The sequence below is a fragment of the Flavobacterium panici genome, assembly GCF_903819335.1.
Taxonomy (GTDB): Bacteria; Bacteroidota; Bacteroidia; order Flavobacteriales; family Flavobacteriaceae; genus Flavobacterium; species Flavobacterium panici.
The window spans coordinates 134633-186187 of the sequence record NZ_CAIJDE010000047.1; the positions used below are offsets into that span (position 1 = coordinate 134633).

General features: G+C 34.4%; 48 protein-coding genes and 3 tRNA genes. 24 read left to right on the forward strand and 27 right to left on the reverse strand.

Annotation, left to right across the window (positions count from 1 at the left end):
* Positions 1 to 71 precede the first annotated feature (71 nt).
* From FLAPXU55_RS15080 to FLAPXU55_RS15090, 3 genes are all read right to left on the reverse strand, one after another.
* Positions 72 to 145: transfer RNA gene (locus FLAPXU55_RS15080), tRNA-Arg, on the reverse strand.
* A 114-nt stretch (positions 146 to 259) separates the two neighbouring features.
* Positions 260 to 334: transfer RNA gene (locus FLAPXU55_RS15085), tRNA-Pro, on the reverse strand.
* An 89-nt stretch (positions 335 to 423) separates the two neighbouring features.
* Positions 424 to 507, reverse strand: a tRNA-Ser gene (locus FLAPXU55_RS15090).
* A 240-nt stretch (positions 508 to 747) separates the two neighbouring features.
* Between FLAPXU55_RS15090 and FLAPXU55_RS15095 the strand changes: the two genes are divergently transcribed.
* From FLAPXU55_RS15095 to FLAPXU55_RS15105, 3 genes are all read left to right on the forward strand, one after another.
* On the forward strand, positions 748 to 1926 hold the full coding sequence (locus FLAPXU55_RS15095) for an acetyl-CoA C-acyltransferase (protein ID WP_180858777.1): 1179 nt from the start codon (positions 748 to 750) through the stop codon (positions 1924 to 1926).
* Positions 1927 to 1992: 66 nt separating this feature from the next.
* Entirely contained in the window at positions 1993 to 2754 is a 762-nt protein-coding gene (locus FLAPXU55_RS15100) for a C40 family peptidase (protein WP_180858779.1), read from the forward strand.
* An 18-nt stretch (positions 2755 to 2772) separates the two neighbouring features.
* A complete protein-coding gene (locus FLAPXU55_RS15105) occupies positions 2773 to 3258 on the forward strand; it encodes a hypothetical protein (protein WP_180858781.1) in 486 nt (161 codons plus the stop codon).
* Positions 3259 to 3356: 98 nt separating this feature from the next.
* Here FLAPXU55_RS15105 and FLAPXU55_RS15110 read toward each other — a convergent pair whose 3' ends face one another.
* A complete protein-coding gene (locus tag FLAPXU55_RS15110; protein WP_180858782.1) occupies positions 3357 to 4202 on the reverse strand; it encodes an AraC family transcriptional regulator in 846 nt (281 codons plus the stop codon).
* Between the two features lie 119 nt (positions 4203 to 4321).
* Between FLAPXU55_RS15110 and FLAPXU55_RS15115 the strand changes: the two genes are divergently transcribed.
* The 4 genes from FLAPXU55_RS15115 to FLAPXU55_RS15130 all read left to right on the forward strand — a co-directional run bounded on the left by FLAPXU55_RS15115 (position 4322) and on the right by FLAPXU55_RS15130 (position 7543).
* Complete coding sequence (locus tag FLAPXU55_RS15115; protein ID WP_180858783.1) at positions 4322 to 5308, forward strand: aldo/keto reductase; 987 nt, start codon at positions 4322 to 4324, stop codon at positions 5306 to 5308.
* 358 nt (positions 5309 to 5666) lie between these two features.
* Positions 5667 to 6272, forward strand: a complete 606-nt coding sequence (locus FLAPXU55_RS15120; RefSeq protein WP_053470251.1) for an NAD(P)H-dependent oxidoreductase — start codon at positions 5667 to 5669, stop codon at positions 6270 to 6272.
* 2 nt (positions 6273 to 6274) lie between these two features.
* A complete protein-coding gene (locus tag FLAPXU55_RS15125) occupies positions 6275 to 6553 on the forward strand; it encodes a putative quinol monooxygenase (protein ID WP_180858784.1) in 279 nt (92 codons plus the stop codon).
* A 12-nt stretch (positions 6554 to 6565) separates the two neighbouring features.
* Positions 6566 to 7543 carry a zinc-dependent alcohol dehydrogenase family protein gene (locus FLAPXU55_RS15130; RefSeq protein ID WP_180858785.1) on the forward strand — a complete coding sequence of 326 codons (978 nt, stop codon included), beginning with the start codon at positions 6566 to 6568 and terminating at the stop codon, positions 7541 to 7543.
* Between the two features lie 98 nt (positions 7544 to 7641).
* Here FLAPXU55_RS15130 and FLAPXU55_RS15135 read toward each other — a convergent pair whose 3' ends face one another.
* Positions 7642 to 8349: a class I SAM-dependent methyltransferase gene (locus FLAPXU55_RS15135; protein ID WP_180858786.1), complete on the reverse strand. Its 708-nt coding sequence runs from the start codon at positions 8347 to 8349 to the stop codon at positions 7642 to 7644.
* Between the two features lie 207 nt (positions 8350 to 8556).
* Between FLAPXU55_RS15135 and FLAPXU55_RS15140 the strand changes: the two genes are divergently transcribed.
* Complete coding sequence (locus FLAPXU55_RS15140) at positions 8557 to 9444, forward strand: LysR family transcriptional regulator (RefSeq protein WP_180858787.1); 888 nt, start codon at positions 8557 to 8559, stop codon at positions 9442 to 9444.
* A 398-nt stretch (positions 9445 to 9842) separates the two neighbouring features.
* Positions 9843 to 11123, forward strand: coding sequence for a DUF2130 domain-containing protein (locus FLAPXU55_RS15145; RefSeq protein ID WP_180858788.1), 1281 nt, complete (start codon positions 9843 to 9845; stop codon positions 11121 to 11123).
* Between the two features lie 234 nt (positions 11124 to 11357).
* Here FLAPXU55_RS15145 and FLAPXU55_RS15150 read toward each other — a convergent pair whose 3' ends face one another.
* Positions 11358 to 11789 carry an META domain-containing protein gene (locus tag FLAPXU55_RS15150; protein WP_180858789.1) on the reverse strand — a complete coding sequence of 144 codons (432 nt, stop codon included), beginning with the start codon at positions 11787 to 11789 and terminating at the stop codon, positions 11358 to 11360.
* A gap of 115 nt (positions 11790 to 11904) precedes the next feature.
* Positions 11905 to 12684, reverse strand: a complete 780-nt coding sequence (locus tag FLAPXU55_RS15155; RefSeq protein WP_180858790.1) for an META domain-containing protein — start codon at positions 12682 to 12684, stop codon at positions 11905 to 11907.
* 267 nt (positions 12685 to 12951) lie between these two features.
* Between FLAPXU55_RS15155 and nirB the strand changes: the two genes are divergently transcribed.
* The 12 genes from nirB (at position 12952) to FLAPXU55_RS15215 (ending at position 26294) form a co-directional block, all read left to right on the forward strand.
* On the forward strand, positions 12952 to 15465 hold the full coding sequence (gene nirB, locus FLAPXU55_RS15160) for a nitrite reductase large subunit NirB (RefSeq protein ID WP_180858791.1): 2514 nt from the start codon (positions 12952 to 12954) through the stop codon (positions 15463 to 15465).
* Positions 15466 to 15716: 251 nt separating this feature from the next.
* The gene (gene nirD, locus FLAPXU55_RS15165; protein ID WP_180858792.1) at positions 15717 to 16094 is read left to right on the forward strand and encodes a nitrite reductase small subunit NirD; all 378 of its coding nucleotides are present in this window, start codon (positions 15717 to 15719) and stop codon (positions 16092 to 16094) included.
* Positions 16095 to 16359: 265 nt separating this feature from the next.
* A complete protein-coding gene (locus FLAPXU55_RS15170) occupies positions 16360 to 16944 on the forward strand; it encodes a DUF4202 domain-containing protein (protein ID WP_180858793.1) in 585 nt (194 codons plus the stop codon).
* Positions 16945 to 16953: 9 nt separating this feature from the next.
* Positions 16954 to 18762, forward strand: coding sequence for a sensor histidine kinase (locus FLAPXU55_RS15175; RefSeq protein ID WP_180858794.1), 1809 nt, complete (start codon positions 16954 to 16956; stop codon positions 18760 to 18762).
* Positions 18763 to 19458: 696 nt separating this feature from the next.
* Positions 19459 to 20118 carry a response regulator transcription factor gene (locus tag FLAPXU55_RS15180; RefSeq protein WP_053470263.1) on the forward strand — a complete coding sequence of 220 codons (660 nt, stop codon included), beginning with the start codon at positions 19459 to 19461 and terminating at the stop codon, positions 20116 to 20118.
* Positions 20119 to 20125: 7 nt separating this feature from the next.
* Entirely contained in the window at positions 20126 to 20563 is a 438-nt protein-coding gene (locus FLAPXU55_RS15185) for a hypothetical protein (protein ID WP_180858795.1), read from the forward strand.
* Positions 20564 to 20658: 95 nt separating this feature from the next.
* A complete protein-coding gene (locus tag FLAPXU55_RS15190; RefSeq protein ID WP_180858796.1) occupies positions 20659 to 22158 on the forward strand; it encodes an MFS transporter in 1500 nt (499 codons plus the stop codon).
* Between the two features lie 79 nt (positions 22159 to 22237).
* Positions 22238 to 23503: an alginate export family protein gene (locus FLAPXU55_RS15195; RefSeq protein ID WP_180858797.1), complete on the forward strand. Its 1266-nt coding sequence runs from the start codon at positions 22238 to 22240 to the stop codon at positions 23501 to 23503.
* A gap of 141 nt (positions 23504 to 23644) precedes the next feature.
* Complete coding sequence (locus FLAPXU55_RS15200) at positions 23645 to 24010, forward strand: hypothetical protein (RefSeq protein ID WP_180858798.1); 366 nt, start codon at positions 23645 to 23647, stop codon at positions 24008 to 24010.
* Between the two features lie 155 nt (positions 24011 to 24165).
* Positions 24166 to 24945: a DUF6896 domain-containing protein gene (locus tag FLAPXU55_RS15205; RefSeq protein ID WP_180858799.1), complete on the forward strand. Its 780-nt coding sequence runs from the start codon at positions 24166 to 24168 to the stop codon at positions 24943 to 24945.
* Positions 24946 to 24956: 11 nt separating this feature from the next.
* Positions 24957 to 25670, forward strand: coding sequence for an exonuclease/endonuclease/phosphatase family protein (locus tag FLAPXU55_RS15210; RefSeq protein ID WP_180858800.1), 714 nt, complete (start codon positions 24957 to 24959; stop codon positions 25668 to 25670).
* 3 nt (positions 25671 to 25673) lie between these two features.
* Positions 25674 to 26294, forward strand: a complete 621-nt coding sequence (locus FLAPXU55_RS15215; RefSeq protein ID WP_219637266.1) for a class I SAM-dependent methyltransferase — start codon at positions 25674 to 25676, stop codon at positions 26292 to 26294.
* A gap of 163 nt (positions 26295 to 26457) precedes the next feature.
* On the opposite strand, the gene FLAPXU55_RS15220 is transcribed toward FLAPXU55_RS15215, so the two are convergent.
* Entirely contained in the window at positions 26458 to 27162 is a 705-nt protein-coding gene (locus FLAPXU55_RS15220; RefSeq protein WP_180858801.1) for a Crp/Fnr family transcriptional regulator, read from the reverse strand.
* A 175-nt stretch (positions 27163 to 27337) separates the two neighbouring features.
* Here FLAPXU55_RS15220 and FLAPXU55_RS15225 point away from each other — a divergent pair, with 175 nt between their 5' ends.
* Positions 27338 to 30856 (forward strand): nitrate reductase, encoded by a 3519-nt coding sequence (locus FLAPXU55_RS15225; protein ID WP_180858802.1) that lies wholly within the window; start codon positions 27338 to 27340, stop codon positions 30854 to 30856.
* Between the two features lie 292 nt (positions 30857 to 31148).
* Positions 31149 to 32591 (forward strand): rubredoxin, encoded by a 1443-nt coding sequence (locus FLAPXU55_RS15230; protein WP_180858803.1) that lies wholly within the window; start codon positions 31149 to 31151, stop codon positions 32589 to 32591.
* A 35-nt stretch (positions 32592 to 32626) separates the two neighbouring features.
* Here the strand turns inward: FLAPXU55_RS15230 and FLAPXU55_RS15235 are convergent, their stop codons facing one another.
* Genes FLAPXU55_RS15235 through FLAPXU55_RS15245 form a run of 3 tightly spaced genes read right to left on the reverse strand, consistent with a single transcriptional unit; the run spans position 32627 to position 33955 of the window.
* Positions 32627 to 33085, reverse strand: a complete 459-nt coding sequence (locus FLAPXU55_RS15235) for a MarR family winged helix-turn-helix transcriptional regulator (RefSeq protein WP_180858804.1) — start codon at positions 33083 to 33085, stop codon at positions 32627 to 32629.
* 10 nt (positions 33086 to 33095) lie between these two features.
* Complete coding sequence (locus FLAPXU55_RS15240) at positions 33096 to 33539, reverse strand: EVE domain-containing protein (RefSeq protein ID WP_180858805.1); 444 nt, start codon at positions 33537 to 33539, stop codon at positions 33096 to 33098.
* A complete protein-coding gene (locus FLAPXU55_RS15245) occupies positions 33536 to 33955 on the reverse strand; it encodes an SRPBCC family protein (RefSeq protein WP_180858806.1) in 420 nt (139 codons plus the stop codon). Before FLAPXU55_RS15245 ends, FLAPXU55_RS15240 begins: the two co-directional genes overlap by 4 nt.
* A gap of 302 nt (positions 33956 to 34257) precedes the next feature.
* On the opposite strand from FLAPXU55_RS15245, the gene FLAPXU55_RS15250 reads away from it, so the two are divergent.
* Positions 34258 to 34920 (forward strand): hypothetical protein, encoded by a 663-nt coding sequence (locus tag FLAPXU55_RS15250; protein ID WP_180858807.1) that lies wholly within the window; start codon positions 34258 to 34260, stop codon positions 34918 to 34920.
* Positions 34921 to 35186: 266 nt separating this feature from the next.
* Here FLAPXU55_RS15250 and moaA read toward each other — a convergent pair whose 3' ends face one another.
* From moaA to FLAPXU55_RS15330, 16 genes are all read right to left on the reverse strand, one after another.
* Positions 35187 to 36194, reverse strand: a complete 1008-nt coding sequence (gene moaA / locus FLAPXU55_RS15255) for a GTP 3',8-cyclase MoaA (protein ID WP_180858808.1) — start codon at positions 36192 to 36194, stop codon at positions 35187 to 35189.
* Positions 36181 to 37095, reverse strand: coding sequence for a bifunctional molybdenum cofactor biosynthesis protein MoaC/MoaB (moaCB, locus tag FLAPXU55_RS15260; protein ID WP_180858809.1), 915 nt, complete (start codon positions 37093 to 37095; stop codon positions 36181 to 36183). The genes moaA and moaCB overlap by 14 nt, the downstream gene beginning before the upstream one ends.
* A 9-nt stretch (positions 37096 to 37104) precedes the next feature.
* Positions 37105 to 37536: a molybdenum cofactor biosynthesis protein MoaE gene (locus tag FLAPXU55_RS15265; protein WP_007807486.1), complete on the reverse strand. Its 432-nt coding sequence runs from the start codon at positions 37534 to 37536 to the stop codon at positions 37105 to 37107.
* Between the two features lie 246 nt (positions 37537 to 37782).
* Positions 37783 to 38853 (reverse strand): HesA/MoeB/ThiF family protein, encoded by a 1071-nt coding sequence (moeB, locus tag FLAPXU55_RS15270; protein WP_180858810.1) that lies wholly within the window; start codon positions 38851 to 38853, stop codon positions 37783 to 37785.
* Positions 38854 to 38863: 10 nt separating this feature from the next.
* Positions 38864 to 39103: a MoaD/ThiS family protein gene (locus FLAPXU55_RS15275; protein WP_053470280.1), complete on the reverse strand. Its 240-nt coding sequence runs from the start codon at positions 39101 to 39103 to the stop codon at positions 38864 to 38866.
* A gap of 2 nt (positions 39104 to 39105) precedes the next feature.
* Complete coding sequence (gene cobA / locus FLAPXU55_RS15280) at positions 39106 to 39894, reverse strand: uroporphyrinogen-III C-methyltransferase (RefSeq protein ID WP_180858811.1); 789 nt, start codon at positions 39892 to 39894, stop codon at positions 39106 to 39108.
* 5 nt (positions 39895 to 39899) lie between these two features.
* Complete coding sequence (locus FLAPXU55_RS15285) at positions 39900 to 40469, reverse strand: molybdenum cofactor guanylyltransferase (RefSeq protein ID WP_180858812.1); 570 nt, start codon at positions 40467 to 40469, stop codon at positions 39900 to 39902.
* 260 nt (positions 40470 to 40729) lie between these two features.
* On the reverse strand, positions 40730 to 41476 hold the full coding sequence (locus FLAPXU55_RS15290) for a sulfite exporter TauE/SafE family protein (protein WP_180858813.1): 747 nt from the start codon (positions 41474 to 41476) through the stop codon (positions 40730 to 40732).
* Positions 41477 to 41646: 170 nt separating this feature from the next.
* Complete coding sequence (locus FLAPXU55_RS15295; RefSeq protein WP_180858814.1) at positions 41647 to 42819, reverse strand: molybdopterin molybdotransferase MoeA; 1173 nt, start codon at positions 42817 to 42819, stop codon at positions 41647 to 41649.
* 162 nt (positions 42820 to 42981) lie between these two features.
* Entirely contained in the window at positions 42982 to 43230 is a 249-nt protein-coding gene (locus FLAPXU55_RS15300) for a DUF6755 family protein (RefSeq protein WP_053470284.1), read from the reverse strand.
* A gap of 24 nt (positions 43231 to 43254) precedes the next feature.
* The gene (locus FLAPXU55_RS15305; RefSeq protein ID WP_180858815.1) at positions 43255 to 43767 is read right to left on the reverse strand and encodes a QcrA and Rieske domain-containing protein; all 513 of its coding nucleotides are present in this window, start codon (positions 43765 to 43767) and stop codon (positions 43255 to 43257) included.
* Between the two features lie 9 nt (positions 43768 to 43776).
* A complete protein-coding gene (locus FLAPXU55_RS15310) occupies positions 43777 to 44346 on the reverse strand; it encodes a 4Fe-4S dicluster domain-containing protein (protein ID WP_053470286.1) in 570 nt (189 codons plus the stop codon).
* Between the two features lie 19 nt (positions 44347 to 44365).
* Entirely contained in the window at positions 44366 to 46582 is a 2217-nt protein-coding gene (locus FLAPXU55_RS15315; protein WP_180858816.1) for a molybdopterin oxidoreductase family protein, read from the reverse strand.
* A gap of 161 nt (positions 46583 to 46743) precedes the next feature.
* Positions 46744 to 47793, reverse strand: coding sequence for a hypothetical protein (locus FLAPXU55_RS15320; RefSeq protein ID WP_053470288.1), 1050 nt, complete (start codon positions 47791 to 47793; stop codon positions 46744 to 46746).
* Between the two features lie 28 nt (positions 47794 to 47821).
* Positions 47822 to 49414, reverse strand: a complete 1593-nt coding sequence (locus FLAPXU55_RS15325) for a NarK/NasA family nitrate transporter (protein ID WP_180858817.1) — start codon at positions 49412 to 49414, stop codon at positions 47822 to 47824.
* A 25-nt stretch (positions 49415 to 49439) separates the two neighbouring features.
* Positions 49440 to 50915 (reverse strand): MFS transporter, encoded by a 1476-nt coding sequence (locus FLAPXU55_RS15330; protein ID WP_180858818.1) that lies wholly within the window; start codon positions 50913 to 50915, stop codon positions 49440 to 49442.
* Positions 50916 to 51555 lie beyond the last annotated feature (640 nt).

A 51555-nucleotide genomic window follows, 5' to 3' on the forward strand; every position in this document is an offset into this window, starting at 1 on the left:
CAGCTGAGCTACGTTACTAAAAACAAATCTAGTACAAAACAAAAAAGCCACTCGATTTGAGTGGCTTTTCGTGAACGCAGAAGGATTCGAACCTTCGACCGCCTGCTTAGAAGGCAGGTGCTCTATCCAGCTGAGCTATGCGTCCATTTTCTTTAACTTTTAACTTAACCTTTTGACCGTCCCGATTAAAAATCGTGATGCTCTATCCAGCTGAACTATGCGTCCATTTATTTTAAAACTTTATCGCTTAAAGTTTTAGTCGGGGTGGCAGGATTCGAACCTGCGGCCTCCTGCTCCCAAAGCAGGCGCGATAACCGGGCTACGCTACACCCCGAATTAGACATAGATTTGTATCTGTGGTCTTCCCGATCTCAATCGGGACACGATAACCGGGCTACGCTACACCCCGTGGCAAAAATTAAGCGGAGAGACAGGGACTCGAACCCTGGCGACGGTTACCCGTCGACAGATTAGCAATCTGCTCCATTACCGCTCTGGCACCTCTCCAAGCTCAAGAAACGTGTTCTGTTTTGCGGTTGCAAATGTAAGACAACATTCCATTTCTCACAACTATTTTTTCGCTTTTTTTTAAGTTTTTTTAATCTTTTCTCTAAAACACTTCACAATCAAACGAATAGAATTAACAAAAAATTCATATTCAATTTAAAATCCATTCCAATTGACGCAAAATTTGAATTTATTCAAATAAAGAGTAAATTTGCTACATTAACTAATATTAAACAGAAAATGAACAAAAGAGTTGTTATCGTTTCTGCCGTTAGAACACCTATCGGAAGTTTCATGGGAGGGTTATCTACCGTACCCGCACCACAATTAGGAGCTGCTGCCATAAAAGGAGCCCTTTCAAAAATTAACCTAGACCCAAAATTAGTTGATGAAGTTTTCATGGGGAACGTAATCCAGGCAGGTGTTGGACAAGCTCCGGCTCGTCAGGCTGCCCTTTTTGCAGGACTATCAAACGAAGTTGCTGCCACAACAGTAAACAAAGTTTGCGCCTCTGGAATGAAAGCTGTAATGTTTGGCGCACAGGCAATCGCTTGCGGTGATGCAGAAATTGTAGTAGCGGGTGGAATGGAAAGCATGAGCTTAATTCCACACTATGTACAAATGCGTGCCGGAAACAAATTTGGCCCTGCAACAATGCTCGACGGAATGCAAAAAGATGGTTTGACAGATGCTTACGATAACAACGCAATGGGAGTTTGCGCTGATTTATGTGCAACTGAATACAACATCAGCCGTGAAGAACAGGATAATTTCGCAATTCAGTCTTATGAAAGAAGCGCAAAAGCCTGGGATGCCGGAAAATTTGACAATGAAGTCGTTCCTGTTGAAGTACCGCAAAGACGCGGCGAACCAATTATTGTTTCTAAGGACGAAGAATATACCAATGTAAAATTGGATAAAATCCCTTCGTTAAGTGCTGTTTTCACAAAAGACGGAACAGTTACTGCTGCTAACGCCTCAACAATCAACGACGGTGCTGCAGCTTTAGTTTTAATGTCTGAAGAAAAAGCAAATGCTTTAGGTTTAAAACCTTTAGCTTACATAAAAGGCTATGCCGATGCTGCACAAGAACCAAAATGGTTTACTACAAGTCCGGCAAAAGCATTACCAAAAGCTTTAAACAAAGCAGGAATTGCAATTGGAGATGTTGATTTTTTCGAATTCAACGAAGCATTCTCAGTTGTTGGTCTTGCCAATTCAAAAATCTTAAACCTTGATAACGATAAAGTAAACGTAAACGGTGGTGCAGTTTCATTAGGACATCCTCTTGGTTGTTCAGGAGCTCGTATTATTGTAACTTTACTAAACGTTTTAGAACAAAACAATGCTAAAACCGGAGCGGCTGCAATTTGCAATGGCGGCGGCGGTGCCTCTGCAATTGTTATCGAAAGAGCTTAAAATAATATTTCATTAGGAGTTATTAGAAATTAATAACTCCTAATTTTTAACTAATACATTATCTAAATGTTCGGAATCTGCAATCTTGCCATAGTACCCGTTCGATCTGAGCCTAGTGACAGAAGTGAAATCGTTACACAACTTTTGTTTGGCGAACACATCGAAATTTTAGAACGCCAAAATCAATGGGCACGAATAAAAATTCAGTTTGATGATTATATAGGCTGGGTAGATTCTAAACAATATCAGATAATTTCTCAGGAGCAGTACAATCAGTTAAGTAAAGAAGCCATTATTTTGAATGCAGATTTGATTGACTATATCACTGCGCCTAACAATCTATTGCTTCCAATTCCGCTTGGAGCCTCTTTATCTTTTCTAAACAACAGCGAAATCAATACTTCAAATTTTGATTTTGAGGGAACCAAAACAAGCGGCATAAAACCAAAAAGCGCCTTAATAAATACTGCTTTCATGTATTTAAACGCACCATATTTATGGGGTGGAAAAACACCATTCGGAATCGATTGTTCCGGTTTTACACAAATGGTTTACAAACTAAACGGATATAAAATTCATCGTGATGCTTCACAACAAGCACTCGAAGGTGAATCTTTAAGTTTTATTGAAGAAAGTGAAGTTGGCGACTTAGCCTTTTTTGACAATGACGAAGGCAACATCATACACGTTGGAATCATTATGGAGAATAATTACATCATTCACGCAAGTGGAAAAGTACGTATTGACCGTTTAGATCACACCGGAATTTACAATCCAGAATTAAACAAGCACACTCACAAACTACGTGTAATTAAGAAAATCATTTGATTTTTAAATTAAGGAATTATGAGATTTTTTGATTTTCTGTTAAAAACCAAATCTAGTAAATCAAAAGATTTTATAACCCCTAGTTTTTCTAGTTCAGTTGAAAAAGCAATACTATTTATTGACTCATCAGAAAAAAGTCTTGATGGAGATACTTTATTTGAAAAGTTATCTGAAATTTGCGAAAACAACTTTGAAGCTCAGGAAATATATTTATTTCTTCCTATTGCCTTTGTTAGATTATTTCTTCCAAAAGTAAATTGGAGTTATACTTATAATGAGATTGATTCAAACGGAAAAGAAACAAAAAAAGCATTTGAAAATACAGAATCATATCAAATAATACTTCAAGTCTCAGAAAAACATTTTCAAAAACTATCTCGAGAGACTATTATAAAAATTGCTGGAAGAAGTGCAGAATTTAATGTAATGAATCAGTTACTTCTCGATAATAAAAATGCCAAACCAGAAGATATAAAACTATCAGAAACTACAATAATTAGATAATTTTCTATTCACAGATATAAAAAATCATTTTTAATCCAATAAATCTGTGGCAAAAAAAACATAAAAATCGTTTAAATCCGCGTCATACGCGTGCCCAATCACGCACTAATACGAATCGTCTTTCTAAATTCCGAAGGACTATTCCCTCTCTGTTTTTTAAAGAATTTATTAAAATGGCTTTCATCCGTAAAACCAAATTCATACGCAATTTCATTAATACGTTTATCGCTGAATTGTAAACGATGCTCAATCAATTTTGTTTTATAATTGCTGATATATTGCTGCATGGTTTCGCTGGCATGTTTTTTAAAATAACGGCCTAAATACGTATTCGAAATTCCGAAATAATCACTTATAGATTCCGCTTTAATCTTCTCAGGATAATAAATATTCGTTTGAATATATTGCAAAATATCCATCGCTCTGGCTTCAGAATTAATATTTACCTGCTCCGGTAAATACTTCGCAATATTTCTTGCCACAATAATAATCAACGTATTAACCAATTGCTGAATCAATTCTTTATTATAAACATCCTTATCCTGATGTTCACGAATAATAGCCTCCACCATTACTTTCACCAAACATTTATCAGCATGATTTTTTAAAATACAACCCGGCTGATGATTAGCATTTTGCAGAATATATTCTAAACGCTGAATATTCTCGTTTTGCAGACTGGAATTTTTCAAATAAATATCATTAAACCTCAAAAAGAAAAACTTCGTTTCGGTTTCAATTGTAAAATTATGGCAATCCTCAGGCGTCAATAAAAACATATGTCCCGCATCATATTCAAAAATATTTTTGTTGATACACTGCGTTCCAGTTCCGCCTAAAATATAAACCAATTCAAAGAAATTATGACGATCTCCAACATCCGGATATTCACCCAATGTTTCAAAAGATACAGTAAACGGTTCGTATAAATTTTCTTTTTTCATAATCTGCAACAATTAATTCAGGATGCAAATATACCTAAAAAAGACAAATATATACAATTTAACACTAAAAAAAATGGTATAATTTTGTCAAATAATTTTAAGATATCAATTTTAACATCATGGAATATAGAAAATTAGGCAACTCAGAACTTGAATTATCAACTATAACTTACGGTGCATTTGCCATTGGCGGAAACATGTGGGGCGGAAACGAAAAGAAAGATTCAATCGACTCTATTCACGCATCAATCGCTCACGGCGTAACCACAATTGACACCGCTCCTTTTTACGGATTTGGTTTAAGTGAAGAAATGATTGGCGAAGCTTTAAAATCTCAAGATCGTTCAAAAGTACAATTGTTAACCAAATTTGGTTTGGTTTGGGACGGAAGCAATAACGGAAAAGGCGATTTCTTTTTTGATGCCGACGATAACGGAAAAAAATTACCAATTTATAAATACGCTTCAAAAAACAACATCATAAAAGAAGTTGAAGAAAGCTTAAAACGTCTTCAAACAGATTATATTGACTTATTGCAAATTCACTGGCCGGACTCCACTACTCCAATTCAGGAAACTATGGAAGCTATGGAAATTCTTATTCAACAAGGAAAAATCAGAGCAGCCGGAGTTAGTAATTACAATGCTGAACAAATTAAAGAAGCGCAAAAAACAATTCAGTTAGCTTCAAACCAAGTTCCTTTTAGTATGCTGAATCAGGCAATTCAAACTGATTTAGTTCCGCTTACAATTCAGGAAAACATCGGAATCATTGCTTACAGTCCAATGGAAAGAGGTTTGCTAACCGGAAAATATTTCACCGACAGTAAATTAAAGGATAACGATCATAGAAATGGTTATTTCGGTCAATTCGATCTTCAAAAAGTAAAAACTTTGGTAGAAGAATTAAGTTCATTGGCAAATGCAAAACAGATGTCAATTTCACAATTGGTTTTACGCTGGACAACTTTACAAAAAGGAATTACAATTGTTTTAGCCGGAGCAAGAAATGCAGAACAAGCTATTTCAAACGCAAAAACAATGGATTTCGATTTATCAGCTTCAGAATTGGAATTTATTAATCAGGCGATTTCGAAACTGAAATAATTCTAAACACATAGAAACATAGTTTTTAGGAATCTTAAAAAAGGCGTTTCACTTGCATTAACAAACATAGTCAACACAATATTGTCATTTCGAGGAACGAGAAATCTGCGCCAGAAACTCTACAAAAATTTGAGAACTATGTGTGAGAAACTAGTTTCTTTCAATTACCTTTTTTAGAAAAGAAAAATCTATGTCTCTATGTGTTTCAAAAAAAATCTCAAAAAATTAAATAATTTAGAATTTGGGCGTGTCCCTTCGGGGCGGGCTTTCGGCTATATCTTTTATTCCGCTATCGCTTCATAAAAGGATACCGCCTCTATCCCTCACGCGTCCCGAATTCATCAGAAAAAAAAGTAAAATGAAGAAAATATTTATCATCAACGGAAGTCAAAATTTCGCACATTCAGGCGGAAAATTCAATGAAACCGTTACCGATTGGACAATCGAATACTTAAAGAACAGTAACAAATTTGAAATAAAAACAACCGACATCAAACAAGATTTTGACTTAGAAGAAGAAGTTGAAAAATTTGTTTGGGCAGATGTTGTAGTATATCACACACCGGTTTGGTGGTTTCAGTTACCAAATCTTTTCAAGAAATACATCGACGACGTTTTTACAGCCGGACACAACAAAGGAATTTACAAAAGCGACGGAAGAAGCCGGGTAAATCCTGATATCAATTACGGAACAGGCGGACAATTACACGGACGCAAATATATGCTGACCACAAGTTGGAATGCACCTGCAACTGCCTTCACACTTACGGGAGAATTCTTCGAAGAAACATCTGTAGATCAAGGAGCTATGTTTGGTTTCCATAAAATGAATAAATTTGTAGGTATGGAAAAATTAAACAGTTTCCATTTCCACGACGTTGAAAAAGGTGCAACTGCAGAAAACATTGTCATCTTCAAAGAAAATTACACCAAACACTTAGAAGAAACTTTTAAAACCTTATAATCATGATCTCTATCACCGCAATTATAAAAAGCAAACAGGAAAACATTGAAGAAGTTAAAAACCTGATTCAAAATCTGGTTACACAAACCAGAAAAGAAGAAGCCTGCGTTCGTTATGATCTTCACACAACTGATAATGTTTTCATTATTTGGGAAGAATGGAAAGATCAGGCCGGACTTGATATTCACAACAATCAGCCTTATTTATTAGACTTTATTGCAAAAAGCGAAGCCTTAACTTCTGCACCAATTCAGGTTTACAAAACAATCCAAATTCTTTAATTAAGTAAAGCTATGAAAGCACTTTTCACAAATACATACGAATCTGAATTCGCAAAAACTGAGATTGAAAAACCAACTCCTAAAAAAGGAGAAGTTTTAGTTAAAATACACGCAAGTGGCGTAAACCCAATCGATAACAAAATCCGACTTGGACTTTCACCTTATGCATCACCTGTTTTACCAGCTGTTTTAGGAACAGATCTTGCCGGAGTAATTGAAGAAATCGGTGAAGGCGTAACAGAATTTAAAGTTGGTCACGAAGTTTACGGACTTGCAGGCGGCGTTTTAGGTTTACAAGGAACTTTAGCAGAATACACCGCTGTCGATGCAGATTTATTGGCTATAAAACCAAAAAATCTAAGCATGAAAGAAGCTGCAGGAATTCCGCTAGTATTGCTTACCGCTTGGGAAGGTTTAATTGACAGAGCGAAAGTTCAAAAAGGTGACAAAGTTTTGGTTCACGCCGGAGCTGGCGGCGTTGGTCACATGGTCGTACAACTGGCTAAAATTTTTGGTGCCGATGTATATGCAACGGTTTCTTATCAAAAAGCAGAAATTGTAAAATCGTATGGAGCAACTGCGATTGATAAAAACACACCCGTTGAAGATTATGTAAATCAATACACAAACGGAAAAGGTTTTGATATTATTTACGACACCCTTGGAGGTCAGTCTCTTGACGATTCATTTAAAGCCATTCGTCATTACGGGCAAATTAGCAGCTGTTATGCTTTCGGAACACATACTTTAGCAACAAGTTCACTTCGTTCAGCAAGTATTCACGGTGTTTTCGTTTTACGTCCAATGATTGGCAACGAAAACCGAAAACATCATGGAGATATTTTAAAAGAAACAACAAAATTAATTGAAGAAGGAAAGCTAAAACCACTAATTGATTCTAGAACATTCAATTTAGACAATGCAATGGAAGCTCACAAAGCTGTAAGCGACGGTTCTGCAATTGGAAAAATTGTTGTAGATATTATTTAAGTTTTTTTTGCCACGAATTACACGAATTTTCACGAATTATTTTTTTTAACTAGAGAAATAAAAATTCGTGGAAATTAGCGTAATTCGTGGCAAACTTTTTATTTAATTCCGCCAAAAGCGCCAAAACACATATTCTTATGTAAAATCTCTACGCTTTTGAAACCCACTTTTTTCATCAAATCCAATTGATAATTCATTGATCTTGGGGTATCTTCTTTGGCAATATAGTCAAATACATTTTGACGATATTCAGCTCCGCCAATTCCTTCTAAATATTCACCATATCGCTGCCAGGTATATTCATTTAATAATTCTGTTTCCTGCGTAATTAAATCTGAAATCATAAAACAACCGCCCGGTTTTAATAATTTAAACAACTTTGTAAAAGTAGTTTCCCAATCTTCATCATCTCTCAAATGATGCAAAACTGCTCCGGCCAAAATAATATCAAAACTATTTTCTTCTAAATCTACTTCCCGAATATCACCTTGTTTAATTTCAACTTTCCCGTTTGTTTCTGCTGAAACCCTTTCAAAAGCTTTATTCAACATTGGCAAACTTAAATCGACCAAAGTGCAGTTTAAATTTGGCAATTTAGACAACATCATTAAAGTATAATTTCCGGCACCGCAGCCAATATCTAAAACATGAGTAGCATTTGGAACAATTCGTTTTGAAGCTTCCGTAATTAATTCTAACGAAACTTTAGCGTCAATTGTAGATAATTGTCCTGTTTCTAAATTCGAAAATCGTTCGACATCATTGTCAAACCTTTCTCTGATCTCTGTAATAGTTGATTTTTTCATAACTTTTGTTTTTTGTTGGGCCACGGGTTTTACGGATTAAACGGATTTACACTGATTTATTTTTTATTCAAAACTTAAATAATATAATCTGTGTTGACCAGTTTCATCCGTAAAACCCGTGGCCCATATATTTTTTTTCAAAACTATCCTTTTCATAAATACTTTAAAAATACTATTTTTATCAATTAATAATACCTTTAAAGTATCATGGAATTACGTCATCTAAAATATTTTTTGGCTGTAGCCGAAGAACTGAACTTTACCAAAGCCTCAGAGAAACTGTTTATTTCGCAGCCGCCATTAAGCCGTCAGATTATCGAGTTGGAAGAAGAACTTCAGGCGAAGCTTTTCATTCGGAACAATAAAAAAGTAGAATTAACCGAAGCCGGAAAATATTTTGAAAAAGAAGTCAAAACGCTTTTTCAGAACTTGGAACGGATTTCTTTAAAAACAAAAAAGATTGCCGAAAATGTTTCAGGCGAATTCAGGATTGCTTATATCAGTTCAATCTATTCGGCAGTTATTTCAGATTTAATAAAACATTTAAAAATACAATTTCCGTATGTAAATTTCAAGCTTTTTGAAGTTTCTACCACAAAGCAAATCGATGCTTTAGAACAAGGAAAAATCGAAATGGGAATTATACGTTCTCCCATAAAATCTCCTAAAATAAAATCACATTTATGGTTTCAGGATGGATTTTCAATTGTATTCAATAAAAATAACATTCAACTAAAATCAGAAAAAGAGATCTTGAATTTAAAAGAGGAAACTTTTGTATTCTTCAATAAAGATTATGCACCACATTATCATGAAGTTTTATTAGAACTTTGTGCTTTTTATGGCTTTACGCCGAAGATAATTCATGAAGCGAATAACATTAATTCAATCGTACAATTAGTCAAAAACGGATTAGGGATTTCGATTGTTCCTTCGAATATTGCCAAAAACAATCAAGATCCGGAAATAGGTTTTATCGAATTAAAAAAAGTCAATTTACGAACAGATGTTTCGATTATCACATCAAAAGAAGACGAATCTGAAATTACAAAAGCTGCTGTTAATTTTTTGTTGAATAAGAGCGGTTTGCGCTAAGTTTTGTGTTAAAATTAATCTCGCAAAGTCGCAGAGTCGCAAAGTTTTTTATTTAATATTTAATGGTATGCCCAAAGTTTGTCATTTCGACGAAGGAGAAATCTTCGCGAGAAGCTCGGCAAAGATTGGCTTACGTTGTGGAGTTACTTGCGAAGATTTCTCCTTCGTCGAAATGACATAAAATGAGAAAAAAATCCTTTTAATCTTTTTAATCTGTGGCTAAAAAAAACTTTGCGCCTCTGCGTCTTTGCGAGATTAATCAAAACTAATTAGTGGAAATTTGTGTAATTCGTGGCAAACAAAAAATCGTTACAATTTATCACACCAATCTCACCCATAAAAACAGAACTTTTAAATACCTTAGCAAATTATAATTCTACAAAATAAAATCAATAAAAATGGCTGAACAATCTTCAATTCAGTGTCCAAACTGCGGAACTCCTATCGATGTCAATGATGTTTTAAAACATCAGTTGGAAGATAGCATACGCAAAGAATTTCAACAGAAAGCTACCATCCAAAATAAAGAATTAGAACTTAAAAACGAACAGTTCGAAAAAGCAAAAGCCGAATTTGAAGCCAAAAAGAAACAGGAAAACGAACTTTTTGCCGAGCGATTGGACCGAGAAAGAAAAATAGCCGAAAAAGAAATTTCTGAAAAACTTAAAATTAAACTCGAAGAAGAAAATAAAGACCGTTTGCTTTTAATGGAAAAAGAACTCTCTGAAAAGTCAGAAAAAATCAGAGAATTAAATAAAATGGAAGGCGAAATTGCAAAATTACAGCGTGAAAAACTGGAAATGAAAGAAGCAATTGAAGCCGAAGCGCAAAAGCAACTCAACGCTACTTTAGTTTTAGAACGTGACAAAATCCGTAAACAGGAAGAAGAAAAAAACGAACTAAAAATCAAAGAATACCAAAAACAATCTGACGATCAAAAAAAGCTGATCGAAGAAATGAAACGCAAGCAGGAACAAGGTTCTATGCAGTTACAAGGCGAAGTAATGGAATTAGCAATTGAAGAATGGCTGGCAAATAATTTCCCGCTTGACAGCATTGATGAAATAAAAAAAGGCGCAAATGGTGCTGATTGCCTTCAAATTGTAAACACGCGCGAATTGCAAAATTGTGGTTCAATTTATTACGAAAGCAAAAGAACAAAAGCTTTTCAGCCTTCCTGGATCGAAAAGTTCAAAAATGATATTAGAATCAAAAGAGCCAATATTGGTGTTTTAGTAACTGAAGTTATGCCGGCCGGAATGGAACGTATGGGAATGCGTGACGGTATCTGGATTTGTACGTATGAAGAATTTAAAGGTTTAAGCGCCGTTTTACGTCAGTCACTAATTCAGGTAAGTCAGGCCGTTCAGGCACAAGAAAATAAAGGCGATAAAATGTCGATGTTGTATGACTTTTTAACCAGCAACGAATTCCGTTTACAAATTGAAGGAATTGTAGAAGGTTTTACACAAATGCAAGGTGATCTTGATGCAGAAAAAAGAGCTATGCAGAGAATCTGGAAACAGCGTGAAAAACAAATCGAAAAAGTAGTTCACAATACTTTAGGAATGTACGGATCGATTCGTGGAATTGCTGGAAATGCGGTTCAGACTGTACGAGCTTTAGAATTGGATTTTATTGAAGGTGATGATGAAGATCCTAAAGAATTATTGGAATAACAATGTGAGATGGCACGCAGATTTAACGGATTCGCTTACGCGAAAACACATATGTGCACAGATTTTTTGATGAGAATTAAACACAATCTTGTCATTTCGAGGAACGAGAAATCGCACTCGAAACTCTACAAAGATTGGCGAATTTCTTTGCGGAATTACTAGTGCGATTTCTCGTTCCTCGAAATGACAAAATAAAAAAAGGCTTCTATTAATTTCGAAGCCTTTCATTTTTAATTAACCTTTTTTAAAGGACATTGTAAGTCCAAACTGATTAGAAAGGTAAAGTTTGTTATTTTCAATAGAGTAACCAGAAGTTGTTCTTAATAACTGCATAAATTCACCTTCTTTTTTTGCATCACATTTTTTAGTTTCTGATGTAAGATTAGGAAACTTAAGTTTTCCGGCTCCATCAGATTCTAAACTTCCTTTAATACCGTTGCATCCTGTTGAACCGGAAAAACTAGATGAAGACATTTCTAATTTTGGAGCATTAGAAAAATCTTTTTCAGTAATTACTTTTCCGTTTAAGTTTTCTAAAATCCAGGTTTGTTGTAGTTTCTTTTCGATTGCGTTTTCGTTAGTCGCAGCTGTAGAATTTGTAGTCTTACTTGACTTGCAGCTATAAGCTAATGAGACTGCAATAAACAACATTAAAATCTTTTTCATGTAAAATAAATATTTATAAGTTTTATTTTACAAAAATATTCCAGCTTTAAGTCATCTTTATGTTACTATAAGTTATTTTTAAACCATTCTAAGACATTTTTAAAATTCAAAATCATCAATCTACTTTCTTAAAAACCAAAAGTTTACCCGAAGGATTTGATAAAGTCAACCTATTATTTTCAATACTATAAGTAGTCGTATTTTGAAGAGCTTTAGTAAACTCACCTTCTTTATTCCCCGGCGCACAAGCCATTAAGGTCGAAATAACTTTGGAGAATCGAAGTAAATTCTTTTCATAAAAAACAGTTCCGCTGATTGCATTACAACCGCCGTAACCCATAAATTTATTTTCAGAAGAGTTGATTTCGATTCTTGGCAATTCTCTTTGAAAATCGGTTACAAAAACTTTAAAACCGTTGAGTTCTTCCAGAACCCAAATATCATGTAAACGATAATCGGTATTGTACTTTCCACATCCGCCGATCTTTTTAGTTTCTAATTCAGTATTATTTTTAATTTCTATGGAAACTTTATAAGGTGAAATGACGCCCGACATTGAATTCTGGCAATCTACTTGCTGAATTGTAATAGTTGCTGTTGAAGTTTCATTAGCAACTTTATACATCTTAACATTAGCATCCATAGCTTTAATTGCATCAACAGGTGTAAAAACAAGTTTCTCTTTTCCCGGAATCAACGACGTGAATATAATCTCCTCATTTCCCATCTTTAAACCCCAAAACGGCTCATTTCCGGTTGCTGTAAAATAATATTTCATTTCATCTTCCTGAGAACCATATTCAGAAGTAGTTTGTGTATTTGAAGTTTTGTCTGTTGTAGATTTACAACCAATCATTACAGAAAGTAAGAACAAAAGTAAAAGTATATTTTTCATAACGTTTTATTTGAAATAACATAATTTAACAAAATACGAGTAAAATTCTTATGAATTTACGACAATATTTTGAACTTCTTATTTAGAATCTTTTCAAATTTAAAATAATTATCACTATTCCATTTCACTAAAAACCCGCACTACGTAAAAGATTACGATGAAATACGTATTCTCCAAATACTACATCTACTTAAAAAAATACCTTAATACGTATTTTTATAAGTATTAATACTTATATTTGCGTAGTAATACTTAATTAAAGAAATCATGATTAGAGTAATAGTAGTTGGAAACGGCATGGTTGGTTATAAATTTTGCGAAAAGTTCATTGCAAAATCAGGACAGGAAAAGTATCAAATTACCGTTTTTGGTGAAGAACCAAGGCGTGCTTACGACCGTGTTCACTTAAGTGAATACTTTGGAGAAAAAACGGCAGATGATTTATCATTATGTACAACTGAATGGTACGCCGAAAACAATATTATTCTAAACACATCAGAATTAATTACAGATATAAATCGTACCGAAAAAACAATACATACTCATTTAGAAAAAACACATACGTACGATTACTTAGTTTTAGCAACAGGTTCATCAGCTTTTGTTCCGCCAATAGAAGGTGTCGAAAAAGAAGGTGTTTTTGTATACAGAACGATCGAAGACTTAGATGCTATTATGGCTTACGCCAAAAAGATAAAACAAAAAGGCGCAACCGAAGCCGCTGTTCTTGGTGGAGGATTATTAGGTCTTGAAGCAGCAAAAGCCGTTAGGGATTTAGGATTGAACCCGCATGTTGTCGAATTTGCTCCGCGTTTAATGCCAAGACAATTAGACAAAGGCGGAAGCGATATGCTGCAAGCAAAAATTGAAGAATTAAATATTGGAATTCATCTTAACAAAGCAACGCAATATATTGACGGAAAAGAAAGTATAACGGGAATGATGTTTGCTGACGACGAATTGTTAAAAGTAGACATGTTGGTTATATCTGCCGGAATTAAACCTCGCGACGAATTAGCTCGAGTTTCAGGACTTGAAGTGGGTTTACGAGGCGGAATCGTGGTAAACAATCAAATGCAGACATCAGATCCTTCTATTTATGCTATTGGCGAAGCGGCACTTTACAACCAAAATATTTACGGACTTGTTGCTCCAGGTTACGAAATGGCTGATGTTGCTGCAGAACAAATCTTAAATGGTTCTAAAACCATGAGAGAAACCATTGATATGTCGACACAATTGAAATTAATTGGTGTCGAAGTAGCAAGTTTTGGTGATCCTTTTATCGAAAATGATAATGTAACTGCCATTATTTATGAGAATAAATTAAGCGGTGTTTACAAAAGAATCAATGTTACCAAAGATTCTAAAACACTTTTAGGCGGAATTTTGGTTGGAGATTCGAGCGATTATAATTCGCTTTTCCAAATTTACAGTAACGCAATGGCATTACCTAAAAATCCGGAAAATCTAATTTTAGGTTCTCGCGACGGTTCTGAAGGTTCAAGTTTAGGAAGCGTAATGGATTTACCGGACACTGCCGTAATTTGCTCTTGCGAAAATGTAACGAAAGGTGCTATCTGCTGTAAAATTTTAGATGAAAGCTGTGCTAGTTTTTCAGATGTTGTGAAAGCAACGAAAGCTACTTCTGGCTGCGGTGGCTGTAAACCAATGGTTTCAGATTTGGTGAAAGCCACTCAAAAATCACTTGGAAAAGAAGTTAAAGAAGTAATCTGTGAACATTTCAGCTATAATCGTCAGGAATTATTCGATTTGGTAAAAATCAATAAATACGAGAATTTTTATGACGTTTTAGATCATCACGGAAAAGGCGACGGCTGCGAAGTTTGTAAACCAGTTGTAGCTTCTATTTTCTCCAGTATTTATAACGACACTGCTAATAAACACGTTACAACGCAAGATACAAACGATAGATTTTTGGCTAATATTCAACGAAACGGAACTTATTCTGTAGTTCCCAGAGTTGCCGGAGGTGAAATCACAGCTGAGAAATTAATTGTGATTGGCGAAGTAGCCAAACAATTCGATTTATATACTAAAATTACCGGAGCGCAAAGAGTTGATTTATTCGGAGCGCATTTAAGTGATCTGCCTAAAATCTGGAAAATATTAATTGACAACGGTTTTGAAAGCGGTCATGCTTACGGAAAATCGCTTCGTGCCGTAAAAAGCTGCGTTGGAAATGCCTGGTGTCGCTACGGAATGGACGACAGCGCCGGATTTGCTATTGAACTTGAAAACAGATATAAAGGAATCCGTTCTCCGCATAAACTAAAAGGCGGTGTTTCGGCCTGCATTCGCGAATGCGCAGAAGCAAGAGGAAAAGATTTCGGATTAATCGCTGTTGAAGGCGGCTGGAATTTATACATCGCCGGAAATGGCGGTGCAAATCCAAAACACGCTGTTTTATTAGCCGAAAAAATTGACAAAGAAACCGTAATCAAATACATGGACAGATTCTTAATGTATTACATCCGCACGGCTGGCCCGTTGATTAGAACTTCAACTTGGTTAGAAAAACTAGACGGAGGTTTAGAATATTTAAAACAAGTTATCATCGAAGATAGTTTAGGAATCTGTGAAACATTAGAAGCCGAAATGCAGACTTTGGTAAACACTTTTGAATGCGAATGGAAACAAGTTCTGGAAAAACCAAGATTATTAAAACGCTTTAATCATTTCGTAAACTCAGATGAGAAAGACGAAAACGCTGTTTTTGTTCCGTTAAGAGATCAAAAAGCGCCAAAAGCGTGGACCTAAAAAAGTTCTTTTAATCTCGCAAAGACGCAAAGACGCAAAGTCAAATTATAAAAACTTAAAAAAATAAAGAAAAAACTTTGCGCCTTCGCGTCTTTGCGAGCAATTTCACTCTAAGCAAAAAATAAGCTCCAAAAAACAAAAAAATATCAATAACGTTTGCTGTCCTTCTTACCCTCTTTTTTACTGCGCCATCAAAACTCTCTTGATTGTAAAAAGAGGGCTAAGAAACAGGAAATCAAAACAAAATTACAATGGAAGAAATCTTAAGTCAATACGAAACAGTTCACCCAAGCGACGCAACAATTTGGTTTAAAGCGGGCAAAGTTGAAGATTTTCCAACCAATCGCGGCGGCTGCATTAAATACAAAAACAAGCAGATTGCTATTTTCAATTTCACACGCCGTAATGAATGGTACGCCTGCCAAAACGCCTGTCCGCACAAAATGGAAATGGTACTTTCAAGAGGAATGACAGGATCTACAGATGATATTCCAAAAATTGCCTGCCCAATGCATAAAAAAACATTCTCACTAGTAGATGGTTCTAACTTAAATGGAGACGATTTTAAAATTGCAACCTATCCGATTAAAGTAGTTGAAGACGAAGTATTTGTTGGATTTGTAGATTAATTTTAAAACCACAGATTTCACAGATTAAAAGGATTAAAATTGTTTGCCACGACCCGAGCAATAGCGAACAGGCGAAGCAATTTCACGAATTAGCACGAATTAAATTAGTGGAATTCGTGGCAAAAAAACTTAACACCAGATTAAATCCAAAAAATCCTTTAATCTGTGGCAAAAAAACAAAAACAATAATTAGTGCTAATTCGTGAAATTCGTGGCTAAAAAAAACTTAATTCCGTATCTTTGAAATCTATTATCAAACCAAAAAATGACTACACCTTTCCAAAAAGCAAGCGAATGGATTGATGCTGAAAACGCACAAGATCCAAACTTCGAAACCGACCAAAACAAAGAATATCCAAAAGAATTATTGTATTCAAACAGGATGTACGAAAGACTGATGCAGTTTGAACCCAATGCTTCTGAAGAAATTCAGATTGCGTCAAAAGCACAGCACATCTGCCGATGGAAAGTTGCTCGTGAATCATATCCAATGGATCGTGTGGGTTATTTGAAATGGAGAGAAGAATTGAAGAAATTCCACGCTAAAACTACTGCCGAAATTCTTGAAAAAGCCGGTTATGATCAAACTTTTATCGATCGCGTTTCTTTTTTAATAGAGAAAAAATTACTTAAAAAAGATCACGAAACACAACTATTAGAAGACGTAATTTGTTTGGTTTTTTTAGAATATTACTTAGAACCTTTTGTTCATAAACATGACGAAGAAAAACTAAAAAATATCATCAAAAAAACCTGGGATAAAATGTCAGACAAAGGACATCAGGAAGCCTTAAAAATCAATTATTCTGAAGAAAATTTAAACCTTATAAAAGCATCTTTAGGATTGTAAACCGACTCTATGAAGAAAAGCAATCAGGAAGAAGATAAAATCACATTCAAAAATTTACGCCGCCTGTATTTTTTTGCACTTCTTACTATTGCTTTAACTATAATTGTCAGTCAGGTTTTAGTACAATACAATCTTAATCAGCAGTTGAGCGATTCTAAAATCATCAACTTTTCGGGAAAACAAAGAATGCTGAGCCAGAAAATTGTCAAAGAAGTTCTGATTCTGCATTATGTTTCTGATACTGCTTCTGCTAAACAAATTTCACATTTACAAGATGTTTTATCACTTTGGAAAAAAAACCAAAACGCACTCGAAAATGGCAGTGATAGTTTAGCTTTTCCAAAAGAAAAATCAGAAACACTCAGCAAATTATATCTGGAAATCAATCCAATTTTCAATAAAATTGCACAGACAACCGATTCGTTTTTATCGAATTTAAAAAAGAAAAAACAATCCGCAGAAAATCAAAAACTGGTACAGATTATTTTAGAAAACGAAGGTTCTTTTCTTTCAAAAATGAATCAGATTGTAACGCAATACGATCTCGAAGCACACGAAAAAGTAACAGAACAACGCAAAATAGAATATTGGATTTTCGGTTTTACCTTATTAGTGCTTCTTTTGGAATTCTTCTTCATTTTTAAACCTACAAATAAAAAGATAGAACGATTAATTACAAGGCTTTTATCTTCAGAAAAGAAAGCTTTAAAACTAGCTTACGACACTGAAATTATCAGTGAAATCAAAGAAAATTCGGTTAAAGAGTTAAAATCGCTCAACTACGCAATGGAGAACACTTTACTCTATTGCCGAATTGCGCCCGATGGTTCGATAATTCATATTGGAGAAAAATTTGCCAAACTTTTAAACTATACCAAATTTTCATCTAACAAAAAATTCTCTGAAGTTTTGACCGTTGATGAAAAAGAGCAAATCAATATTGACCGACTTATTTTCGAAAAACAAAGAAGCGGCTGGCAGGGCGAAATCAAAATTTTAAACAAAGAAAATCAAACCATTTGGCTGGATTTATCAATGGTTCCCGTCACCATCAAAAAAGATGAATTAGAACTTTTAATTGTTTGTTTCAACATTACCGAGCGCAAAAAAGCACAGCGCGAAGTCGAACGTTTGAATCTTGAAAACACCACCGAAAAAATCAATCAGCAAAAGATTATTTCAAGTAAAATTGTTGAAAATCAGGAAAACGAACAAAACCGAATCGCAAAAGAAATTCACGACGGAATTGGTCAAATGCTTACAGGTTTAAAGTTCAGTCTGGAAAGCATTAATCTGGATGACCGAGAAAAATCAGAACAAAAAATCGAGTATTTAAAAAAACTTTCACTTGACATTATAAAAGGTGTCCGCACCGCAACTTTCAACTTAATGCCACCGGAATTAAGCGATCACGGAATCGTTTCTTCTCTGGCAAAACTAACTCAGGAACTCTCAAAACTAACCGGAAAAGAAATCCTTTTCTACAACAAAACCGATTTCGACCAGCGTTTAGATTCCCTAATCGAAATCAATATTTACCGACTTACACAAGAAGCCATAAACAACGCCATAAAATATGCAGAATCGTCGCATATAATTGTTCAACTATCACATAGTGAAACACTTTTAAGCGTAATTATAGACGACAACGGAAAAGGCTTCGACATCAATACAGTCGATAAAAAACGAAACAGCGAATCCGGAATGGGACTTTTATTTATGAAAGAAAGAATTCAATACATCAACGGCCGCGTTTTCATCAACTCAATTCCAGGCGAAGGAACAAGGATTACGTTTAATATTCCGATACTTAAGTAGAAAATCCAATTTTTAAATTCCAATATTTAAGTACCAAATTCCAATTGCGCAAAGTATTGTCAGGCTGAGCGAAGTCGAAGCCCACACAATCTTAATCGACAATCAAAAAAATAAGAATAATCATCTGGGCGAGCCACCATCCCGATAAGAGGGCAAATTTACTTTGTCTTTATTCGCCCTCTTATCGGGATGCTGTCGGGCTATCCGGGCTACTTCGGTAGCTTCCTCCTATCCCTCTCGCGGACAATCGTTTTCAAAAGAAAATTTAAGTTTACAAGGAAATAAAAAGTAAAAAATAAATTGCCTCCAGCTTTAGCTGGAGGTATACAAACAAGTATCAAAAAGGCTTTAGCCAAACTTACACATTTGGCTAAAGCCCTTTGTTTTTATCTACAAAACCTCCAGCTAAAGCTGGAGGCAATTAAAACCAAACTTTGTCAAAGTTCAAAACTTTGACAAAGTTGACCACAATCTTGCCAGGCTGAGCGAAGTCGAAGCCCGCGCAATCTTAATCGACAATCTTTGCAGAGCTACTTACGTGGGCTTCGACTTCGCTCAGCCTGACAATTGTATAATTTAGAATTTCCAACATTAGAAATTTTAATGTTAGAAATTAAAATCTAAAAAATTACGTATATTAGCGTCTTCTTTATAGATGAATATACGTAAAATTCCAAAACCAAAATTAAGTAAACTATGAGTAATATCATTCGTGTAGTGCTGGCAGATGATCATGTTTTTGTTAGAGACGGAATCAAATCCCTTTTGGAAAACGAAGCAAACATTGAGGTTGTGGGCGAAGCAATTGATGGAGCCGACGCTCTTGACGTGGTAGCGCAAAGCAAACCCGATTTACTTATAGCCGATATTCGTATGCCAAACTTAACGGGTATCGAACTAGTAGAAAAACTTAGAAGCGAAAATAATAACATAAAAATCATCATGCTTTCGATGCACGAATCGGAAGAATACGTATTGAAATCTATAAAAGCTGGAGCCGATGGTTATTTACTGAAAGGTTCAAGCAAAGAAGAATTTTTAAAAGCACTTCATACGGTTTCTGCTGGTGGAAAATATTTCAGTGGAGACATTTCTTCAATCTTAATTGGTCAATTGACAAATCCATCAAATTCATTAGAACCTAAGCAAAACTTAAGCGACGAAATGATGATTACCAAAAGAGAAAAAGAAATTCTGACTCTTTTACTATCCGGAAAAGGAAACAAGGAAATCGCCGAAGCTCTTGACATCAGCAAACGAACTGCCGAAGTACACCGTTTTAACCTGATGAAAAAACTGAAAGTAAAAAACTTAATGGAACTTTCTAATAAAGCAACTGAGTATTCTTTAATCTAATTTTTCGATGAGAAAACTACTTAAATACACTTTTGTAATTTTCATTTTAAGTTCAAAAATATATTCACAAAACTATTCTCAGGAATATTCAGATTCTATTCAAAAAAAATGGAAATACTTTAGACTAAGACAAAGCGAAAAAGTTATTGTAGTTGAACATACTCCAATTCAAATACTTTGTGGTATTACAGCTTTTGCCTCCGTAACAATAGTTAAAACCACCAAAGGAGACACTTTCAGAGTATTGGATTTATGCAGTTTAAAAAAATTCACTCCTAATGAAGAGGTGAATATATCTCCAGAAAAAGCTCCTTCATCTAATGTAAATTTCCCAAAGAAATACGTCGTAGATTCGAAAAATGATAATAAAATTATTGAAGAAAGTAATTATGAAAAAACTATTTTAAAAACAACTTGGGCTTCAATTGAAAAAAGTAAAGAATAATTAAGTATAAATACTTAATTATTTTACAGAAAACTGCGTTTTAGCATGTTTTAACTAAGTTATAGTACTTATTTTTACAAAAAAATATAAGTGCTATGAAAACTACACACTCATTATCTCAATCACACAAAATTTTATTTTTGAACACATTGGCTTTTACCGTGTGTTTTGCCTGCTGGACCTTAAACGGGGTTCTAGTAACCTTTTTAGTCGATAACGGAATTTTCCACTGGAGCGTTGTTCAGGTGGGATGGCTTTTAGGTATTCCAATTCTAACGGGTTCAATTATGCGTCTGCCAATTGGAATCCTGACAGATAAATATGGTGGAAAATATGTTTTTTCCCTTTTACTGCTTCTAAGTTCGATTCCGTTGTTTCTCCTTCCCTACGCCGATAGCTTTTTTATGTTTGCTTTGCTTAGCTTTTTTTTCGGAATGGTTGGAACAAGTTTTGCCGTCGGAATTGGTTATACTTCTATTTGGTATCCAAAAGAATGGCAAGGACGCGCCTTAGGAATCTTCGGAATGGGAAATGCCGGCGCAGCCATAACAACATTTTTAGCTCCTTCCCTATTAAATCATTTTTCGATTGAAGATCCGCAAAACGGCTGGAAAATACTTCCTGTTATTTATGCCATTTCTTTAGTGGTAATTGGAATTGCTTTTTTGATTTTCACTCAAAATAAAAAACCAGAAAACAATTCCAAAACCGTTTCTCAAATGCTTGTACCATTAAAATCTGCAAGAGTTTGGCGTTTTGGCGCGTATTACTTTTTAGTTTTTGGTTGTTTTGTAGCTTATTCACAATGGTTACTGCCAAATTTCATGAACGTTTATCAAACCAGCTTGGTTATGGGCGGTTTGTTTGCCACAATGTTCAGTCTTCCTTCTGGACTAATCAGAGCATTTGGAGGTTATTTATCAGATAAATTCGGTGCCAGAAAAGTGATGTATTGGGTTTTAGGATCTTCAGTAGTTTTAAGTGCTTTATTAGCCATTCCGAAAATGGAGATTACGACTACGGGACCTGGAGTTTTAGCAACCAAAAAAGGAACTATTACAGCTGTTACAAATGATAAAATTAAGATTGGCGAAACAGATTTTGCAGTCGCACAGAAAAAAGAAAATAATGCCGAAAATGCTATTTTTCCAACTTCAACTTCATGGCAACAAGTTGTTGTAGCAGAAAACCAAAGCGTGAAGAAAAAAGAACTTCTGGCAAAAGGAATTACCGTTATTAAATTTGATGCTAATATGTGGGTTTTCTTAGTTTTAGTAATTCTGATTGGAATTTCATGGGGAATTGGAAAAGCAGCTGTTTACAAACATATTCCCGAATATTTCCCAAATGAAGTGGGTGTTGTTGGCGGTATGGTTGGAATGATTGGCGGTTTGGGCGGTTTCTTCGGCCCTATTATATTCGGATATTTATTAACTGCAACCGGAATCTGGTCAAGTTCATGGATTTTTATTCTGCTTTTTTCAACCGGATGTTTAGTCTGGATGCATTATGCCATTACCAAAAGTGTGAGCAAAAAACAATATCAAACAGTAAAAACAATTGAAAAACAGCAACTTGTACCTATAACCAATTAAATTTTAAAATAATGACTTTTATCATTAATAAGGGCTTATTTTTCTTATAAATTTACGCCATCAAAAAATTACAAGTTTTATGAAAAAAATAAAATTAATTGCTCTATTCCTTTTTGGTACTGGCGCAGCGATGCAAGCACAAGAATTAGATGTAAATTTACAAATAAGGCCTCGTTTTGAATACCGAAACGGATATAAACAACTTCTGCAAGAAGGTCAGGAAGGAACTTCACAAATTTCACAGCGTTCTCGTTTGAATTTCAATTATAAACAAGAAGATTTAATTGTAAAATTAACGTTGCAAAATACCAGAACCTGGGGTGACGTTGCACCAACAGCTCCAGCAGATAAAAACGGAGTTGCTGTTTTTGAAGCCTGGGCACAATATAATTTCACTGAAAAATGGAGTGCCAGAATGGGACGTCAGGTACTTTCATACGATAATCAGCGTATTTTAGGAGAACAAGACTGGGGACAACAAGCACAAAGTCATGATGCACTTACAGTTTCGTTTCATACTGAAAAACAAAAATTAGATTTCGGGGGAGCTTATAACTCTACTGCCGAAAATGTGCTTCAGACTCCTTATACTGTTGCCAGTTATAAAGCTTTGCAATATGCATGGTATCATAATCAATTTAATGAAGCTTTTGGTTTGAGTTTCTTATTATTGAATACAGGTTACGAGTATGCTCCTGAGCCTGCTCCTTCTACCAAACTATTAGTAGATTACAAACAGACTTTTGGACCTTATATAGCTTATAAAAAAGGTAAAATCGATACTAATTTTTGGGCATACGGTCAAACCGGAAAAAGCACAGACCAACAAGTAAGTGCCTGGAATGCTGCAGCAAATTTTAATTACAGCATAACAGATTCTTTTAAAGCTGGTTTAGGTTACGAATTTTTATCAGGAAAAAATACAAATGATGCAAGTACAGTGATAAAATCTTTCAACCCTATATTTGGAACCAACCACGGTTTTAACGGTTATATGGATTATTTTTATGTTGGAAATCACTTAAATAATGTTGGTTTACAAGATGCATTTGTCAAATTGAATTACAATGTAAACAAGTGGCAGTTTGCTTTGATTCCGCATGTATTTTTATCAGCTGCTGATGTAGTGACGCCAGTTGAAAAATTAGATTCATATTTAGGAACTGAAATCGACGCAACTTTTGGCTATAACTTCAAAAAAGACATTACAGTTTCAGGAGGTTATTCTCAAATGTTTGGTTCTAAAACTTTAGAATTTATCAAAAATGGAGATGCCGGACATACCAACAATTGGGCGTGGTTAATGATTTCTGTAAATCCTAGAATTTTTAGCTGGAAAAAATAATTTTTCTTCAAAATTCACTTCAATATTTTACCCTTTTCCTATTTTGGAAAAGGGTATTTTTTTTATTTACAAAAAAGTTACGATATCTCGTTTAATTAATTATATTTGAATCGATTACGAACCCCAAATTCTATCCCCCAAATGAAACAATTTTTAAAACTATCAATGTTAACCTTCATTGTTACGCAACCTGGTATTGGCCAAAAATACAATGATGCTTTAATTTCAAAAAACTCTGAAATTAATTTCGCAAAAACACAAAAAAGAGGCATTAAAAAAGACAACATTATTTATTATGTTGAAAATGATCTGCAGACCATATCAGCCTACAAAAGAAGCAAATTAAAATGGCAGACTAATGTAATTTCTGTTTGTGGAAAACCAAAAAAAGGAGAACCTGAAATTAGATATGTAGGATATAATGCAAACAAACTGCTTATCGTTATCGGAAAACATAATTTTGCAGAAATTGACATTAATAGTGGTGAAACAAAATTTGTTGGTTAAGATTCAAAAATAAAGCGATCTTTAATAGAATTTTCTAAAATAAACATTTTAACTTACCCTTTTTCAGTTTTGGAAAAGGGTATTTTATTTTGAATGTTTTGGAATATTCTTTAATATATTTGATTGAAATTATTTTCATCATTTAAACTGATATATTGAAAAGAACAACAGAAATAATAACAATAAACTCAATTGATCAAATTCCTTCATTAGAAGAAATTAGAAAAATACCCAGAACCAAAACCCTAAAAATTATTTTTGAAAATTCAGTCCAAAATCAACGAGAATCTATTGGTCAGAATTTTAAAAAGCAATTACAAGGATTTCAGGTTGGAATTCATCTTTTAAATCCAGAAATTAATATTGCTAAACTAATTACAGATCAAGAAATTGAAGAACACCAACTATTTTTTGAGAATTGTGCTAAGGATTATAGAGAATTAGGTGAAAAGTTAATCTTCAAACTGGCCGAACAGCTTAAAATTACAATCAATTCAGATTGTCCTTGGATAACATTTAATCAGTTTTTGAAGAACAACAAACAAGCTGGAAAATTTGAAGAATGGAGATATTTTTTTCATGGTTTTCATTGCGGTTTTGAAAACAAAAAAACGGGGCAAATGATTGAAGTTCCACTTGTTTTCGGTCTTGAATTTGGAGATTTAGACCCATACTTTTTTACTAATTTCATCAAATCAACACCTCATTATAAACCTTTACCTATGAAGATTTATGAAGATTATGCAGATGGAGTTAGAATAAATGAAAAGATGCTTTCTCTTGGTAAATTTGAACATATCAATTCAAATTTTAAAAATCACACAGGAATTGTAGTTACAGATCGAGAAAAAATAGAAATAAAAGAATATATCCCTGAAGAACAAACTGCAAAAAGAAAATTTAGTTTTTGGAAGTTTACAAGACGCAAATTTTAAATTCTTATCTCATGAAACTCATAGCTTGGAATTGCAACATGGCATTCAGAAAAAAAGCAGAATTCATTCTAGCCCACAATCCTGATATTGCTGTAATTTCTGAGTGTGAAAATCCTGAAAAATTAAAATTTCCTGCTAATTCAAAGTTACCAAACGATATACTTTGGTATGGAACAAATCCGCATAAAGGACTTGGCGTTTTCTCTTATAGTGATTATCGATTTCAACTTTTGGATTGCCATAATCCAAACTTTAAAAACATTTTACCAATAGCCGTAACTGGAGGAAAATTAGATTTTATCTTATTTGCAATCTGGGCAAACAATCCTGAAGATAAAGACGGACAATATGTAACCCAGGTTTGGAAAGCCATTAATTACTATGAAGATCTAATTAAAGAAACCAAAACTATTTTAATTGGAGATTTCAACAGTAATACGATTTGGGATAAACCGCGAAGAGAAGGAAATCATACAACGGTTGTAAATAAATTAAGCGACAAGAATATTTTTAGCACTTATCATAAATATTTTAATCAAATTCAGGGTAAAGAAGAACATCCAACTTTATATCTTTATAGACACGAAAATAAACCGTATCATCTGGATTACTGCTTTGCTTCAAATGATTTTATTGAAGCCCTGGAAACTGTTCAAATAGGAACTTATCAAGACTGGACAGCGCTCAGTGACCACAAACCTTTAATAATTATATTCAATATATAAATCATGAACAACTGGACTCAGCGATGGGACGACCGTTACAGCAGCGAAGAATTCGCGTACGGCGAAGATCCCAACAATTATTTAAAAGAACAATTAGAAAAACTAAATCCCGGCACTATTCTTTTTCCTGCTGAAGGCGAAGGACGAAATGCCATTTTTGCAGCAAAATTAGGCTGGAACGTTTCCGCTTTTGATATTAGTGAAGAAGGAAAAAATAAAGCCATTCGACTTGCCGAAAACAACAATGTTTCAATTGATTATCAGGTTGGCGAATTAGAAACGCTGGATTTTCACGAAGATCAATTTGATGCGATTGCTTTAATTTACGCGCATTTTCCGGCAGAAATTAAATCAGCAATTCACAAACAGCTTCACAAACTATTACGCAAAAATGGTATTATTATTTTTGAGGCTTTCAGCAAAAAACATTTAGAATATCTTGCCATAAACGAAAAAGTGGGCGGTCCAAAAGATATCGCATCTCTATTTTCTATCGAAGAAATCAAAAGTGATTTTCCTAATTATGAAATCATCGAATTAGAAGAAAAAGAAATCGAACTTAACGAAGGGTTATTCCATAACGGAAAAGGTTCTGTAATTCGTTTTATTGGCAGAAAAAAATAAGTATTTGTACGTAATCATTTTAACACATAGAAACATAGTTTACATTGTCTAAAAAAGTCATTTCATTTGACAAAACAAACATAGCTATGTGTAAAAATCTAGATTTTTTAAAACCTCGTTTTAAGCAGATCTAAAAATTCTATGTTTCTATGTGTTAGAAAGCCTAAAAATATTTATGCTCCATAATTTCAGAACGCAATTCTGAAACTTCCAAAATCCCAATTCGTTTTCCAACTGTTTTTATCAACTCTTCTTTTTTCAAACTTGAAATTACACGTATCGCCTGCTCTTCAGTCGTTCCAGCAAAATCAGCAATTTCTTTTCGGGAAAGATCAATATCAATTAAACCGTTGATTTGTCCAAATTTACGATGAATATAAAGCAGCAAATCAATCACGCGTTCACGAACATTCATGTGTGCAATTTTACGAATATTGTTTTCGCTTTTGTTTAGTTCTTCCGCATAAAACAACATTAAAGCATAGGTAAATTCTGGAATCTGCTTTAAAATATCGAGCATAGTTTCATTGCTAAAATTACATAAAACCGTATCTTCCAGCGCATAAGCACCAATTAAGTATTTTTTACCCGTACCAAATCCGCGAAAACCTATTGTATCTCCGTTTTTTGTGAGGCGAACAATTTGTTCACGTCCATTAATTCCGGTTTTTACTGTTTTTACTTTTCCTTTACAAATAAAGTAAAGTCCTTGCAGCGGCGCGCCTTCGGTAATAAACTGATCCGCTTTTTTGCAGACAATATTTTGCTTTTTAGAAACAAATTGACTCATTTGTTCTAAATGCAGATGTTTCTTGATAAAACAATTTTCATTGATACAAGAATAACAAGCGGTTTGTTCTTCTTTCATGAGTTCAAATTTTTATCGGATTAAAAACTAATTTGTTGTTACTCATTTGATTTGATCAAAAATAGAAAAATAAATTTAAAAAATACGTATTTATACGTAAAAATACTTATTTTTGTATAAGTGATTTATCTAAATCCCTGCAGATTCAAGAAATAGTATCTAAAAAAGAACTGTAATGCAAAATACCAAAATCAAAACTACCTGTTCCTATTGTGGCGTTGGCTGCGGCATAATCGTAACCAACGATGCCAAAAACGGCGTAATGGTAGAAGGCGACAAAGATCATCCGGTTAATAAAGGAATGTTATGTTCTAAAGGAATGAATCTGCATTACGTAGTCAACGATACTTCAGACAGAATTTTATATCCGGAAATGCGCGGCAGTAAATCCTACCCGCTGGAACGTGTAAGTTGGGATACCGCACTTGATCGCGCTGCCGCTGTTTTTTCTTCAATAATAAAAAAACACGGACCAGACAGCGTTGGATTTTATATTTCGGGACAATGTTTAACTGAGGAATATTATCTGGTAAACAAACTCGTGAAAGGTTTTTTGAAAACCAATAATATCGATACCAATTCTCGACTTTGCATGAGTTCTGCTGTTGTGGGTTATAAAAAAACTTTTGGAGAAGATTCTGTTCCAATTGCTTACGATGATATCGAACTTGCCGATACACTTTTAATTACAGGTGCAAATCCCGCTTGGTGCCATCCCATTTTATTTCGAAGAATTGAAAAACACAAAGAAAAAAATCCAAAAACCAAAATCATTGTAATCGATCCGCGACGAACTGACACAGCAGCTTTCGCCGATATTCATTTACAAATTATTCCCGGATCTGACATTATTTTATATCATGCCATCGCCAAACGTATTATCGAAAAAGGATACGTAGATCATGATTTCGTTAAAAATCACGCAGAAAATTTCAAACAATATAAAGATTTAGTTTTAGGTACTTCTTTAGAAAAAGCTTCCAAACTCTGCGGAATTCCGTTAAATGATATAAAACTCGCCGCCGATACTATCGGAAAAGCAAAAGGTTTCCTTTCTTTTTGGGCAATGGGATTAAACCAAAGTGCTGTTGGCGTTGACAAAAACACCGCTTTGCTTAATTTATCTTTATTAACAGGACAAGTTGGAAAGCCGGGTTCAGGACCTTTTTCTTTAACGGGGCAGCCCAACGCAATGGGCGGACGTGAAGTTGGAGGAATGGCAACACTTTTGGCCGCACATAAAGATATCGCAAATCCAGAACATCGGAAGGAAGTTGCAGATTTTTGGGGCGTTGATGAACTTTCAGATAAACCGGGATTGACAGCAACAGAAATGTTTGACGCTTTAGAATCTGGAAAAATGAAAGCCGTTTGGATTATCTGCACCAATCCGTTGGTGAGTTTGCCTGATTCCAGAAGAATTGAAAAAGCGCTTCAAAAGGCTAAATTCGTAGTCGTTCAGGATATTTCACACAACGCCGATACCGCAAAATTTGCCGATTTATTACTTCCTGCCGCCGGATGGTTAGAAAAAGAAGGAACGATGACCAACTCAGAGCGTCGTATTTCTTATCTTTCAAAAGGAATAAATGCGCCCGGAGAAGCACTTCCGGATATTGAAATTCTAATTCGTTTTGCTAAAAAAATGAATTTCCACGGATTCAATTTTAATAATGCCGAAGAAATCTACAAAGAACATTGTGCACTTACAAAAGGCACCAACATCGATATTTCATTTTTAAATTACCATCGATTAAAAACCGAAGGCACTTTTCAATGGCCCGTTCCAGATTACGGACATCCGGGAACTCCCCGCCTGTTTACTGATAAAAAATTTTATACGCCGTCACAAAAAGCTATTTTTAACCTTCCGGTTTCAATAGAAAATACATCGGTACAGCCAAATGCTGAATTTCCGTTTATTTTAACAACGGGAAGAATTCGCGATCAATGGCATACCATGACAAAAACCGGAAAAGTATCAAGATTGTTGACTCATATTCCGAGTCCGGTTTTAGAAATAAATCCAATTGATGCTTTTAAAAACGAAATTAAAAATGGTGACATTGTTACCGTTACAAGTAAAAATGGCGAAGTTCGTGTAAAAGCAAAAGTAACCGATTCCATTAAAGAAAAAGTCGTTTTCCTGCCCATGCATTGGGGAAAACAACTCGAAAATGATTTAAACAGAACCAACAATTTAACTAATACTGTTGTCGATCCGGTTTCAAAAGAGCCTGATTTTAAATTCACCACCGTTTCGATTACGAAATATGTAAAACCATTTCAAAAAATTGCAATTGTAGGCGCCGGAGCAGCTTCTTTTAGGTTCATTCAAAACTACCGCGAATTCAATACAACCGATGAAATTATTGTTTTTTCGAATGAAATAAATCCATTTTACAACCGCGTTTTATTGCCTGAATATATGACGGGAGAATTCACTTGGGAACAGCTTTTAAAAGTAAAAGACGGCGAGGCTTTAAATAAGCTCAACATTACCATGAAAGCCGGAGTTGCGATTGATAAAATAGACACAGCCAATAAAATTATAAAAGACAGTTTAGGCGAAACTCATACTTTCGATTCCTTAATTCTGGCAACCGGAAGCCGTCCGTTTATTCCGGAAAACGCGCAGCTTCATCTTCCGGGCCGATTTACTGTAAGACGAAAAGAAGATGCAGATCGTTTAAAAAAACATCTTGACAGCACTAATCTTCCGCCCGAAGAACAGCATGTTGTGATTATTGGCGGTGGATTATTAGGATTAGAATTAGCAGCGGCTTTAAAACATAAAAAAGTAAAAACGACTATAATTCAACGTGCTTCGCGTTTAATGGAACGTCAGCTTGATTTAATTTCCAGTAAATTATTGGCCGAAGAAGTTCAGCTTCGTGATATTCAGATTTATTTTGACAACGAAGTCAGCACCGTTTTTGAAACCGATAATCCGAACGAAATTGAAATTGCACTGAAAAGCGGCAGGATCATTACCGCAAATGCCATCGTTTATACCATCGGAACTATTCCAAATATAGAAATTGCCAGAGAAAGCGGTCTTTCCTGCGGACGCGGCGTGAAAGTAAATCAGTATTTACAAACTTCAAATCCGGATATTTTTGCGATTGGAGAAATCGCCGAATTCAATAATAAATTATTCGGAATCACTTCTGCCGCCGAAGAACAGGCCGATATTCTGGCTAACTTTTTAGCGGGCGATATCAGCAGTTATTACAAAGGTTCGGTTTTAATGAATATTCTAAAACTCGAAGATTTAAATCTTTGCAGTATTGGCGATATCGAAATTCCAGAAAACGACGATTCATTCGAAGAAATTGTTTTTGCCGATTTGAAAAAACGCTATTATAAAAAATGCATCGTAAAAGATGATTTGCTTGTGGGCGCGATTTTAATGGGCGACAAAAACGAGTTCGCCGAATTCAAAACGATGATAGAAAGCAAAATCGAATTATCAGACAAACGAAATTTATTATTAAGAGGAAGCTCAAGCGCAAAACCTGTTTTAGGAAAATTAGTTTGTTCCTGCAGTCAGGTTGGAGCCGGAAATATCGAAGAAACAATAAAAAGCGGTGTAAACAATTTCACCGATTTATGCAAAAACACAGGCGCCGGCTTAGGCTGCGGCAGCTGTAAAACAGAAGTTAAAGAGATATTGGCGAAATGTAAAATTTAGTTGCTTGTGTTGGATTGTGTTGATGTGAACGCAAAGTTCACAAAGATTTTTCGCAAAGTTTCGCAAAGATTTATATTTTCTGCTTAAGGTTATTTTCTAAAGAAAAAAGTTCACAAAGCTATGCGCTAAAACCTTTGCCTAATGCTTTGTGAACTTTGGCAACTTATTAAAGATAAAGTAAAAAACCTTTGCGAAACTTTGCGAAAAACCTTTGTGAACTTTGCGGTAAAATTTATATCCAAAGTAAAGCAACCTGAAACCTGAAACAAAGAAAACCTGAAACAAAAAACAAATGGAATTGACAAGATTAATAGTAAAAGGAGGCGTTATTTCGCCGGGAGAATTGAGAGAAGTCGTTAATATGGCAGCAGATCAAGGACTGGATTCTATTTCATTTGGGTCTAGACAAGATATTATTTTTCCAAAAGGTTTTACATCTTTGCACAAAACAGCTTTAGGAAAACATCATTTTGTTTATCCCGATCAAAAAAGCGGGAATAATATAGTTTCGTCTTATGTTTCGACAGATATTTTCAGAAATACCAATTGGCTTACCGGAAATAAATTCCTTTATATATTAGAACTTTTTAAAGAACAGCCCAAACTTAAAGTCAATATAAACGATCCAAAACAGCAATTGGTTCCGTTGTTTACCGGACATTTAAACTTCATTGCTTCAGAACACGAAGATTATTGGTACTTATATATTCGTTTACCAAAATGGGAACGCATGGAAGTTTATCCTGTTTTAATTTACAGCTGGGATATTGCCAAATTCTATTATGAAATCGAAAAAATTACCGCCGAAGAATCCATCGGGATCGATTTGATTTTTAATCTCGTAAGCGAAGCTTTAGACACCAATAACAGAACGATCGACAAACCTTTGAACATTCCGTTTTATCCGTTTCCTTATTACGAAGGAATGAACAGAATGGGAATCGATCAATATTGGTTAGGATTATATTGGCGAAATAATTTATACGATCTCGATTTTCTAAAAGAAATGTGCGATTTATGTTTCGACTGCAAAATTGGGAAAATCTGTATCACGCCTTGGAAATCTTTTATCATAAAAGGAATTCCAAAAGATCGAAAACTCGAATGGGAAAAATTCTTAGGCAAACGCGGAATCAACGTTCGTCATTCGCTGTTGGAACTCAACTGGCATTTACCCGTTGCAATGGAATGGGCCTTGAACCTGAAAACATTTTTGGTTCGTACGCTCGATCAATTTGACATTAGTACTTACGGATTAAATTTCGGAATTTCCGAATACAATCGTGATGGTCATTATTTTACTTCTATCGTAATTGAAAAAAACGAACTTCCTGCCGCTTTAGAATCTATAAAAATTCGCGATACCTATAATGTATTGTTTGCGAAGAATTTCGACCCAAATACACGCGAATATATTGTGCATTCGCAAGACATTGACAAACTCGAATTGCCAACGATTTTAATTGAATTAAGCCGAAAATATTTTAATGAACTCGGAAACGCAACAACAGAATCCACCGAAAAAACGCAGAAAAAAGAAAAACCACAGCAAGATATTTACCAATGCCAGGAATGCTTAACGCTTTATAAACCAGAATACGGAGACGAAAGCCAAGGTATTCCAAAAGGTATTTTATTTACAGATTTAGGCGAAGATTATTGCTGTTCGTTATGCGAAGCACCAAAAAGCAATTTTAAAATTCTGGACACGAGCGATAGTGAACTGACGAAGTAAATTGCTGAGAATTAATACAAATAAAATGGACAGCTCTATTTCTGCATTAATAATGCGATTAAGTTTTGATTTAAATCATTTGTTTTTACTCCGGAAACAGAAAAGAATTTTCTATCAAAATCTTCAACAGTTACAATTGCTTTTTTTATAATTTCTTTTCCCAAATCAGTAAGTACAACTACTTTTGCTCTTGTATCTGTAGCATGTTCCGCTCTGATAATGAAATCCTTTTGCTGTAAAGTTCTTAAAACTGTAGAAGTTGTCATTGGGTCAATTTTAGTATTTGCCGAAAGTATAATTTGTGTAACTTCTTGTTTATGAATAGTAAGCCAATGTATACTAGCCATTAACACAAACTGAGAATGCGTAATATTATATTGTTCTAAAGCTTTTTTAATTTCACGTTGCCATAGGTTTGTTACCTGCCACAACAAAAAGCCAGAACTTTCTTCTGGCGTTTCAACGCTAAATGTATTATCTTCTGATGTACTCATTTTTTATTTTTTATTGTGAATTTTCAGTAATGCTAGAAACCATTTTTGAAGTTATAAAATTAAAATCATTTTCATTGATTTCAAAGAATCCATAACGAAATGGATATCCCCACGATTTTTTATTGGAGATAAACTCCAAATTCTCAATAAGCGGAAGTATCGAAACCTCATTACATTTCATAAATTGGATATTTCTTCTAAAGGGTACAAATTTTTCAGTCATCTCAAATGAATATACTTCATCATCTAGTACTTTTCCCCAAGCTGTAAAACATTGGCACTTCTCATTTACTTCCATCTTTATTTTAGAGGAATAAATTAAGATCTGATCTTCTTTCTGCATTCTTTTCAATGGTCCTTCTTTTCCATGGCAGACTTGAATAAATCCGCCATTTATAGCTCTTTGTGCATGTTCTTTTGAAATTGTGGCTATCCAATACTTTTTTGCTCTCATAATTTAGAAGCTGCTTTTATTTGTTCCTGAACATCTGCAGGTAAATTATCAACAATTTTTTTTGCTACTAATTTCACCCAAAGAAAACCTAATAAGCCTTTTACGCTTATCGTATTGGTAATCTTCAATCCGTTTGGAGTTTCTTCAAATACATGTTCATCGTACATTTTGGCTAACGGGAAATTAGTTACATCCAGAAATCTTTTATTTTCTAAAACTTCGAGTAGTTCAACCTTTACATTCGGCCCGCCATTTGGTCGTAATAAAAAATGATTTCCTTTTTCAAAGTTTCCTTCCAATTTAGCATATTCAATACCTGTATCCCAAGTATGCCAATTATTGACATCTGCAAACAGATTCCACATTTGTTCTTTTGTTACGTCTTTAGTAATTATTGAATGAGATTTTGACCACATTTTATTTCAAATTAAAAATTAATAAGTGCAAATATAATAAGTAAACTTATTAAAACAATTAATTATTTAAGATTTTCTATATTTTTTCAATTAGAGGATTTATTATCCATGTAGAATTGTTAAGAGATTTTAGTTTTTAATTTTTATAAAAAAGTCAAATAATTTACTTTCAAATAGTTAAATTAAAATCTCACCAAAAAACTTAACATTGGGAGACTTGTTTTATAGTTATCTTTACTTAACCATAAATTAACAATTTGATCACATTGTTATTAATAATCCTCATTTAAAAGCACATTTATATGGAAAACAAGAACGAAGAAGTAACCCCTGAGAAAATCGATTCACCTACAACTGAAAATATTCAGCCCGCAGCAGAAAGTGTAAAAGCTGAAGAAAAAACACCAGCAAAAGCACCTGTTCGTAAAGCTGCTCCAGTTAAAACTGCGACAACGGCTAAACCTGCATCAACAACTGCAAAACCTGCTGCAACAGCTGTAAAAAAACCAGCAGCTACAGCAAAAGCTCCGGCAGCATCTGTTTCAAAAACAGCTGTAACTACACCAAAACCGGCTGCACGCAGAGCTCCTGCTAAAAAAGTACTGACTCCAACTATTAAACCTGAGGCTGTAAAAACAGTGGTTACAAAAACTGCTGTTACTGATGCAAAAAAAGAAAGCACAAATGAAGCAGCTACAACTGTAGAAACTGCTAAAAATAAATCTGATAAAAAAGTAAAGAAAGTGAAGGACAAAGAAAAGGACAAAGCGAAAAAGAAAGTAGCTAAGAAAAAAGAGAAAGCTAAAAAAGACAAGCAGAAAGAAAAAGCTAAGAAAGCAAAATTAAAAGCTGCAGCTAAGAAAAAAGAAAAAGCTAAAAAAGCAAAAGATAAAGCGAAAGCAAAAAAAATTGCTAAAAAGAAAGTGAAGTCTAAAAAGAAGGCTAAAGCTAAAAAGAAAAAATAATATTTAAGAAAGGTTTGACTTTAATAAAGTTGAACCTTTTTTTATGCGTTCCAGTCATTGCGAGGAACGAAGCAACCGCACTAGCAATAGGTACGTTACTCATAATAGTGAGATTGCTTCGTTCCTCGCAAGGACATACTGTGCGAAGAGCTTCGACTTCGCTCAGCCTGACAATCGTAATTGTTATGTCACCCTGAGCGAAGTCGAAGGACATATAGTAATGTGTTACAATTAACAATTAACAATTAACAATTAACAATTGACTTTTACCCCCCAATCGCAATCATACTACGATTGTCAAAATGTTTCGCAGGATCGTTCATTTCATCAATTGTAACCATTCCGGCGCGGACTTTCTTTTTATTTTGAACAGATTCCGAAATTAGATTCGTGATTGATTCGCCATTTCTAAAAGGCGTTAAAAGATCTGTTTCTGAATTAGAGAAAAGACAATTTTTGATTTTTCCATCAGCCGTTAAACGAATTCGGTTACAACTGTCGCAAAACGGATTTGTAATCGAACTTATGATTCCGAAATCACCTTGAAAACCTTTTATTTTATACGTTCTGGCCGTGAAGTTTTTTTCATCTTCCAGTTTTTGAATTTCATCTTCAGCAAAAGTATTTCCAACCAAAGATAAAATCTCATTTTGCGAAACCATTTTGCTTCTGTCCCACTCGTTTCCTGCAAAAGGCATAAACTCAATAAACCTTACTGAAATAGGCAGAAATTGTGTTAGTTTAACAAAATCAACAATTTCATTATCATTAAAACCTTTCATTAAAACTACATTTACTTTGACTTGAAAATCATGATTCAAAAGTAAATGCAGATTATCTACAACCTTTTCAAATTGATTTCTGAGCGTTATAGAATGGAATTTAGACGAAACCAAAGTATCTAAACTCAAATTGATCTTTTTGACATTAAACTGCTTTAAAACATCTATATGCCGATCGATTAAAATTCCGTTTGTAGTTATCGAAAGTGAAATATTTAAAGCAGCTAATTTTGCGATTATCTCTGGAAAGTCTTTTCGTAAAAGTGGTTCTCCGCCCGTTAATCTAATTTTGTCAACACCATTTTGTGCGAAAGTCTGAGCGATACCAAAAATCTCGTCGGCTGTCATTAAACTAGCTTTAGGAGAAAGCGCAATTCCGTCGGCCGGCATGCAATACGTACAACGCAGGTTGCATTTTTCCAGCAGCGAAATTCGCAGATAGTTGTGTCTGCGCCCAAAAACATCCGTCAAAATTGTGTTAGAGGCTGTCATGATTTTTTCCTTTTAAAATATGAAAGACGTGCATTACATGCGGAAACACAGCGTCCATCGATTCTCTCGCTCCGTTTGTGGAACCAGGCAAAGCCAAAACTAAACTTTTACCCAAAGTTCCGGCTACAGTTCTCGAAAGCATGGCATACGGCATTCTTTGTTGTCCGTAATCGCGAATTGCTTCTTCGATTCCGGGAATTCTGCTTTCTAATATTGGCGATAAAGCTTCCGGCGTTACATCTCTTGGAGATAATCCAGTTCCGCCCGTAAAAATCACCAATTGATTATCTTTTGCGTAAGCTTTTGTTTTTTCCTGAATAATATCCAATTCATCAGGAATAATTTCATAATGAGAAGTTTCAACTCCGTATGAATCTAATTTTTCTACAATAATTTTTCCGGAACGATCTTCTTTATCTCCTGTAAAAATCGAATCAGAACAAACAAAAACCGCCGCTTTTATCGCATACGGAAATTTATTTTTGAAAGAAGATTTTCCGCCTTCTTTATTAATCAATTTAATGGTTGAAATTTCGATTTCTTTATCAATTGGTTTCAGCATATCGTACATTGTCAATGCGACAATCGATGCGCCATGCATGGCTTCAACCTCAACTCCGGTTTTATAAACGGTTTTTACATTGAAGATAATCTGAATCTCCAATCCTTCAATTTTATATTCAACCGAAGTAAATTCAATTGGAAGCGGGTGACAATCCGGAATAGACAAATGGGTATTTTTTACCGCAAATAATCCTGCCGTTTTTGCCATTTCGAGCACATTTCCTTTCGGAACCAAATTGTTCACCACAGCGTCAATCGTTTCTTGTCTGCTGACTTTTACAATTGCTGTTGCGGTTGCTTTTCTTAATGTGCTTATTTTATGCGTAATATCTACCATTCTGTTTTATTAGGTATTTTGTTTCCAGGTGAATGTATCGTTTTCAAACATTTCTTTACCAAAAATCGGCACATCGGTTTTAATCCAGTTTACGATCGCTTCTGTTGCTTCATAAACTTGTTTGCGACGTGTTGCCGAAACAAACACAAACAAACAAATTTCACCTGCTTTTACAACGCCCAAACTATGGTAAATGTGCATGCAGGTTAAATCGAATTTAGCGAAAGCTTTTTCGCGAATGGTATGCAAAGCTTCATTTGCCATATCAGTATAAGCTGAATAATCAATCGCCACGACTGTATTATCGTGAATTACATCGGCACGAACTTGTCCCAAAAAAATATTGTGCGCCCCAATTGTATGTTTCGATTGATGTTTCGCAATCGACTCGGCTATAAATTCAGGAGAAATTGGTCCTTCTACAAATACATTTTTACTCATTTTTTATGTTTTTTTTTTGCCACAGATTATATGGATTAAAATGATTTTTTCTTTTGCCACGAATTACACTAATTTTCACTAATTAAAATCTGTAGTAAAGAGAATTAACCTCAATATTGTCATTTCGACGAAGGAGAAATCTTCGCAAGAAACTCCGCAGTAATTCGCTTATCTTTGTCGAGCTACTTACGAAGATTTCTCCTTCGTCGAAATGACAAACTATAACGAACATTTTAAAGTTTGTGGCTATATTTTTATTTCTTCTTTCAATATATCTTTCATTGCTAAAACTCCGCCAGCAATGCTTTTTATCTTTTTAAATTGATGCTTTTGAAGCAATTCTGCTCCGATTTTACTTCTAATTCCGGATTGACAGAAAACATAAATCTTCTGGTTTTTATCCAGTTTTTCAATTTCATTTTCTAGATACAGCAAAGTAATCTGAATTTGATTTTTTAAACTGATTTTTGGCAATTCGTGCGCGTTTCTAACATCCAGAAATAAAACGGAATCATTGTTTATTTCATCCAAAATCGATTCAAATTTTATTTCTTCAACTTCAGATTTATTATATTTTTCTTCGAATGATTCTCTGCTTATTAACTGAAAATTACTTTTATCAAAATCATATTTTTGCTGTTCGTTGTTGAGGATATTATAAACTAATATTTTACCGCTTAAAACTTCACCAATTCCGAGAATCATTTTTAGGACTTCATTTGCCTGAAACATTCCGATAATTCCAACCGAAATTCCAATTACTCCGGCATCTTCACAATTTAAAGCATTGTTATTTTCATCTGGATATAAACATCTGTATGTTGGTCCGTTTTGATAATTGAAAACTGAAACCTGTCCCTGAAATCTAAAAATCGATCCGTAAACCATTGGTTTATTGGTTACCAAACAAGCATCATTTATTAAATATTTAATCGAAATATTATCTGTTGCATCAACAATAATATCATATTTTTCAAATAACGAAATGGCATTTTTACCTGATAATTTCTCCGCAAAAGCATTGACTTTTACCAGCGGATTCAATTCTGAAATCATCAGTTTTACTTCTTCCACTTTTGATTTTCCAACAGCCGAACTTTTGTAAATCACCTGACGATGCAGATTTGAAATCTCAATAACATCATCATCTACAATTCCAATTTCGCCAACTCCGGCTGCAGCCAAATAAGGCAAAATTGCCGCGCCCAAACCTCCGGCACCGATAACCAAAACTTTCGCTTTCGATAATTTGTACTGACCATCCTCTCCTATTTCAGGAAGAATCATTTGTCGGTTATATCGGTTTGATGCACTCATAAATTAATTTTTAACCTCCGGCAAACGGTGGTAATAAAGCAACAATATCACTTGTTTGTAAATTGTAATCTGCTGCTTTTGAAACTATTTTTTGATTTACTGCTACACTGAAAGAAAGCGATTCAAATTGATATTTTTCGTTTAAATCCTGCAATAGTTTTTGCAGAGACAATTCTTCGGAAAAAGATAACTTTTCGAACTCACATTTTGTCTTTTCGGCAACAGCCCCAAAATATTTAATCTCGATCATTTTTATAAATTTAAATTTTGAAAAATGAATTCATCTTCAAAATGTTCCTGAAAATAGGAAATCCAGCTTGAAGTGTTTCTCACTACTTCACCAATCACAATAATTGCGGGCGATGATATATTTTTTTCAACAACCAATTTAGTGATTGTATTGATAGTTCCAACCACTTTTTGTTCTGAATTTTTTGTTCCGTTTTGAATAATAGCGATGGGTAAATCGTCATTTCTGTTTTCCTGATAAATAGAAATTATTTCATCCAATTTATGCATTCCCATCAAAATAACCACGGTCGCCGCCGATTTTGACGCTAAAAGAACATCTTTTGATAATTTATGATCGGAAGTTGTTCCGGTAATTACCCAAAAACTTTCGGCTACTTTGCGCTGTGTCAAACTAATTCCAACGGAAGCAGGAACACCCAAAGCAGATGAAATTCCGGGAACGATAGCAGTTTCAATTTCAAATTCTTCTGCGAACTCGATTTCTTCGCTTCCTCTTCCAAAAACAAACGGATCTCCGCCTTTTAATCTTACCACATGTCCGTGACTTTTTGCCATCGAAACAATCAAATCGTTAATCTGGTCCTGCGTATAAGCGTGACAGCCTAAACGTTTTCCAACAAAAACAATTTCTGCATTTGATGCATATTTTAATAATTCTTCATTTACCAAAGCATCATACAAAACTACATCGGCACTTTTTAAAGCTTTAATCGCTTTCATCGTAATCAATTCAACGTCGCCCGGACCTGCGCCCACAATCGTTAATTTTGGTGTTTTTAAGTTTTGCATAATCTCTAACTTAAATTGATATTCAGATCATTTAATTCGTCGGCCGAATTAATATTCGTCAAAGGAAAGTTTTCACTTTCTTCTATATTCAAAATTTGATGCGGCACTTTGGCCAATAAATCCATCATTTTTAATTCATCAGAATCAATCGCATTTTTAATAACCGGAACAATCTTTTTTGAATAAATCCCAATTAATGGATGCGTTTTACTTTCTGAAGCAAAAACGGTAATTCCGGCTTCTTCTGTATGTTTTGAAATTAATTCCTGTAATAATTCAGTAGAAATCAACGGAATATCACAGCTTAAAATCAAATTGAATTCGGTTTCAGAATGGGATAAGGCGGTATAAATTCCGCCTAACGGACCTTTATCTGAAATAATATCGGGTATTTTTTCATACGGCAGATAATCGTATTCTTTTGATGCCGTAATCAGTTTTATTTGTTCTGTAATAGGCAAAATTGCCTTAATTATATGTTCTATAAATGGTTTTTCCTGAAACAGCACTAATCCTTTTTCAGACTGCATTCTGGAGCTTTTTCCACCGCAAAGAATAAATGTTGATATATTCATAGTTTCTTTTGTTTCAAATTTCACGTTTCAAGTTTTGCTCGCATTTGTCAGGCTGAGCGAAGTCGAAGCCCACGTTCCAATTGGAGCGCCCTTCGACTTCGCTCAGGGTGACATTTTTTACTTCAAGGTTTTGCCAATCTGTCTCCAGCGGTTGAAACCGCTGGCTATGTTTATTTAGCAATCTTTTACATTTGCTTTTCAAATATTGCCCGAGGTTTCAACCTCGGGGACGTATTATGAGCGATTTTTGTTTTTCAATCTCAAGGAAAAATCAATTTGACACTTGCCATCAAAATTACTGTTCCTAAAACCATTTTTAATGTTCTGTTAGAGAAAGAGCCGCTTCCGTAAAATCCGCCTAACATTCCTCCTATTACTGCAATCGGAACCAAATAGAAACTTTCCATCGGGATTGTTTTTCCACCTAAAAAGAATCCTAACATTCCGGCTGTTGAATTCACAAATATGAATAAACTCGAAACCGCTGCCGATTCTTTTACCGATGCCCATCCTAAAAATAATAATATCGGACTCAGGATGATTCCCCCGCCAATTCCTAACATTCCTGACAATAAACCTATCGCAAAACCAATTACCAATGCGATTGGAAGATTGATTTTTACTTCTTCTTTTTCTTTAAAATTAAATACCCCAAACAATCTTAGCGCTGCGAAAACCAATACAATTCCTAAAACTATTTTATAAATCGCATTATCTAAAGTTATAAAACCTCCAATAAATGCTGCAGGAATCGAGGCTACCGCAAACGGATAAAAGAGCTTTGGTTTGAAATAATTCTTTCTATAATAAAACAAAAACGAAATACTCGAAACAAACAAATTCAACAACAAAGCCGAAGGTTTCATAATCGAAATTGGAAAAGCAAAAATGCTCATCAAAGCCAAATACCCCGATGCGCCGCCATGACCAACGCTGGAATATAAAAACGCAATAACGATTAATGCGAAACTGAATAGTAATATGTTTTCGGAACTTAATAGGTTCATTTTTTTTTTTGTTTATTTTGTTTCAGGTTTAAAGTTTCAAGTTGTCAAGCTATATGTTTAAAATTACACACTGCTTTTCATCCTTAATAACAAAAATCTATTTTCTATATTCTTTATTCTATTTTCTTATTCTAAAAATCTAAAATCAACAATCTAAAATCTAAAATTTCTTAATCAATCGGCAATAATGTAACTAACTGTCCTTTTTTATATTCCTGAATATCTTCCGGAACAATAAGTAAGCTATTGGCTACGGCAAAAGTGTTCAGCATTGCGGAACTTTGTCCGTCGAGAACGGTGACTTTTGTTTCGTCGTATTTTGCTTTTAAGAATAATGTTTTTCCTGTATTGTTCTTAATATCCGAATTTAATTTTCGAACTACTTTTGTTTTATGAATTTCTGAAAATCCTAGTTTGTTTTTAATTGCGGGCGAAACGTAAATGTAAAAATTCGTTAGCGATGAAGCTGGATTTCCGGGTAAAGCGAAAACTAAGGTTTCCTTTTTTGAACCGAAAAACATTGGTTTTCCAGGTCTCTGATTGATTTTATAAAACAATTCCTGAACGCCGTTTTGCAATAAAGCTTCTTTTACAAAATCATAATCGCCAACTGAAATTCCGCCGGAAATTAAAACAACATCGTATTTTTTCAGAATACTTTTAAGCGCATTTTTTGTCGCTTTTAAATTATCTTTTACTCTGTAAACTTTTGTCTTTTTGATTCCGATAGTTTCAAGAGCCGCTTCCAGCATAAATGAATTACTTTCGAAAATTTTTCCTTTTTTAAGGTTTTTTCCTGGTTGTACTAATTCATTTCCGGTAACTAAAATCGCTACTTTCGGTTTTTTGTAAACCTCTACTTCTGTAATTCCTAAACAGGCCAGAAATCCAATCGCTGCGGGCGTTATTAAAGTATTGGCTTCAAAAACTACAGCATCTTTCGCAATTTGTTCTCCTTTCGGGCGAACATTTGAATGTTTTTCAGGCATTGTGGCAATCAAAATAGAATTTTTATTTGCCATTACATGTTCCTGCATCACTACAGTATCTGCATTATCTGGAACAAATGCGCCTGTAAATATTCGAATTGCTTCGTTTGCTTTTAATTTTACATTTGAATGATCTCCAGCCTGTGAAGTCCCAACAATATCATATTGATGTTTGATGCTGTGCGTAAAGGCATATCCGTCCATAGCCGACTGGCGAAACGGCGGCATGTCGATTGGCGAAATTACTTTTTCTGCCAAAACATATCCTAACGCTTTGCTAACCGAAATTAGCTTTGTCGACATTTTATTGCTGTTCGCCTCAATAATCGCTATAGCATCTTCTACTTTAATCATTCGTGTTATTTTTATAAGCAAAAAATACTTATTACAAATATAAGTATTTTTACTTAGTTAAATCAATTAAGTACCTAAATTTTTTAAAAATATAAATTTAGCTTAATTCTTTTAAATACCGAGCGAAAAAATCAAATAGCTTTTAAAGTTGAAGTGTTTGATTTACTTTCTTTTAAAATTACCTTTTGGAAGATAATATAACCATGCAAAACCAATAAAAAATAGTATTGCAGAAGCTATAAAGGCAGGAATTAATATTTCCTTGTTATTTTCTAGTGCATTATTTAAGGACGCATATAAAAGCCAGATTTGAATGCTGACATTTAAAATCAGGATAAAAATAAGTGTCGAAAGTATATTGTTCAGCTTATTAGGGTTAGCGCGATTCTGGCTTCGTCTAAAAGTACTCATATCTATAAATTTAAATTATACAATCTAACTGTCTTTTTTATCTATCATTGCTTTTACAAAAACAGCATTTTCTTTAAATATCACTTCTAACTGTGGTAAAGCTCTTGGTGGCGGACCTGCAATTACATCTCCTGTCATGGCATCAAATGAACCTTCATGGCAAGGACAGTGAATGATTCCGGTTCCGGGTTTGTAAAATACGGAACACGAAAGATGCGTACATTTTTGCTCGTAAGCCCTAAAATCACCGCTTTCTAAGTGAATTAATATATACGGAATTGTACTTCCTTCTAAAACAAAACCACGAGTTCCGCCTACGGGAACATCTTCTTTATTGCAGATGAAATGTTCGCCTTGTACTTCTTCTTTTGGTAATAAAAATGCTTTTGCGGTTACGAATCCGCTTCCTACCATTAATCCGCCGGAAACAAAAGTCAGGAATTTAGCAAAATCGCGTCGGCTGACCTGAGTTGATTCCTGTTTTTTTATAGGGAAATCTTTTTTCCAGTTTTGATTTAAATTATCTTCTTTTGACATGATTCTGGTTTAATAAATTCTTAATTCTGTACTGCCTTTTGGCATCATAATATTCACTTTTGTTTTTACTTTTTCCTGTCCAAAAATAAAGTTGTTCACTGGCGTACTATTTGGTCTCATTTCTTCAATTTGTTCTCTTGTTCCGTAAAACAATGCACCGCTTGGACAAACTGTGGCACACATTGGTTTTTTACCCACACTTGTTCTGTCGTAACACATCGTGCATTTCATCATTAAATCGTATTCTTCTACTTTTTTAGGTACACCAAAAGGACAAGCCATTACACAGTTTGAACATCCTATACATCTTTCCGTATTAGCAGTATGTACCACACCAAATTCATCTTGTGAAATCGCATCCGCGGGGCAGACATTCGCACAAACCGGGTCTTCGCAATGCATACAAACCTGAACTGTGGTTTGTATTGTCGAAGCACGATCTACATAATTTACGCTTATTAAAGTTTGCTGGCCGTTGGTTTCACATTCGGCGCAGGCCATTTCGCAGGCTTTGCAGCCAATACAGCGCTGCATATCTACAAAAAACTCTTCGTTTGTATTAAAATTGGTCAAATTCATAACTTCATTTTTTTATAGATTAAACACTTGCATACGCTTCCGATTCTTTGGCTGGCGGTGCTATTTTTCCCTGCGGATCTAATAAACAGGCGCAGACTTTAAATTCCGGAATTTTAGAAATCGGGTCTAAAGTTCCCGGTGTTAATTGATTGGCAGATTTGTGTCCCGGCCAGTGATACGGAATGAAAACGGTATCTTTTCTAATCGTTTCTACAATATTGGCAGGAAAAATTCCTTCACCTCTTCTTGTTGCTACTCTTACTAATTCTCTTTGTTTGATTCCGTATTTTTCTGCTAATTCAGGATGAATTTCTAACATTGGCTCTGGAAACTGATCTACCAGTTTTCCAATTCGGCGTGTTTGTGTTCCGCTTAAATATTGTGAAACTACACGGCCTGTTGTTAATGTTATTGGATATTCTTCATCGGTAACTTCACCCGGAAGTTTATAAGGCGCGGGATTAAAATGTGCTTTTCCGTCTGGCGTTTTAAACTTTTTATCTTCCCAAAGTCTTGGCGTTCCCGGATGATCTTCGGTTGGACAAGGCCAAAAAATGCCCATATTATCTTCTACTTTTTTATACGTAATTCCGAAATAATCTGCAGTTCCGCCTTTTGAAGCGACACGCAGTTCGTTGAAAATTTCTTCACTATTGTCGTAAGTAAATTTATCTTCTTCGCCCAGTCTTTTAGCTATTTCTAATAATATTGAAGTATCGGTTCTGGCTTCTCCCGGAGGCGTAACGGCTTGTCTGATTCTAATCACTCTTCCTTCTGCAGAAGTTGTTGTTCCTTCTTCTTCTTCCTGTAAAGATCCTGCCAAAACAATATCGGCATGTCTTGCAGTTTCATTCAAAAAGAAATCAATACAAACGTAAAATTCTAATTTTTCTAAAGCAGAACGCACGTAATTATTGTTCGGAAGCGAGACTAACGGATTGAAACAAATGGAAATTAATCCTTTGATTTCGTCTCTGTGAATGGCCTCTATAATTTCATAAGCCGTAAGTCCTTTTCCGGGTAAATCTTTTTCATCGATTCCCCAAACTTCTGATATGTATTTTCGGTGTTCCGGATTTTCAATATCTCTGTTTCCGGGCAATTGATCGCATTTATGTCCGTGCTCTCTTCCGCCCTGACCATTTCCTTGTCCGGTAATCGTTCCGTAACCACAATATGGTCTTCCAATTCTTCCTGTTGCCAAAACAAGATTAATACAGCCTAAAACATTATCAACACCTTTTGAGTGATGTTCGATTCCTCTTGCATGCAATAAAAAGCTTGTTTTTGCTTTTCCCCATAATTCAGCGGCTGCTTTTATTTTTTCTTTATCGATTCCGGTTACTTCTTCTGCCCATTCCAGCGTATAATCTTTAACGGCATCAATTGTTTCCTGAAATCCTGATGTATAATTATCTATAAAATCATGATCCAGCATATCGTGATCTACTAAATATTTTAGCATTGCGCCATATAATGCAGAATCTGTTCCGGGTTTTACATCGAGATGAATATCCGCTGTTCTTGCCAACGGAATCATTCTTGGATCGATCACAATTAATTTTGCACCGCGATCTCTGGCTTTCCAAATCCAATGTGTTAGCGTTGGGAAAGTTTCACTGATATTGGCTCCGGCTACAATAATAACTTCGGCATATTCTAAGTCTGAATAATTATTTGAAGCCCGGTCTAAACCAAATGCTTTTTTATTTCCGGCTCCGGCGCTTACCATACACAGCCTTCCATTGTAATCGAGGTTTCTTGTTTTTAAAGCAACACGGGCAAATTTTCCAACTAAATAACTTTTTTCATTAGTTAATGAAACTCCAGATAACATGGAGAAAGCGTGTTTTCCGTATTTTTCCTGAATTCTTTTAATTTCAGAAACGGTTTTATCCATCGCATCATCCCAAGAAACTTTTTCAAAACCTTTTCCTTCTACTCTTTGTATTGGATGCAAAAGTCGGTCTGGGTGATTATTTTGAAGATACCTTTGAACTCCTTTTGGACACAAACGTCCTTCGTTAAACGGAAATTCCATCCACGGTTCAAAACCTACTACTTTATTTTCTTTCACTAATAATTGAATTCCACACTGCATGCCGCAAAAGCAGCAATGTGTTTTTACAACGTCATCTGGTTCGTCTCTTCCGTCGTAACCATCTACAGGCGCATAATTTAAATGCGGACCAAATTGTTCAATTATTTTTTCAGTTGATACGGGTAGTTTTGCCATTTTTTTTGTTATTTTTTGTTTCAGGTTTCATGTTTCAAGTTTGCTTATAGAACATGAAACTTGAAACCTAAAACTTTTATAATTTTATTTGTTTTGTTTCAGGTTTCACGATCTGTGTGGAACTTGAAACTTGAAACCTTAAACTTGAAACTTTTTATAAATTATCCAAATAAATTTCCGCCTTCTAGTCTGGCTTTTAGGTGTGCTTGTGCCAGGCGTGATCTTTTTCCTTCTGGGCTTAAATCGAGGTGAGAAGTTCCGTCTTCGTGGGTGAAATCAAAACCTAATTCTTTTGTTACGATTTTTAAATCATTGATATGAAGCTGGGTTGCAAATTCTTCTCCGGTATGCGGACAAACTGCCATTCCTTTTTTTATTCCTTCTTGTTTATAGATATGTGCTCCAATTTGCGCCGGACGCTGGATGATATGAAAGAATTTCCCAAACGGAATCCAGATCAAAAACATGATTACCGTTACAGCATGAATTACGGCTAAGAAATCATATGCAAAACCTTTCATGAATTGATAGGAATATGTTAAACATAAACCTGTTACAGAAATGGCTATTAATAAAATTAAGGGCAATAAATCACCTTCAAAAGTCTGCGTTGCAATTAATCCGGGATTGGTTAATCTTCTTCTTAAATAATAAACGGAACCAATTATAACTAACCACGATGACCAGTTTAAGGCATGGAAAATCAGGAAAGCCAGAAATGAATTTATCTGAAAATCCATCATTTTAAATCCGAAGAAATGTGCTTCGTAAATGGAAATTGAATTTGGTGCGAGCGTAAAGTGAATCCATCCAAATGTAAGCGGAATTGTGATGGCAAAAGCCGATAAACAGCCTATTGCAATACAAAAATGGGCAAACCAGCGCCATTTGCTTCTTGGGTAAATAAACTTTTGAACGACAATATTTTGTACTGATTCTTTTCCCAGAAACCATAAATGAGAAATTATTTTTCCTGTAAAAAGAAATTTAAGGCTTCTTTTAAAATACATCCACGTTGGAGGTCTTTGCAGCCAAACGGTATAGCGATAAACGATTCCGAAGAAGGCAAAAACAGTTCCGAATAAATAAGTGACTAATGCTGCATCAAAATTTTGTAATTGTCTTGATCCGTAAAACACTAGCACAATTGTAAGTATAGAAACTAGTGTTGCAACAAGTAAGGCTTTGGTATTAAATGTTTTATCTTTCATCCTTAATTTTTAATTTAATGATTACTTCTTAACTTGGTTTCTCACAATTTTTACGATTGTAGAACCACCAATTGATACCTGTAGCTAATATAGTGAAAAAACAAACGCCTATAAAGAACTGATTTACAGTTCCATTAGCAGAAATATTATTCCCTATTAATTTAGAAAAGATAAAAGGTCCAAAAGCAGCTATTGCAGCTGTCCAGCCAATAACTCCGGCTGCCTGACGCGGATTTTCTTTAAATATTATTGGATATTGTCTAAAAGTACCTGCATTGCCAATTCCCGTAAAAAAGAACATTACTAAAATAACTGTAACAAAAAGAGGAAATTGGTCCATACTTGTTGGTGCGACCAATCCTTGTGTTACCAATATAATGGCTCCACACAAAATCCCTAAACCTGTAATGGTTGTTAAGATTGCTCCTCCTACTTTATCAGCTACAAATCCAAAAGCAATTCGACTTGCAGAACCTAATAATGGGCCATAGAACGCATACACTAAAGGATCTGGTGCATTGGGAAAATCTCCGTATAAAAATTTAATCATTAATGGAAAAGCCGCAGATAAACCTGCAAAAGTTCCAAAAGTCATTAAGTAAGTAATCGTACAATACCAGGTATGTTTATTTGAAAAAATGTCCATTTGTTCTTTTACAGAGGCCATCATTGGAATACTTTTTAAATAAAACCAGCTTAAAATTGCCATGATTAGTAAAAATGGAACGTACCAAAATGCTGCAGACTGTAAGTAGATCTCTGATTTTTTAACGGCTGTATTTTCAGGGTTAATGTTGTCTAATATTTTTTCGGCTAATTTTGGATTTGCATTTGCAATGGCTTTTGCTTTTGCTTTTACTGGTAATGCATTAAAAATAATAACGTTATCAGTAGAGTTTACCGCAGCACTTACAGAATTAATTACGTTTTTCTTTACGTTAGAAAGTATTTTAGTCTGAACTTCTGCATCAAATGTTGCAAAAACTTCTTTTTGTTTTTCCAGACTGGATGTTTGTAAAAGGGTTAATGTTTCTTTAGGATCAACGCTTGTAAAACCAGATGCAGCACCATAAATACCAACACTAATTATAAGAGGCGTTACAAATTGCGCGATCGAAACTCCAAAATTTCCTATTCCTGCCTGAATTCCTAATGCGGTTCCTTTTAATCTTTGAGGAAAAAATAAACTTGTACTTGGCATATAAGATGAAAAATCTCCTCCGCCAAAACCTGTGGTAAAAGCCAAAACTGCAAAAACCCAAAATGGTGTATTTACATTCATAATGGCAAAACCAATCCCTATAACTGGAATTAATTTAATTAATGTTGCAAAAGATACAATATGTCGTGTCCCGAAAATGGGTAATAAAAAAGTATGAATAATTCGTAATAATCCCGCCGCTAATCCCGGAATTGCTGTTAACCAGAAAAGCTGATCTTTAGAAAAACTAAATCCTAATCCGGGTAGTTTAACCGCGATTACGCTCATCATAAACCAAGAGGCAAATGATAATATTAATGTTAATGTTGTTATTGTTAATGTTCTCCATGCAATTTTACTTCCGCCAGAGTTCCAAAACGCTTCATCTTCCGGTTCCCATTTGTCTAACCAAGTTTTCATATATCTATTGTTTAATTTTTATTTTTTAATGATTACTTTCTATATCTCTTGTAAAGTTTGGCAGTTTAGTTCGCGTTGCATTTATAATTGTTCGATGCATCCACAATAAACAAAGCACAGAAACTACAAAAATGAATATCCATGAGCTGGTCCAAAGTCCTGTATAGTTTAGTAAATAACCAAAGATTATAGGACCTACAAATCCGCCTAAACCTCCTATTAATCCAACCATGCCGCCCACAACTCCTACTTCATTTGGGAAATACTCCGGAATGTGTTTATAAACAGCCGCTTTTCCAATTCCCCATGAAATTCCTATTAGAATTACCAGAACCAGATATACCCAAAGATTTGCACTGAATTTAATTTGAGTTATTCCCTGTGCTAACAATTCTTTCTTTTTAACTTCTTGATTTTGTTTGACAATAATTTCCTGCCAAGAGCTTTTTTCGGGAAAAATTGATGTTTCGCTATGCTGCAATATTTCTTTTTTATTTATGGAATGTATTTTTTCGCCAACCATAATTTTATCAGCCGAAACTTCTGTTACAATTCCATTATTCATTGCCAAAACGCCCGGACCTGCGGTGTAAATTTCCATTTTTGGAAACATTAATAAAAAGCTGATTACAATTGATGAGCCTAAAACCCAATATATTACTTTTCTGGCTCCAAATTTATCTGAGAGATATCCGCCAAAAGCTCTGATTACACCAGATGGTAAACTGAACATTGTAGCAAACAAACCGCCCATTACTAAGGTTGTATGATATACATTCATGAAATTAGGAAGAAGCCATTGTGAGTATGCCACGAAGAAACCAAATACTAAAAAGTAATAAGCTCCAAAACGCCAGACACGGACATTTTTGAGCGGAGAGATTAATTGTGTTATTGTTTTTGAAACTGTTGGGTTCTTTTTATTTTTAGCAAAAACAATAAAAAGCAACCCTATGATAACAAGTATAACGGCGTAAATAACAGGAAGCATTTTCCAACCGTTTATTGGATCTTTTTCGGATAAATGATTTAACAAAGTTGGTGCAATAAAAGTAGTAATTGCTGCACCAGCATTTCCCATTCCGAAAATTCCCAAGGCTCTTCCCTGCCATTCTTTCGGATACCAAATTGATGTATATCCAATACCGACTGCAAAGCTTGTTCCAACTAATCCGAAGAAAAAGCTTAAAACAGCAAAACTCCAGAACGAATTTGCAAAAGGCAGTAAAAAAAGTGGTACGGAACATAATAAAAGCAATATAGAAAATACAATTTTACCTCCATATTTATCTGTCAAGATACCTATTGGAAGTCTGAAAATCGAGCCCGAAAGAATTGGAATTCCTAATAACCATCCTGTTTCTACAACAGTAAAATTAAATATTCCTTTGTCTGCTAAATACGTAATTAAAACACCATTTAGCGTCCAGCAGGCAAAACATATTGTAAAGGCCAGTGTATTTAGAAATAGAATTCTGTGAGATTGAGAAAGATTACTCATATAAAAAATTTAAAATAGTATTAAACTAAATATGCTTCAGTAAAACGACAAAATTAAAATCTTCAAAACTGAGAAAAAATGACATATATCATATTAAAGACCATAAGTCCTCAATACAACAATAACAATAAAATACTATTAATTAGGTAGTTATAAAAATATATAAATAATATTTTTATCAAATAAAGGCTTATAGCTGAAATTTTATTTGTAAGAATTATGTTTTTAATTCTTTAAGGGGTGGTCTTTCTTTTTTTCTCTCTGTATAAATAGCCAAGAAATTAGGTTCTAAACTTCTAATTCAAAATTGATTCTCTAAAATTATAAAAAATACAAACACTAATATGTTAATTATTAATATTTTACATATTAATTTTTATTAAAAAAACTGCTAAACAAATTTGATAGCCATAATTGGGAATTTTATTTTAATAAGTGAAAATTTTTTGCTGCATCAACTAAAATTTCCATATGCAGACGTTTTTTAATCTTTTTCAGGTCTTTTTATGTCCGATTTTTAATTTGCTAAGGATTTAAAAACGAGTAAATTAAATGTAAAATACTACATTTTTAAGTGTTCTAATAAAATAATTTAACATATTTAAAAGCCTATAAACACAATTTAAATAATTGAAAATCA

What these genes read in the sequence shown, in the direction of transcription:
- moaCB (WP_180858809.1), bottom strand. Translation starts at nt 37,095, where the DNA reads ATGGTAGATATTACGCATAAAATAAGCACATTAAGAAAAGCAACCGCA.
- FLAPXU55_RS15200 (WP_180858798.1), top strand. Translation starts at nt 23,645, where the DNA reads ATGAAACAATTTTTAAAACTATCAATGTTAACCTTCATTGTTACGCAA.
- FLAPXU55_RS15240 (WP_180858805.1), bottom strand. Translation starts at nt 33,539, where the DNA reads ATGAGAGCAAAAAAGTATTGGATAGCCACAATTTCAAAAGAACATGCA.
- FLAPXU55_RS15275 (WP_053470280.1), bottom strand. Translation starts at nt 39,103, where the DNA reads ATGATCGAGATTAAATATTTTGGGGCTGTTGCCGAAAAGACAAAATGT.
- FLAPXU55_RS15110 (WP_180858782.1), bottom strand. Translation starts at nt 4,202, where the DNA reads ATGAAAAAAGAAAATTTATACGAACCGTTTACTGTATCTTTTGAAACA.
- cobA (WP_180858811.1), bottom strand. Translation starts at nt 39,894, where the DNA reads ATGCAAAACTTAAAAACACCAAAATTAACGATTGTGGGCGCAGGTCCG.
- FLAPXU55_RS15155 (WP_180858790.1), bottom strand. Translation starts at nt 12,684, where the DNA reads ATGAAAAATATACTTTTACTTTTGTTCTTACTTTCTGTAATGATTGGT.
- FLAPXU55_RS15330 (WP_180858818.1), bottom strand. Translation starts at nt 50,915, where the DNA reads ATGAGTAATCTTTCTCAATCTCACAGAATTCTATTTCTAAATACACTG.
- FLAPXU55_RS15190 (WP_180858796.1), top strand. Translation starts at nt 20,659, where the DNA reads ATGAAAACTACACACTCATTATCTCAATCACACAAAATTTTATTTTTG.
- nirB (WP_180858791.1), top strand. Translation starts at nt 12,952, where the DNA reads ATGATTAGAGTAATAGTAGTTGGAAACGGCATGGTTGGTTATAAATTT.
- FLAPXU55_RS15295 (WP_180858814.1), bottom strand. Translation starts at nt 42,819, where the DNA reads ATGATTAAAGTAGAAGATGCTATAGCGATTATTGAGGCGAACAGCAAT.
- FLAPXU55_RS15100 (WP_180858779.1), top strand. Translation starts at nt 1,993, where the DNA reads ATGTTCGGAATCTGCAATCTTGCCATAGTACCCGTTCGATCTGAGCCT.
- FLAPXU55_RS15185 (WP_180858795.1), top strand. Translation starts at nt 20,126, where the DNA reads ATGAGAAAACTACTTAAATACACTTTTGTAATTTTCATTTTAAGTTCA.
- FLAPXU55_RS15130 (WP_180858785.1), top strand. Translation starts at nt 6,566, where the DNA reads ATGAAAGCACTTTTCACAAATACATACGAATCTGAATTCGCAAAAACT.
- FLAPXU55_RS15315 (WP_180858816.1), bottom strand. Translation starts at nt 46,582, where the DNA reads ATGGCAAAACTACCCGTATCAACTGAAAAAATAATTGAACAATTTGGT.
- FLAPXU55_RS15325 (WP_180858817.1), bottom strand. Translation starts at nt 49,414, where the DNA reads ATGAAAACTTGGTTAGACAAATGGGAACCGGAAGATGAAGCGTTTTGG.
- FLAPXU55_RS15300 (WP_053470284.1), bottom strand. Translation starts at nt 43,230, where the DNA reads ATGAGTACTTTTAGACGAAGCCAGAATCGCGCTAACCCTAATAAGCTG.
- FLAPXU55_RS15150 (WP_180858789.1), bottom strand. Translation starts at nt 11,789, where the DNA reads ATGAAAAAGATTTTAATGTTGTTTATTGCAGTCTCATTAGCTTATAGC.
- FLAPXU55_RS15180 (WP_053470263.1), top strand. Translation starts at nt 19,459, where the DNA reads ATGAGTAATATCATTCGTGTAGTGCTGGCAGATGATCATGTTTTTGTT.
- FLAPXU55_RS15170 (WP_180858793.1), top strand. Translation starts at nt 16,360, where the DNA reads ATGACTACACCTTTCCAAAAAGCAAGCGAATGGATTGATGCTGAAAAC.
- FLAPXU55_RS15290 (WP_180858813.1), bottom strand. Translation starts at nt 41,476, where the DNA reads ATGAACCTATTAAGTTCCGAAAACATATTACTATTCAGTTTCGCATTA.
- moaA (WP_180858808.1), bottom strand. Translation starts at nt 36,194, where the DNA reads ATGACAGCCTCTAACACAATTTTGACGGATGTTTTTGGGCGCAGACAC.
- FLAPXU55_RS15105 (WP_180858781.1), top strand. Translation starts at nt 2,773, where the DNA reads ATGAGATTTTTTGATTTTCTGTTAAAAACCAAATCTAGTAAATCAAAA.
- FLAPXU55_RS15230 (WP_180858803.1), top strand. Translation starts at nt 31,149, where the DNA reads ATGGAATTGACAAGATTAATAGTAAAAGGAGGCGTTATTTCGCCGGGA.
- FLAPXU55_RS15225 (WP_180858802.1), top strand. Translation starts at nt 27,338, where the DNA reads ATGCAAAATACCAAAATCAAAACTACCTGTTCCTATTGTGGCGTTGGC.
- moeB (WP_180858810.1), bottom strand. Translation starts at nt 38,853, where the DNA reads ATGAGTGCATCAAACCGATATAACCGACAAATGATTCTTCCTGAAATA.
- FLAPXU55_RS15305 (WP_180858815.1), bottom strand. Translation starts at nt 43,767, where the DNA reads ATGTCAAAAGAAGATAATTTAAATCAAAACTGGAAAAAAGATTTCCCT.
- FLAPXU55_RS15195 (WP_180858797.1), top strand. Translation starts at nt 22,238, where the DNA reads ATGAAAAAAATAAAATTAATTGCTCTATTCCTTTTTGGTACTGGCGCA.
- FLAPXU55_RS15250 (WP_180858807.1), top strand. Translation starts at nt 34,258, where the DNA reads ATGGAAAACAAGAACGAAGAAGTAACCCCTGAGAAAATCGATTCACCT.
- FLAPXU55_RS15135 (WP_180858786.1), bottom strand. Translation starts at nt 8,349, where the DNA reads ATGAAAAAATCAACTATTACAGAGATCAGAGAAAGGTTTGACAATGAT.
- FLAPXU55_RS15125 (WP_180858784.1), top strand. Translation starts at nt 6,275, where the DNA reads ATGATCTCTATCACCGCAATTATAAAAAGCAAACAGGAAAACATTGAA.
- FLAPXU55_RS15310 (WP_053470286.1), bottom strand. Translation starts at nt 44,346, where the DNA reads ATGAATTTGACCAATTTTAATACAAACGAAGAGTTTTTTGTAGATATG.
- FLAPXU55_RS15235 (WP_180858804.1), bottom strand. Translation starts at nt 33,085, where the DNA reads ATGAGTACATCAGAAGATAATACATTTAGCGTTGAAACGCCAGAAGAA.
- FLAPXU55_RS15140 (WP_180858787.1), top strand. Translation starts at nt 8,557, where the DNA reads ATGGAATTACGTCATCTAAAATATTTTTTGGCTGTAGCCGAAGAACTG.
- FLAPXU55_RS15320 (WP_053470288.1), bottom strand. Translation starts at nt 47,793, where the DNA reads ATGAAAGATAAAACATTTAATACCAAAGCCTTACTTGTTGCAACACTA.
- FLAPXU55_RS15115 (WP_180858783.1), top strand. Translation starts at nt 4,322, where the DNA reads ATGGAATATAGAAAATTAGGCAACTCAGAACTTGAATTATCAACTATA.
- FLAPXU55_RS15175 (WP_180858794.1), top strand. Translation starts at nt 16,954, where the DNA reads ATGAAGAAAAGCAATCAGGAAGAAGATAAAATCACATTCAAAAATTTA.
- FLAPXU55_RS15120 (WP_053470251.1), top strand. Translation starts at nt 5,667, where the DNA reads ATGAAGAAAATATTTATCATCAACGGAAGTCAAAATTTCGCACATTCA.
- nirD (WP_180858792.1), top strand. Translation starts at nt 15,717, where the DNA reads ATGGAAGAAATCTTAAGTCAATACGAAACAGTTCACCCAAGCGACGCA.
- FLAPXU55_RS15210 (WP_180858800.1), top strand. Translation starts at nt 24,957, where the DNA reads ATGAAACTCATAGCTTGGAATTGCAACATGGCATTCAGAAAAAAAGCA.
- FLAPXU55_RS15265 (WP_007807486.1), bottom strand. Translation starts at nt 37,536, where the DNA reads ATGAGTAAAAATGTATTTGTAGAAGGACCAATTTCTCCTGAATTTATA.
- FLAPXU55_RS15145 (WP_180858788.1), top strand. Translation starts at nt 9,843, where the DNA reads ATGGCTGAACAATCTTCAATTCAGTGTCCAAACTGCGGAACTCCTATC.
- FLAPXU55_RS15285 (WP_180858812.1), bottom strand. Translation starts at nt 40,469, where the DNA reads ATGAATATATCAACATTTATTCTTTGCGGTGGAAAAAGCTCCAGAATG.
- FLAPXU55_RS15220 (WP_180858801.1), bottom strand. Translation starts at nt 27,162, where the DNA reads ATGAAAGAAGAACAAACCGCTTGTTATTCTTGTATCAATGAAAATTGT.
- FLAPXU55_RS15245 (WP_180858806.1), bottom strand. Translation starts at nt 33,955, where the DNA reads ATGTGGTCAAAATCTCATTCAATAATTACTAAAGACGTAACAAAAGAA.
- FLAPXU55_RS15215 (WP_219637266.1), top strand. Translation starts at nt 25,674, where the DNA reads ATGAACAACTGGACTCAGCGATGGGACGACCGTTACAGCAGCGAAGAA.
- FLAPXU55_RS15095 (WP_180858777.1), top strand. Translation starts at nt 748, where the DNA reads ATGAACAAAAGAGTTGTTATCGTTTCTGCCGTTAGAACACCTATCGGA.